This window comes from Streptomyces sp. NPDC038200 (assembly GCF_055600785.1).
Window position 1 is genome coordinate 1 of the sequence record NZ_JBVJYH010000037.1, and the last position, 43,911, is coordinate 43,911.

General features: G+C 70.4%; 40 protein-coding genes. 18 read left to right on the plus strand and 22 right to left on the minus strand.

The window, feature by feature from the left end:
- Nucleotides 1–100 precede the first annotated feature (100 nt).
- Nucleotides 101–325, minus strand: coding sequence for a hypothetical protein (locus ACZ7KF_RS40215; RefSeq protein WP_471087212.1), 225 nt, complete (start codon nt 323–325; stop codon nt 101–103).
- Nucleotides 326–867: 542 nt separating this feature from the next.
- Here ACZ7KF_RS40215 and ACZ7KF_RS40220 point away from each other — a divergent pair.
- On the plus strand, nt 868–1,284 hold the full coding sequence (locus tag ACZ7KF_RS40220; protein ID WP_471087215.1) for a peptidase inhibitor family I36 protein: 417 nt from the start codon (nt 868–870) through the stop codon (nt 1,282–1,284).
- Between the two features lie 123 nt (nt 1,285–1,407).
- Complete coding sequence (locus ACZ7KF_RS40225) at nt 1,408–2,298, plus strand: hypothetical protein (protein ID WP_471087218.1); 891 nt, start codon at nt 1,408–1,410, stop codon at nt 2,296–2,298.
- On the opposite strand, the gene ACZ7KF_RS40230 is transcribed toward ACZ7KF_RS40225, so the two are convergent.
- The gene (locus ACZ7KF_RS40230; RefSeq protein WP_471087221.1) at nt 2,196–2,738 is read right to left on the minus strand and encodes a DUF5959 family protein; all 543 of its coding nucleotides are present in this window, start codon (nt 2,736–2,738) and stop codon (nt 2,196–2,198) included. The two genes, ACZ7KF_RS40225 and ACZ7KF_RS40230, sit on opposite strands and share 103 nt — an antisense overlap.
- A gap of 411 nt (nt 2,739–3,149) precedes the next feature.
- Between ACZ7KF_RS40230 and ACZ7KF_RS40235 the strand changes: the two genes are divergently transcribed.
- The 7 genes from ACZ7KF_RS40235 (at nt 3,150) to ACZ7KF_RS40265 (ending at nt 12,085) form a co-directional block, all read left to right on the plus strand.
- Nucleotides 3,150–4,025 (plus strand): alpha/beta fold hydrolase, encoded by an 876-nt coding sequence (locus ACZ7KF_RS40235; protein WP_471087224.1) that lies wholly within the window; start codon nt 3,150–3,152, stop codon nt 4,023–4,025.
- 258 nt (nt 4,026–4,283) lie between these two features.
- Nucleotides 4,284–5,027, plus strand: coding sequence for an alpha/beta fold hydrolase (locus ACZ7KF_RS40240; RefSeq protein WP_471087227.1), 744 nt, complete (start codon nt 4,284–4,286; stop codon nt 5,025–5,027).
- A gap of 43 nt (nt 5,028–5,070) precedes the next feature.
- Entirely contained in the window at nt 5,071–5,931 is an 861-nt protein-coding gene (locus ACZ7KF_RS40245) for an alpha/beta fold hydrolase (protein WP_471087230.1), read from the plus strand.
- Nucleotides 5,932–6,049: 118 nt separating this feature from the next.
- Complete coding sequence (locus ACZ7KF_RS40250) at nt 6,050–8,977, plus strand: FAD-binding and (Fe-S)-binding domain-containing protein (RefSeq protein WP_471087233.1); 2,928 nt, start codon at nt 6,050–6,052, stop codon at nt 8,975–8,977.
- A gap of 58 nt (nt 8,978–9,035) precedes the next feature.
- Entirely contained in the window at nt 9,036–9,881 is an 846-nt protein-coding gene (locus tag ACZ7KF_RS40255; RefSeq protein ID WP_471087236.1) for a fumarylacetoacetate hydrolase family protein, read from the plus strand.
- Nucleotides 9,882–10,064: 183 nt separating this feature from the next.
- Nucleotides 10,065–11,030 carry an SMP-30/gluconolactonase/LRE family protein gene (locus ACZ7KF_RS40260; protein WP_471087239.1) on the plus strand — a complete coding sequence of 322 codons (966 nt, stop codon included), beginning with the start codon at nt 10,065–10,067 and terminating at the stop codon, nt 11,028–11,030.
- Nucleotides 11,031–11,311: 281 nt separating this feature from the next.
- Nucleotides 11,312–12,085: a class I SAM-dependent methyltransferase gene (locus ACZ7KF_RS40265; protein WP_471087242.1), complete on the plus strand. Its 774-nt coding sequence runs from the start codon at nt 11,312–11,314 to the stop codon at nt 12,083–12,085.
- 180 nt (nt 12,086–12,265) lie between these two features.
- Here the strand turns inward: ACZ7KF_RS40265 and infA are convergent, their stop codons facing one another.
- The 3 genes from infA to ACZ7KF_RS40280 all read right to left on the minus strand — a co-directional run bounded on the left by infA (nt 12,266) and on the right by ACZ7KF_RS40280 (nt 15,243).
- Entirely contained in the window at nt 12,266–12,490 is a 225-nt protein-coding gene (gene infA / locus ACZ7KF_RS40270) for a translation initiation factor IF-1 (protein WP_212914249.1), read from the minus strand.
- Entirely contained in the window at nt 12,487–13,278 is a 792-nt protein-coding gene (locus ACZ7KF_RS40275; protein ID WP_471087246.1) for a GNAT family N-acetyltransferase, read from the minus strand. The genes infA and ACZ7KF_RS40275 overlap by 4 nt, the downstream gene beginning before the upstream one ends.
- A gap of 456 nt (nt 13,279–13,734) precedes the next feature.
- On the minus strand, nt 13,735–15,243 hold the full coding sequence (locus ACZ7KF_RS40280) for an MFS transporter (RefSeq protein ID WP_471087249.1): 1,509 nt from the start codon (nt 15,241–15,243) through the stop codon (nt 13,735–13,737).
- Between the two features lie 39 nt (nt 15,244–15,282).
- Here ACZ7KF_RS40280 and ACZ7KF_RS40285 point away from each other — a divergent pair, with 39 nt between their 5' ends.
- Entirely contained in the window at nt 15,283–15,696 is a 414-nt protein-coding gene (locus tag ACZ7KF_RS40285; protein ID WP_471087252.1) for a winged helix-turn-helix transcriptional regulator, read from the plus strand.
- Between the two features lie 121 nt (nt 15,697–15,817).
- Here the strand turns inward: ACZ7KF_RS40285 and ACZ7KF_RS40290 are convergent, their stop codons facing one another.
- Nucleotides 15,818–16,876 (minus strand): outer membrane protein assembly factor BamB family protein, encoded by a 1,059-nt coding sequence (locus tag ACZ7KF_RS40290; RefSeq protein ID WP_471087255.1) that lies wholly within the window; start codon nt 16,874–16,876, stop codon nt 15,818–15,820.
- A 166-nt stretch (nt 16,877–17,042) separates the two neighbouring features.
- Here ACZ7KF_RS40290 and ACZ7KF_RS40295 point away from each other — a divergent pair, with 166 nt between their 5' ends.
- Entirely contained in the window at nt 17,043–17,309 is a 267-nt protein-coding gene (locus ACZ7KF_RS40295; RefSeq protein WP_471087258.1) for a hypothetical protein, read from the plus strand.
- 567 nt (nt 17,310–17,876) lie between these two features.
- Here the strand turns inward: ACZ7KF_RS40295 and ACZ7KF_RS40300 are convergent.
- On the minus strand, nt 17,877–18,881 hold the full coding sequence (locus tag ACZ7KF_RS40300; protein WP_471087261.1) for an outer membrane protein assembly factor BamB family protein: 1,005 nt from the start codon (nt 18,879–18,881) through the stop codon (nt 17,877–17,879).
- A 682-nt stretch (nt 18,882–19,563) separates the two neighbouring features.
- On the opposite strand from ACZ7KF_RS40300, the gene ACZ7KF_RS40305 reads away from it, so the two are divergent.
- Together ACZ7KF_RS40305 and ACZ7KF_RS40310 are read left to right on the plus strand one after the other, a co-directional pair.
- Complete coding sequence (locus tag ACZ7KF_RS40305; RefSeq protein ID WP_471087264.1) at nt 19,564–20,073, plus strand: hypothetical protein; 510 nt, start codon at nt 19,564–19,566, stop codon at nt 20,071–20,073.
- 659 nt (nt 20,074–20,732) lie between these two features.
- Nucleotides 20,733–20,978 (plus strand): DUF5133 domain-containing protein, encoded by a 246-nt coding sequence (locus ACZ7KF_RS40310; protein ID WP_471087267.1) that lies wholly within the window; start codon nt 20,733–20,735, stop codon nt 20,976–20,978.
- A gap of 113 nt (nt 20,979–21,091) precedes the next feature.
- On the opposite strand, the gene ACZ7KF_RS40315 is transcribed toward ACZ7KF_RS40310, so the two are convergent.
- On the minus strand, nt 21,092–22,054 hold the full coding sequence (locus ACZ7KF_RS40315) for a TetR/AcrR family transcriptional regulator C-terminal domain-containing protein (RefSeq protein WP_471087270.1): 963 nt from the start codon (nt 22,052–22,054) through the stop codon (nt 21,092–21,094).
- 160 nt (nt 22,055–22,214) lie between these two features.
- Between ACZ7KF_RS40315 and ACZ7KF_RS40320 the strand changes: the two genes are divergently transcribed.
- Nucleotides 22,215–23,324: an FAD-dependent monooxygenase gene (locus tag ACZ7KF_RS40320; protein ID WP_471087273.1), complete on the plus strand. Its 1,110-nt coding sequence runs from the start codon at nt 22,215–22,217 to the stop codon at nt 23,322–23,324.
- A 290-nt stretch (nt 23,325–23,614) separates the two neighbouring features.
- The gene (locus ACZ7KF_RS40325; RefSeq protein WP_471087276.1) at nt 23,615–24,466 is read left to right on the plus strand and encodes an EamA family transporter; all 852 of its coding nucleotides are present in this window, start codon (nt 23,615–23,617) and stop codon (nt 24,464–24,466) included.
- 51 nt (nt 24,467–24,517) lie between these two features.
- Here ACZ7KF_RS40325 and ACZ7KF_RS40330 read toward each other — a convergent pair whose 3' ends face one another.
- Genes ACZ7KF_RS40330 through ACZ7KF_RS40355 form a run of 6 tightly spaced genes read right to left on the minus strand, consistent with a single transcriptional unit; the run spans nt 24,518 to nt 33,983 of the window.
- On the minus strand, nt 24,518–25,954 hold the full coding sequence (locus ACZ7KF_RS40330) for an aminobutyraldehyde dehydrogenase (protein ID WP_471087279.1): 1,437 nt from the start codon (nt 25,952–25,954) through the stop codon (nt 24,518–24,520).
- On the minus strand, nt 25,951–26,862 hold the full coding sequence (thpD, locus tag ACZ7KF_RS40335) for an ectoine hydroxylase (RefSeq protein WP_471087282.1): 912 nt from the start codon (nt 26,860–26,862) through the stop codon (nt 25,951–25,953). Before thpD ends, ACZ7KF_RS40330 begins: the two co-directional genes overlap by 4 nt.
- A complete protein-coding gene (locus tag ACZ7KF_RS40340; protein ID WP_471087285.1) occupies nt 26,843–28,864 on the minus strand; it encodes a primary-amine oxidase in 2,022 nt (673 codons plus the stop codon). The genes thpD and ACZ7KF_RS40340 overlap by 20 nt, the downstream gene beginning before the upstream one ends.
- On the minus strand, nt 28,861–29,682 hold the full coding sequence (locus ACZ7KF_RS40345) for a thioesterase II family protein (protein WP_471087288.1): 822 nt from the start codon (nt 29,680–29,682) through the stop codon (nt 28,861–28,863). Before ACZ7KF_RS40345 ends, ACZ7KF_RS40340 begins: the two co-directional genes overlap by 4 nt.
- Complete coding sequence (locus ACZ7KF_RS40350; protein ID WP_471087291.1) at nt 29,675–32,644, minus strand: amino acid adenylation domain-containing protein; 2,970 nt, start codon at nt 32,642–32,644, stop codon at nt 29,675–29,677. The genes ACZ7KF_RS40345 and ACZ7KF_RS40350 overlap by 8 nt, the downstream gene beginning before the upstream one ends.
- A 1-nt stretch (nt 32,645) precedes the next feature.
- On the minus strand, nt 32,646–33,983 hold the full coding sequence (locus ACZ7KF_RS40355) for an acyl-CoA dehydrogenase family protein (RefSeq protein WP_471087294.1): 1,338 nt from the start codon (nt 33,981–33,983) through the stop codon (nt 32,646–32,648).
- Between the two features lie 329 nt (nt 33,984–34,312).
- Between ACZ7KF_RS40355 and ACZ7KF_RS40360 the strand changes: the two genes are divergently transcribed.
- The 3 genes from ACZ7KF_RS40360 to ACZ7KF_RS40370 all read left to right on the plus strand — a co-directional run bounded on the left by ACZ7KF_RS40360 (nt 34,313) and on the right by ACZ7KF_RS40370 (nt 37,670).
- On the plus strand, nt 34,313–35,638 hold the full coding sequence (locus tag ACZ7KF_RS40360; protein WP_471087296.1) for an arginine deiminase: 1,326 nt from the start codon (nt 34,313–34,315) through the stop codon (nt 35,636–35,638).
- A gap of 68 nt (nt 35,639–35,706) precedes the next feature.
- Entirely contained in the window at nt 35,707–36,555 is an 849-nt protein-coding gene (locus tag ACZ7KF_RS40365; protein WP_471087299.1) for a class I SAM-dependent methyltransferase, read from the plus strand.
- Between the two features lie 554 nt (nt 36,556–37,109).
- The gene (locus ACZ7KF_RS40370; protein WP_471087302.1) at nt 37,110–37,670 is read left to right on the plus strand and encodes a cysteine hydrolase family protein; all 561 of its coding nucleotides are present in this window, start codon (nt 37,110–37,112) and stop codon (nt 37,668–37,670) included.
- 44 nt (nt 37,671–37,714) lie between these two features.
- Here the strand turns inward: ACZ7KF_RS40370 and ACZ7KF_RS40375 are convergent, their stop codons facing one another.
- The 8 genes from ACZ7KF_RS40375 to ACZ7KF_RS40410 all read right to left on the minus strand — a co-directional run bounded on the left by ACZ7KF_RS40375 (nt 37,715) and on the right by ACZ7KF_RS40410 (nt 43,774).
- Complete coding sequence (locus ACZ7KF_RS40375; protein WP_471087305.1) at nt 37,715–38,335, minus strand: DJ-1/PfpI family protein; 621 nt, start codon at nt 38,333–38,335, stop codon at nt 37,715–37,717.
- A gap of 247 nt (nt 38,336–38,582) precedes the next feature.
- Nucleotides 38,583–38,759 carry a zinc-binding dehydrogenase gene (locus ACZ7KF_RS40380; RefSeq protein WP_471087323.1) on the minus strand — a complete coding sequence of 59 codons (177 nt, stop codon included), beginning with the start codon at nt 38,757–38,759 and terminating at the stop codon, nt 38,583–38,585.
- Nucleotides 38,759–39,136: an alcohol dehydrogenase catalytic domain-containing protein gene (locus ACZ7KF_RS40385; RefSeq protein WP_471087308.1), complete on the minus strand. Its 378-nt coding sequence runs from the start codon at nt 39,134–39,136 to the stop codon at nt 38,759–38,761. Before ACZ7KF_RS40385 ends, ACZ7KF_RS40380 begins: the two co-directional genes overlap by 1 nt.
- 58 nt (nt 39,137–39,194) lie before the next feature.
- A complete protein-coding gene (locus tag ACZ7KF_RS40390) occupies nt 39,195–40,559 on the minus strand; it encodes a PP2C family protein-serine/threonine phosphatase (protein WP_471087311.1) in 1,365 nt (454 codons plus the stop codon).
- Nucleotides 40,556–40,975 (minus strand): ATP-binding protein, encoded by a 420-nt coding sequence (locus ACZ7KF_RS40395; protein WP_471087314.1) that lies wholly within the window; start codon nt 40,973–40,975, stop codon nt 40,556–40,558. The genes ACZ7KF_RS40390 and ACZ7KF_RS40395 overlap by 4 nt, the downstream gene beginning before the upstream one ends.
- Nucleotides 40,972–41,292, minus strand: a complete 321-nt coding sequence (locus tag ACZ7KF_RS40400) for an STAS domain-containing protein (protein WP_471087317.1) — start codon at nt 41,290–41,292, stop codon at nt 40,972–40,974. Before ACZ7KF_RS40400 ends, ACZ7KF_RS40395 begins: the two co-directional genes overlap by 4 nt.
- Entirely contained in the window at nt 41,289–43,376 is a 2,088-nt protein-coding gene (gene glgX, locus ACZ7KF_RS40405; protein WP_471087326.1) for a glycogen debranching protein GlgX, read from the minus strand. Before glgX ends, ACZ7KF_RS40400 begins: the two co-directional genes overlap by 4 nt.
- 62 nt (nt 43,377–43,438) lie before the next feature.
- A complete protein-coding gene (locus ACZ7KF_RS40410) occupies nt 43,439–43,774 on the minus strand; it encodes an STAS domain-containing protein (protein WP_471087320.1) in 336 nt (111 codons plus the stop codon).
- Between the last annotated feature and the right edge of the window lie 137 nt (nt 43,775–43,911).

Below are 43,911 nucleotides of genomic sequence, written 5' to 3' on the forward strand. Positions count from 1 at the left end.
TGCGGTGCAGTCCTAGACAGCTCCACCACACCGGAGGTCTTCGCCATGATCAAGCCCGCCAAGTGTCAACAACGCTCGTGATCAATACACCTAGGGCCGACTACACCTCGCCGGTGGCGAACAGTTCGAGGTGCCCGCACTGGGGGCAGCGGTACGCCTCGATCTGCCGCCGGGGCCGGCCCAACCGCTTGGCACCCCCGAAGATCCCCCGCTCCAACGCCCCCTCGATCCAGCGCGCGTACCCGCGCGAGTGCTCGCCGGCGTCCTCGATGAAGCCCTCCAGCAGACCGACGGTGCCGCAGTGGGTGCACGTGTAGTTGTTCATGCCGCGAGTGTAGGAAACGGTGCGGCCGCGATGGAATCGGCGTCGGTTCGTGCCGGGCCGGGACAGCGGAGACTCAGGCCCGCGGTCGCCATGAGGGCGCGCTTCCGGCGGCAGCCTCGAACCCCCCGTCCTGGCACGCAGCACTTCCAGAGGGGCTTGTTACCCACTTTCGGGTGAGCCCTTGTGTCGAGGTGGGGTGGCGTGGGCCGGCGGTCCGTCGCCTCGGACCAGTGTCTCCCAGGGCGCCTGTGCTCGATATGCCGTCAACAGGGTGCATTCACGCCATGAATGGTCGATACAGGTGAGAGTTACGGCAATCTGCTGAATCGGTAATGGTGTGCGCATGTGCCGTCCAGGGCGGAGGTGCGGGGCGGAGGGTGTGGGAGCACGGTCGTCGTCTCGCAGCGGGAGCAGGCGGCTGCCACGTGAAGGCGTCCTGGTCCGGCCCCCTCGGACCGGCCTCCACGAGGACCACCGTCCCCACGCGGCCGAACACACGGACACACGACGAATCAACGGAACGAACCGAAGGAGAAGCAGCCGTGAAGAGGATCAAGCACGTCACGCTGGTGGCAGCGGCCACCCTCGTCGGCGGACTGGCCCTGGCCGGACCCGCGCCCGCGGCCCAGGTCCATCCGGCGTCCGCCCCGCCGGTGCGGCACGCGGCCACCTGCTTCAACCCCCTGCACGTGTACGAGAGCGTCAACTACCGCGGGGCGTGGAAGAAGTTCTGCTCCTCGGACCGGTACCTGAGCAACAACAAGTGGCCCCACAGCAGCAAGAAGATCAACGACAGCATCAGTTCGGTCAAGAACGTGGACGGCTGCGTCTGGAGGGTCTTCCAGGACTACTCGTACCGGGGGCAGTACATGACCTTCTACCAGCACACGTCGGCCGCTGACCTGAGGAACACCGACATCGGCAACGACACCATCAGCTCGCTGAAGAAGTACTGCTGATCACCCGGCCGTCCCCGGGGCGGGTGTGCCACCTCGTCCGTGGAAGATCCGCCCCGGGCTTCTTCGAGGGGAGGTCCCTCTGTGCGACTACGGACGGTCTCGGCTGCCGGCGCCCTTCTCGTCGTGGGCGCCATGGCCACAGGGTGCGGCGACCGGCACCATGACGACACGGTGCACCAGCGTGCGCCGCGTGCCAGCCGGGAGGTTCGCGCCCTGGCACTGCCGTTGGACGCCTTCGCCCTTCAACTGCCCGATCTCACGCGCGTACAGGACGCCGAAGACAGTCTGACGACGGCCTGTATGGCCCGGCAGCACCTGGTCTGGCCCGGCATCCACCGCGACCCGAACGGCAGCCCTGACCAATGGCCGAATCGCTACCGCTACGGCCTCGTCGAGACAGAGGTCGCCAAGCGGTTCGGCTACCACCCGTTGCCCGACCCGGAAGCCGACCGGCGCAGCGTTCAGTACAACGCGCGGCAAGCCTCGCTCAGTTCCCGGCAACGCCTCGCCGCCTACGGCCGCGACGGTGAAGGCGGCTGTCGCACCGAAGCCGTCGAGCACCTGCTGGCCGGCGTGCCCCATCCCGACTGGTCATTGCTCAACAGGATCTCCACGGACACCTACCGGCGTGCGAGCAGAAGCAAGGCGGTGACCCATGCTCTGCGCGAATGGAGCGCCTGCATGCGGCATCACGGTTTCGCCTACGCCGGCCCGGCGTCCGCCGCCGATGATCGCCGTTGGAACACCAGGACACCGACCCGGCCCGAAATCCGCACCGCCCTCACCGATGTCGCGTGCAAGCACCGCTCCGGTCTGGTGGCCGTCTGGCGAGAGACCGAGGCCGCCCTGCAGCGCCAGGCCATCAACGCCCACCCAGGTGCCTTCCACGCTCTCAAGGAAGCCAAGACCCGTTACCTGTCCAACGTACGGAAGGCGCTCGCCCGCCCTGGGGGACAGCCCGCTCCAGCTCCCACGGTCAGGAGAGCTCTCCGCCCGCTGCACCGACCGGACTGAACGCGACCGGTTCGTCGACCGGTGCCGACCGGCCGATGGGGTCGCACCGGCGGCCTCTCGCGCACCGACGGTCGAGTACCGCGCACGTGAACGCGATCACCAGGCGCTTCCAGTCCCGGTTCGACGAACAGCCAAGGGACGCGTGTCCCCTCACGCCACGCGATGTCATGCGCTGTGCCGAACATGTCCAGGGCCCGTCGCCACTGCCGCTGGTCTCTGTTGCTCCGGCGTCGTTCATCTGACGTACTTCGCCGACCATCGGGGTCGTCGGGCGTGGCGAAGCTCTGTGTGGCGTCTGACGGAAACAGGCCGGCGGATGTACTTCCACCAGGGCACCTTGACCGGTTGAGCGGGCGCGACCGCCGTCCGCGAGGGCCGCGGTTGCCCAGCCCGCTGCGGCCGCGCCCGTGCCGGAGCCGCCCGGGTCCTGCGGCCCTCATGAGGCTCCGGCCTCTGTGGCGGCCGTGCACTGCGAAGCCACTGCCAGTGCGCTGTCACGCCATTCGCGGATGCCGTCACCTCGTAGCGTGACAGCACCGGCCGCCGCGGCGCGGGCTCGGCCGGTCGGCGTCCGCGCGCCGGCGTTACCGTTCCTTCCCCGGTCGGCGACTTCGCTTCGCCAAGTCAAGTGAGGAGTCGTCGTGTCCAAGGAGCTGGACGGCGCCCGCTCGGCCCTGGGCGGGTGACTGACTCTCATCGATGAGCCGTCCTCGTCGATGATCCGTCGGCCCGTCGAGCGGACGTGTCAGTGAGCCGTCGACTCGTCACCGAGCGGCGCGCGCGTGCCCTTCTCGACGCACCCACCCCTTCGACTTCCCGACCCCACTCCTTCGACGCGACGGGTGAGACCCATGGCAGAGCTGACCGACATCACGCATCACACCGCCACTCTCAACGGTATCCGGCAACACTGGGTCAGCGCGGGCGAAGGGCCGCCGGTGTACCTCCTGCACGGTTTCCCCGAGACCTGGTACGGCTGGCGCAAGCAGATCCCCGCTCTCGCCGAGCGGTTCACCGTCATCGCACCCGATCTGCGCGGGTACGGCGACACCGAGAAGCCGGCGTCCGGCTACGACAAGCGGACCATGGCCAACGATGTCATCGCCCTGATGGACCACCTCGGCCACGAAAGGATCGCCCTGGTCGGGCACGACCGGGGCGCCCGTGTCGGCACCCGGTTCGCCAAGGACCACCCGGACCGCATCGACCGGTTCGTGGCGATGGACAACATCCCCACCCGGGTCATCGCCGACACGTACGACGTGACGCTCGCCCGGCAGGGCTACTGGTTCTTCACCTTCCTCGGCGTGCCGGACCTTCCGGAGGCGCTGATCGCGGGCCGTGAGGAGACCTGGCTGACCCACTTCTACCGGAGCTGGTCGTACGACCCCGAGATGCTCTCCCCGGAGGAGATCGCGGTGTACGTGCGCGCGTACCAGCAGCCGGGCGCCGTGCGCGGGTCCTGCATGGACTACCGCGCGGCCCCGCAGGACGTGGAACAGGACCGCGCGGACGCCGACCGATTGATCGACTGTCCCGTGCTGACCCTGTGGGGCGAGGACTTCAGCGCCGTGGGACAGGCCTACGACGTCCTGGAGGTCTGGAAGGGCATCGCCCGCGAAGTCCGCGGCGTGCCCATTCCCCGGTGTGGCCATCTCTGCCAGGAGGAACGCCCCGACATCGTCAACGCCGAGCTGCTCGCCTTCCTCGCGGACTGGAAGGGCTGATCGTCTCGACGGCCGAACGGCTGAATCGGCGAACGGCCGAACTGCTGAATCAGCGACAGCCGAACGGCTGAATCGGCGAACAGCCGAACTGCTGATGCTGCCCGGCTCGCGGGGTTCAGTCGGCCCGCAAGCGCACAGGGCACCCACAGGACACGTTCAGTGCACGCGCAGACAGATTAAGACGCGGCCAGTCCGTAATGCTCAGTTCTGTACTTCACCCGATCTATCTGTACCTCATCCGATCTAAAGGAGTCAGTCATGTCCGTTTCCGACAAGCCGACCGTGGTCCTGGTTCACGGCGCCTTCGCCGATGCCTCCAGCTTCGCCAGTGTCATCCCCGAGCTGCTCGCCCGCGGCCTGGACGTGGTGGCCCCCGCCGTGCCCAACCGCAGCCTGATCGGTGACGCCGCCTACGTCGCCGCGCTGGTCCGGCAGATACCGGGACCCGTGATCCTCGTGGGCCACTCCTACGGTGGCGCCGTCATCACCGTCGCCGGTGTGGAGGACAACGTCCGAGCACTCGTCTACCTGGCCGGCTACGCGCTGGAGAAGGGCGAGAGCCTGGGCGAGCTTCAGGGCCGTTTCCCGGACTCCGACCTCGCCTCCGCGCTCGTCTTCACACCGGTCGCGGTCGAGGGCTCGACCACTCCGGGTACCGACGTGTCGGTGCAGCCGGACCGGTTCCCGGCCATCTTCGCGGCCGACGTCGACCCGCGGCTCGCCGCCGTCCTCGCCGTCTCCCAGCGCCCGCTGGCCGCCCAGGCGTTCACCGAGGCGGCGCCGGCCGCGGCCTGGAAGACCAAGCCCAGCTGGGGCCTCGTCTCCTCCGCCGACCACACGATCAACCCCGATGTGGAGCGCTACGGCTACCAGCGGGCCGGCATGACCACCGTCGAGGTCGACTCCTCCCACCTGGTGATGCTCGCCCACCCGCAGCGCGTCGTCGACCTGATCGAGGAGGCCGTCCGGGCCACCGCGGACGCCCCGGCCGACTCCCACTGACCGGCCAGCGGCCCTCCTCTCCTCCCAGCACAGGAAGCATGTGATGAATCCTCCGATCTCGCGCCGTACCGTCGCCGTCTCGCTGCTGGCGGGCGCCGCCGCCCTCGGTGGCACGGGTGTGGCGTCCGCCGTCCCGGCGGCGGCACACCGCCACCGCCACCGGCCCCCGCTGTCGTCCCGGCCCACCGTCGTCCTGATCCACGGGGCGTTCGCCGACGCCTCCAGCTGGAGCGGTGTCGTCGAGCGGCTGCAGCGGCAGGGGCACCGGGTGGTGGCGCCGGCCCTGCCGCTGCGCGGCCTGACGAGCGACGCCGCCTACATCCGCAGCGTCCTGGACAGCATCGACGGGCCGATCGTGCTCGTCGGGCACTCCTACGGCGGCGCCGTCATCAGCCACGCCGCGGCGGGGGCGACCCAGGTCAAGGCACTCGTGTACATCGCGGCCTTCGTCCCCGACATCGGCGAGAGCGCCCTCGGCCTCACCGACAAGTTCCCCGGCAGCACCCTCGCCCAGGCCACCACGAGCCAGTCCTACCCGCTCCCCGGCGGCGGCGAGGGCCAGGAGCTGGTCATCCGCAAGGACCTGTTCCGCAAGCAGTTCGCGGCCGGTGTCCCCGTCACCACGGCCCAGGTCATGGCCGTGGGCCAGCGCCCCATCGCGCTGGCCGCGCTCCAGGAGAAGGCCACCGCGGCAGCCTGGAAGGACATCCCCAGCTGGTACCTCGTGGCCGACCAGGACCGCAACATCCCCCCGGCCGCCGAGCGCTGGATGGCCCGCCGCGCGCGGGCCCACACGGTCTCGGTGCGGGCACCCCACGCGGTCTCCGTGAGCGACCCGGCGCCCGTCACCGAGCTGATCCTGCGCGCCGTCCGCGCCGTCGCCCCCGCCCACCAGCACCACTGAGCGCACGGCACCCCGCAGGACGATTCCGGTCCCGCGGGGTGCCGGGCCGCTCACGGGCGGCGGCCGGCCCGCACCGCCGACCGGCCGCCGCCCGGAACCCCAAGGAAGGGAGCACCGCATGGTCCTGTTCGAACCGGACCCCGACAGGCTGCGGCCGCACCGGACGGCAGGCCCGCTCGCCGACCGGGTGCCCGCCGACCGGGCGGCCGGCACACCGGAACCCCTGCGCACGGACCTGGTCCGGCTGCTGGGCCCGCACAAGGTGCTGCACACACTGTCCGACCTGGTCAAGTACGCCTCCGACGCCAGCCCCTACCGCTTCGTACCCCAGGTCGTCGTGCTCGCCGAGTCCGCCGAGGACGTCGCCGCGGTGCTGCGCTACGCCCACGCGCACCAGCGCGAGATCGTCTTCCGGGCGGCCGGCACCTCGCTGAACGGCCAGGCCCAGGGCGACGACATCCTGGTCGACGTACGCCGTCACTGGGACGGAGTCGAGATCCTCGGCGACGGCGCACGGGCGAGGATCCGACCCGGTACGACCGTGGGGCGGGCCAACATCGCACTGTCCCGGCACGGCCGCCTCCTCGGACCCGACCCGGCCAGCTCCAGCGCGTGCACGGTCGGCGGAGTGGTCGCCAACAACGCCTCCGGCATGACCGCCGGCGTCACCCGCAACTCCTACCGGCTGCTGTCCTCCCTCACCGTCGTCCTGGCGTCCGGCACGGTCGTGGACACCGCGGCCCCGGACGCCGACGCCGAACTGCGCCGGGCCGAACCCGGACTCCACGAGGGCCTGCTCGCGCTGAAGGCCGAGATCGAGGGCGACCGTGCGCTCGTCGCCCGCATCCGCGCCAAGTACGAGCTGAAGAACACCAACGGCTACCGCCTCGACGCCTTCCTGGACGGGACGACCCCCGTGGAGATCCTGCGCGGGCTGATGGTCGGTTCCCAGGGCACCCTGGGCTTCATCGCCGAGACGGTGTTCGACACCGTCCCCCTCGACCGCCGCACGCACACGGCCCTGCTGTTCTTCCCCGACCTGACGGCCGCCGCCGCGGCGGTGCCGCTGTTCAACGACGCCGGCGCACGCGCCGTGGAACTGATGGACGGCAACACCCTGCGGGCCTGCGCGAGCGTCGACGGAGTCCCCGCCGACTGGGCGGACCTGCCCCGGGAGACCGCCGCGCTGCTGGTGGAGTTCCGCGCACCCGACGAGGCCGCGCACACGGCGAACCGGCGGGCGGCCGCCGCCGTCCTGACGAACCTGACGCTCGTCACCCCCGTGCCGTCCGTCACCAACCGCTTCGTCGAGGACCCGGCGACCGTCCACACGTACTGGCACGCCCGCGAAGCCTTCATGACGGCCGTGGGCAAGGCACGGCCGGACGGGACGACACTCATCACCGAGGACTTCGCGGTGCCGCCCTCCCGTCTCGCCGAAGCGTGCCGGGCCCTGGCCGAACTCCAGGAGCGCCACGGTTACGAGGCCGCCGTCGCCGGGCACGCGGCCCACGGCAACCTGCACTTCCTGCTGGCCCTGGACGCCGCCCGCCCGGAGGACGTGCGGCGCTACGCGGCCTTCATGGACGAGTTCTGCACCATGGTCGTGCAGCGCTTCGACGGCTCCCTCAAGGCCGAGCACGCCACCGGCCGGAACATGACCCCGTTCCTGGAGTCCGAATGGGGCCCCCGCGCCACCGAGCTGATGTGGCGTATCAAGCAGACCCTCGACCCGCACGGCGTGCTCGCCCCCGGCGTCGTCCTCAACCGCGACCCGGAAGCCCATCTGCGCGGCCTGAAGACCATCCCCGTCATCGAGTCGGCCGCGGACCCCTGCATCGAGTGCGGCTTCTGCGAACCGGTCTGCCCGAGCCGCGACCTCACCACCACACCACGCCAACGGATCGTGCTGCTCCGCGAGATGATGCGTCAGCCGGCCGACTCCGACGCCATGGACCGGCTGCTCGACTCCTACGGCTACGACGCCGTCGACACCTGCGCGGGCGACTCGACCTGCAAGATCGCCTGCCCGGTCGGCATCGACACCGGCGCCATGATGAAGGGCTTCAGGCACCAGAGGCACTCCCGGCGGGAGGAGCGCAACGCCGAGCGGGTCGCGCGACGGTTCGGCCTGGTCGAGTCGTCGGTGCGGACCGCCCTCGGCGTCGCGGACCACGTGGGCGACCGGATCATGGGGAACGTCACGTCGGCGCTGCGCCGGGCTGTCTCGCCCGAGCTGGTGCCCGAATGGATCCCCGGCATCCCGTCACCCGCTCCCGCGAAGCTGCCGGTCACCGACCGCGGGTCCGCCGTCGCCGTCTACTACGTGGCCTGCGTCAACCGGATCTTCGCCGGGCCGGACGGCGCGGCCGACCCGTCGCTGCCCGAGGCGATCGTCGCCGTCTCCCGACGTGCCGGACGGCCGCTGTGGGTGCCGGCGGACATGACCGGCTCGTGCTGCGCGACGATCTGGCACTCCAAGGGCTACGACGACGGCAACACCCTGATGGCCAACCGCATCGTCGAGCGGGCCTGGGAGTGGACCGACGGCGGCCGGCTGCCGCTCGTCGTGGACGCCTCCTCGTGCACGCTCGGCATCGGCCACGAGGTCCGGCCCTATCTGACCCCCGAGAACCTGCAGAAGCACGAGCAGCTCACCGTCGTCGACTCCGTCGTCTGGGCCGCCGAGCTGCTGCCGCACCTGGAGGTGACCGAGCCGCTCGACAGCGCGGTGCTGCACCCCACCTGCTCCATGCGGCACCTGGGCGACGTGGAACAGCTGCGCGCCGTGGCCGAGTTCATCGCGCGGGACGTCGAGGTACCCGTCCACGCCGAGTGCTGCGGCTTCGCCGGCGACCGCGGGCTGCTGCACAAGGAGCTGACCGAGGCGGCGACCCGGCACGAGGCCGAGGAGGTCGCCGCCGGGACGTTCGACGCCCACCTGTCGGCCAACCGCACCTGCGAGATCGGCATGGAGCACGTCACCGGACGCCCCTACCGGTCCGTGCTGCTGGCCCTCGAACGCGCCACCCGCCCCACCCGATGAGCGCGGTACGGCGCTTCGACTCCCACCCGTCCCTCTCACCCCACCCGGGAAGTACACCGTGCGCATCGCCAATCTCGCCGGACGCCTGGTCCTGATCACCCCCGACGGGGCGGTCGACGTCAACAAGGCCAGCGACGGACGGTTCTCCTCCGACCCGCAGGCCGTCTACGAGCGATGGGACGAGTTCCGCACCTGGGCCGCCCATGCTGACCACAGCGGCGCGGCACCGTTCGACCCGGCCGGCCTCGGCGCACCGGCGCCCGCCCCCCGCCAACTTCTGGCCGTGGGCCTGAACTACCGCGAGCACATCTCGGAGGCCGGTTTCACCCCGCCCGAGGGCATGCCCCCGGTCTTCACCAAGTTCGTCACCAGCCTCACCGGACCCGTGACCGAGGTGAAACTGCCCCACGGCGGTCACACCGACTGGGAGGTCGAACTGGTCCTGGTCATCGGTCGTGCCGCGCACCGGGTGCCGGAGGCCGAGGCATGGAACCACGTCGCGGGTCTCACCGTCGGTCAGGACCTCTCCGAACGCATCCTCCAGATGGAGGGCCCCGCGCCCCAGTTCAGCCTCGGCAAGTCCTTCCCCGGTTTCACCCCCACCGGGCCCTGGCTGGTGACCCCCGACGAGTTCGACGACCCCGACGACCTGGAACTGACCTGCGCCGTCAACGGCGAGGAGGTGCAACGCGACCGCACGCGCCACCTCATCTTCTCCGTCCCGGCCCTCATCTCGCGGCTGTCCCACGTGCTCCCGCTGCTGCCGGGCGACGTCCTGTTCACCGGCACGCCGGCCGGCGTCGGCCTCGGCCGCTCGCCGCAGCGCTGGCTGGGCGACGGCGACGAACTGGTCAGCTCCGTCGAGGGCATCGGCGAGCTGCGGCAGAGGTTCGCCGCCGCCTGATCACCGTGGCGCCCGGCACCACACCGGCGCGACAGCCGCAGGGCAACGGCAGCGTCACCTCGCCGTACACCCGCAGGGCAACGGCAGCGTCACCTCGCCGTACACCCGCATCGCCCTACACCCAATCGCTGTACACCCACGCCGTACACCGATCCACACGCCCACATCGTCCGAAGGACCATCATGAAGATCTCCACGAGAGCCACGCGCACGAGCCTGCTGGCCGCGGCGGCGGCTGCCGTCCTGGCCGTGACCGTCACGGGCCCGGCGACCGCGGCTCCGACCGGGGACGTGCATTTCGTGGCACACCTGGACCTGGCAGCGGGACAACGCCCGGAGAACATCGTCCTGGAGCCGTCCGGCGCCGCCGACGTCACCTTCGCGTTCAGCCGGCAGGTCGCCCGCATCACCCAGGACGGCGTCGTACACGTCCTCGCCACCCTCCCCGAGCCCCCGGACGGCGCCACCACCCCGGCGCTGACCTCGCCCTTCCTGGGCGGCATAGTCCGCACGCACGACGGCACGCTGTACTTCCTGTACGCCACGGGCAGCGCGGACCAGACCGGCCTGTGGCGCTTGCGCCCGGGCGGCATCCCCCAGCGCATCGCCGCGCTTCCCGCCGACGGCCTGCCCAACGGACTGGCTCTCGACGAACGGACGGGCCTCTTCTACATCGCCGACTCCGTCCTGGGCACCGTCTGGCGGGTGCCGGCCACCGGTGGCGTGCCGACGCGCTGGGCCGCCTCGTCCGAACTGGCTCCCGAGGGCTTCCTCGGTGCCAACGGCATCAAGATCCACGGTGGTGCCGTCTGGGTAACGAACCTCGACAAGGGCACCGTACTGCGCATCCCGATCGGTGCTCGCGGCACCGCCGGTCCGGTCCGGATCCGGGCGACCGGACTCGTCAACATCGACGACTTCGCGTTCACCGGTCACGGCGACACCTTGCTCGCCGCGATCAACGCGGACAACGAGATCTCCGTCGTCCGGCCGGACGGCAGCCACAGTGTCGTCCTCACCGGCGCGGACGGCCTCCGGAACCCGACCTCGCTCGCCGTGCGGGGCTCGACGGCCTACGTCGCGAGTGCCGCCTATTCCACCAACGACGACCCCAACCTCCTGGCCGTCCGGGTGCACCGCGGTGCCTAGCTCCAAAGGGGCGGGGGCGGGGGCGGAGTCGAAGGAGCACGGAGTGCCGAACCGCCCCTGATCGGTGAACCGGTCCGAGTCCCCGCACGCCGGATGAAGGGACGCGCCCCGCGACTCGACGAACGGGACGGCTCCGGGGTCACCATGTCCTCCCCACCCTCACCCTGAGGCCAGGACCGCAAGGCGCCGCTGCCGTCGCTCGCCCGGCGGCAGCCGCACGGAGTACCCGTGCTGCGACCGGAACCTGTCCGGCGGAGCACGCGGGCTACTAGGCTGGGCCGATGGAACATCTATCCGATGTGCCCGAGGTGTACGACCGGTCCGCAGACCGGGACCGGGTGAACGCCTACGACAGTTTCGCCGAGGCGTACTCGGCGGAGAACGAGAACAATCTCGTGAACGCGTACTACGAGCGGCCCGCGATGCTGGCCCTCGCCGGAGACGTGGCCGGCCGTCGGATCCTGGACGCCGGCTGCGGCTCGGGCCCCCTGTCCGCCGCACTGCGTGACCGGGGCGCGGTCGTCACCGGAATCGACGCCAGCGCCGGGATGCTCGCTTTGGCCAGGCGGCGGCTCGGTGACGACGTGGCCCTGCACGTGGTCGACCTGAGGGACCGCCTGCCGTTCGCCGACGGTGCGTTCGACGACGTGGTCGCCTCGCTGGTGCTGCACTACCTGGAGGACTGGGGGCCGACGCTGGCCGAGTTGCGGCGAGTGCTCAGGCCCGGCGGCCGTCTGATCGCGTCGGTGGACCACCCCTTCGTGGCCTACACGTTCCAGGATCCTCGACCGGACTACTTCGCGACCACCAGCTATTCCTTCACCTGGACGTTCAACGGGCAGTCCGCCCCGATGAGGTTCTGGCGCAAGCCGTTGCACGCGATGACCGATGCCTTCACCACCGCCGGTTTCCGTCTTGCCGCCATCAGCGAGCCACAGCCCGACCCGGCCGCCCGTGAGCTGTTCCCCGACGACTTCCATGATCTTTCGACCAGGACCACCTTCCTCTTCTTCGTCCTCGAGGTACCGCCGTCGGCCGCCGGCTCGGACGACTGAGAACTCGCGACGCGATCTTGTCGAACGGCCCTGTCCGGGGGCTCGGCCCGGCCCGGACCTGCCGGCGGCGGCTGGAGCGGTACCCGCCGCGACCGTGCGAGCGATCATCGGGGGCACCGGTCACGGAAACCGCGTGACCGGTGCCCAGGATCAGCTACGGGGAGGTGCTGCCGACCGCCGCTAGTTCCGGTAGCGGAACACGATCCGGCCGCGCGTCAGGTCGTACGGCGGGAGTTCCACCAGCACCCGGTCTTCCAGCATGATCTTGATGTAGTTCTTGCGGATCTTCCCGCTGATGTGCGCGAGCACCTGGTGGCCGTTCTCCAGCTCCACGGTGAACATGGCGCTGCGCAGGCACTCGACGACCTTGCCCTCGACTTCGATGACGTTCCTGTTCCTCGTCATCGCACCAGCTCCAGGTTGCTGCTCATCGGCCGGGCGCCGATGCCCTCGAACAGCGCCGCGGCTGCCCGGTTGGACTCGTGCACTTCGGTCCAGGCCGCGGCGGACCCGGAGCGGTGCAACGTCCCCAGCGCGTGGGCCAGCAGCGCCCGCGCGATGCCCCGGCGCTGCTCGCCGGCCCGGACCGCGACCAGCCCGATGCGCGGCCGCTTCACCCTCACCACCCGGATCAGCCCCAGATAGCGGCCCGGCACCGCGGCCACGGTGTACGTCGACGGGTCGACGATGGTGTCGTCCGCGGGGCGGGGAATCACCTCCGCGGGCATCGACTGCCATCCGACGGTCGCCTCGACTTCGTCACGGATCGCGCGGTCCACCGCCCGCAGCAGACTCTCGTCCGCCTGACCGGCGGGCACGATCGTCACACCCGGGGGCGGCAGGACCGCCTCGAGCCCTGTGACCCGTGGATCGGTCGGCACGCCGTACTCCCACTCGCGGCGCCGGACCGTGAAACCGGCCCGCCGCCAGGCGGCCGTCAACGCGACGTCGGCTTCGTCGACCACCGTGTACAACGGCGCCGGCAGTTCCGCCAGCATCGCCTTGGCGAGCCGGTCGAAGGCGGCGTCGTGCCAGGCGTCGATGCTGACGAACAAGCGTCCGTCGGGCCGGTGTGCCGCATGCCCCCGGCCGACCACCAGGTCGTCATCCAGCGCATGCCATTGCCTGTCCGCGACGCGCGTGATCACCACCGCGTTCTCGCTCAGACCAGACGTGAAAGGTTTTGTGTTCATCGGAGTCTCCCTCCAGGAGTGCGTCGATCTCAGGCGCTCCTGGCGACACCGAACGTCAGCCGCCGGACCGTGACGGGTTGAGGGAGCACCCATGGGTGACTGTGTTCACGGGGCTCACCTCCATACGACGACTTCACGGTCCACCACGAAAGTAGCAGCGGGGCGCCGCCTCGCTCACATACTTTTCGCACGACTCGCCGCACGATCACGATCCGGCCCTCTCGAGGCGTCTCCAGCGTAGGTCACCGGATGCGGGGGCTCAGGGGGTTCGCTGAGACGATCGTGCGGAAGCACTCGACGTGGACGCGGCGACGTTCGGCGCACCGGTTGACCCGCCGCGGCAATGACGCAAGGAACTCTTCATGGAGGGGGGGCGATGAGCCGCGAGGGCACAACAGGCACCTGTCCTCCCGCGAACACTGAGGAGTTCCCGTCCCCAGCGGCGTCGCCACCTGGTCAGAGCGGGGCGTTCTCGGCGACCGGCACCTCCTCGGACGACGGACGTTGCGCAGGGGCGGGGGATCGCAGCAGGGCGGCGGCGAGGAGGAGAGAGACGGCGACGAGGCACGCGCCGATGCGGAAGGCGAGCTGGTAACCGCCCGTCAGCGCCGAGGCGGTGCGTGCCCCGTCACCCAGCAGGGCATCCGTGCGCGCATTGGCGAGCGTGCTGAGGACCGCGAGGCCGAAGGCGGCGCCGATCTGCTGCATGGTGTTGAACATGCCGGAGGCGATCCCCGAGTCCTGGGGTGTGGCCGCCGACATCGCGAGCGTGGCCAGCGCCGGCATCGCGAGACCGAAGCCGATGCCGAGTGGCAGCAGTGCGGGCAGGACATCCACAGCGTAGCTGCCGTCCTCCGATACGCGGCTGAGCGCGGCGAGACCTGCCGCGATCAGTGAGAGCCCCGGGAGGAGTACGGCACGGGGACCGAAGCGTGCGATCAGCTTGGGCGCCAGGCCGAGGGACAGGGCACCGATCGCGATCGAGACCGGGAAGATGCCGAGGCCGGTGCGTATCTCGTCGAAGCCGAGCACCTTCTGCAGGTAGAGCACACAGAGGAAGGGGAAGCTGAACATCCCGGACACCATGAGAGCCTGGATGCCCATCGCTCCCGAGACGTTGCGCGGGCGGAACACACGCAGCGGCAGCAGCGGATGGGGAGTCCTCGCCTGTCGGGCGACGAATGCCAGGAACAGGACGAGCGCCACGCCGCCGAAGCTCAGCGTGTGTGCGGAGGTCCAGCTGTGGTCGGTGGTCTCGACGATCGTGTAGACGCCGAGCATCAGTGCGGAGGTGACCAGGAGCGCGCCCACCACGTCGATCCCCCGTCCGAGGCCGACACCCTGCTCGGGAGTGAGTAGGCGCCAGGCTGACAGCAGGGCCATGATGCCGATCGGGATGTTGACGAAGAAGATCCAGTGCCAACTGATGGCCTGCGTCAAGGCGCCACCGGCGAGGAGACCCATCGAGCCGCCGGCGGACTGGACGAAGCTGTAGACGCCGATGGCTTTGGCCCGTTCCATCGGCTGCGGGAACAGGGTCACGACCATGCCGAGCGTGACGGCGGAGGTCACCGCGCCGCCGATGCCCTGGACGAATCGGGAGGCGAGGAGCGTCGCCGGGTCCTGGGACACACCGCACAGCAGCGAGGCAGCCGTGAAGATGCCCAGGCCGGCAATGAAGACGCGTTTGCGCCCGACGAGATCGCCGAGCCGTCCGGCGAGCAGCAGCAGGCCGCCGAAGGGGATCAGGTAGGCGTTGACCACCCAGGCCAGGCTGGACGAGGAGAAGCCCAGGTTGTGCTGGATGGACGGCAGCGCGACGCTCACGATGGTCCCGTCGAGGATGACCATCAACTGCCCGGTACAGAGCACGGCCAGTGCCGACCACCGAGATGTCTGAGCTGATGAGTTGGCTCTCCGCACGGAAACCCCTTCCAAAGGTGCATGATTTGTTACAGCGGTCATCCTCTGTAACCATGACGCGCGGCGGAAGGAGGCACTTTCATGTCACGCAGTCACACCGATGTGTCCGACCAGGTCAGCAACGAGGCGTGCCCACTCACCGAGGTCCTCGACCACGTCGCGGGTAAGTGGAGCATTGGAATCCTCGTTGCCGCCGCACACGGACCTGCCCGGTTCACCGAGTTGGAACGCACCATCACGGGCATCAGCCGGCGCATGCTCACCTTGAACCTGCGCAAGCTGGAACGCGACGGCCTGCTCCTCAGGACGGTCTACCCCACCGTGCCGCCCAAGGTGGAATACAGCCTCACGCCCATGGCCCGCGAACTCCACGCAACGCTCACCGGGCTCGTCGGCTGGGCAGAACGACACCGGGCCGACATCACCACCGCCCGCGCCGCCTACGACGCCGCCGTATCGGCTCCTGACGCCGTCACGGGATCCGGCGGGCGTTGAACGCTCGCCATCTGGCGGATGCTCTCAGCAAACGGAGGGAAGGAGACCCCGAGTTCGACACCTCGTTCCCAGCGGACCGCGAGGCGTGCGAACTGGGGGCGGGGCAGGGCGAAGGACTGCATCAGCGAATGTCGAAGACACTGCTGGTCCAGGGTTGGCCATGGAAGCTGCGGTAGGTCCGGATCGTGGTGCCGTTGGTGCCGGGTGCGGCGATCCGACTCGCGCTCGCGTCCCGGCTGAGCGACGGCTCTCGCGCGAAGTTGGGATACTCGACGACGTCCCGGGTCCACGATCCTGTGCCGTTCGGCTTCCACCAGAAGTAGATCTCGCCGTTCGATCCCTGTGCGGCGATCGACGACGTCGTGCCGTCGTCCGCGAGCTGGGGGTCGTTGGCGTTGCCCACGGATTGGGCGGAACTTATCTGGGTCGAGGACCAGTTGGGCGTGCCGTGCACATTCCGGTAGTAGCGCACACCGTTGTTCACGTCGCGCGCGACAATCGCCGACGAGCTGCTGTCACGAACGATCGACGGGTCCGAGGCGACACTGCCGGCGGGAGCGACCAGATCGTGCCGCCACACCGTGTCGCCGTTCCGCTTCCAGAAGAAGTACAGACTGTTGGCGGTTCCCCGGACGGCAATGACCGTGGTGGTACTGTCCCGGGCGATCGAGGGAGTGCCTTCGGCATAGATCGTCGGAAGCTCGTCCCTGGTCCAGGTCGTGCTCCCGTGCACGTTTGTGTAGGCGTACAAGTGACCGTTCAGGTCCGTCGCCGCGATCACCGTACTGGTGCTGTTCCGGGTGATCGCAGGGGCTGAATACGTGGTGGATTCGCCGGCGACCTTCTGGGACGTCCACGTTGGATTGCCGTGCAGGTTCCAGTAGAAGTACAGGCTGTGGCTCGGGCCCTGCGCCGCGATCACCGTGGCGGTGCTGTCCCGGGCGATGGCCGGCTCGGAGTACGCGCCCGGCCCCGGCACTTCCTGTCGCTGCCAGATCGGATTCCCGTCCAGGTTGTAGTAGAAGCGCAACTGGGTGCCATCGGTGTACGCCACCGCGGTGGCACCCGCGGTGTTGGTGACCGGCGCGGGGGATGCCGCGACAGCGGTGGCGCCTGATCCGATGCCGACCAGGAGGCACATCGCTGCCGTGCTTGCGACGCGCTGGAAGAGATGTCTCATGAGCGCCCTTTCCTCGAGTGCGACGGCGCAACCCCGTTCTCGGTGGTGTGAGCGGCGCCGGCCCCCAGTGAACGCCAAGCCCGAGACCGGGGGCAGGGGGCTCGGAGTCGTTCGGGGGCGCGCGGGGTAGCGCGCTAGGTCCGGTCCTGCGCTTCGACGGCATCGCGTGGACACTCTGCTCCTGGTGGAGTATCAGGTCGTCGACTACTGCACCAGTCCCAGCCCGGCACCTCCCCGCTCGCCGGGCGGCCTTCCGGACGCCAACGTCCTGACCAGGCTGCTGCTCGGCAGCGTCACACCCGCTTCAGCAGAGCGGCTGGAGATCCATCCGACGGACCAGGGACCTCGACAGCTGACCCGGAATCCGCGCTTCGCAAACGACCCGGAGGCCGTACGGGCCCTGGACGCGTACAACGGGACCTACTCACCGTGACGTACAACCTCCTCACCCTGGAGCCCCTGTCCCTCGACGCCGTCACGGCCGTGCTTGCGCGGTGCCTGCGTGTGGCCGTCCAGGAGGTGGACGTCGCCGACGAGGACACGGACCAGGACCTGCGTAACCGGGATGCCCTGGTGCTGTGCGAGAGGGGGCCCGTCTTGGGTGACGTGTCCACGTCTCTGGACATCCACGTCCACGAGTCGGTGCGGCCGCGCCCCGGCGAGCGAGAGCTGGCGTCCCGGAGGAGACCCGCACCCCGGGAGCCCCGCGCTGGACGGCAAGGAGTTCCCTGTTCGCCTGGGAGAAACTCGTCCGCCAGATGGCAGCCGCCTGGGCGCCCTCCGGCTGGTATCCGGCCGACCTCTGTGGTGGAACCGCCGCCCGGAACCCCCGCCCTGGTGACAGGACGGATCGGTACCGCCGGCTGCGGTCCAGCCCGGCCGGACCCGTCCGAGACCGGTCAGCCGAAGTGCTGCTCGCCACCAGGATCGTGTCGCTTCGAGCGGATCGCGAACCGCACCCGGCGGTCCGAGCCAAGCGGAACGACCCGCACACGGAAGGTCATGGGCCGGCTGTCGTATCGACCTCGACGACGCGCAACGTGCCTTTGGTCAGCACCAGTACCGTGCCCGGGCCATGGCCGCACAGGGCGTTGATCCTGCGGCCGATGAACTTGCCGTAGCAGGGCGCCTCCAGGTCCGGATCGACCAGGCTCAGCAGCCCGTGGCGTGCCGCGAGGACGAACCCGGAGTCCACCTGGACGGGGTGACCGACGAACGGCTGCCCCGCGCCGAACGCACGCATCGGCCTGGCATGGTGCGTATCGACGGCCAGGGTCCCACCGCGCGCGTTGGGCACCCAGAGTGTCGAGCCGGTCCGGCCGACAGCCCGCGACGCGAGATCCTCGTCGGATCGGTAGAAGTCCGCGACGGCTCCCGTGGAGAGCGAGATCTCGACCACCGTACGCGGCCCGGAACGGGCGAGGACCCGATCGCCATCCAACGGTGTGAGGACCGGTCCCGCATCGCCGGAGGCCAGCGGCTCGGGCAGCGACCACCGCGACCTGGTCCGTCCATCACGCGGGTCGATCAGGCGGATCTCGCGGCCGTGCGGCTCACCGACCAGCACACCGGTGCCCACCACGGCCGGAACCACGACTTCGGCACGCTTGGCACTCTGCCAGAGCAACGCCCCGGTCCGCAGGTCGAAGGCCGTGAGCGGGGTGTAGCCGCGCCAGCCACCGACGATCACCGTGTCCCGTGTCGCGACGAGATGCCCGGTGAACTCGGCGAGGAGCGCACTCCACAGCAGTTCCCCGGTGCGCACGTCCAGGCACGACAGTCGAGGGACACTCTGCGGGATCACCAGGCAGCGTGCGCCGGCGATCACGATCCCCCGGGGCCAGGTGCCGACCGGAACATCCCAGCGCCGCGTGCCGTCGCGGGGGTCGAGACCGACCATGCGAGTCCAGCGCTCGTGGACGACGATGTGCTCGCCGGTCACCGCCAGTCCAGCCGCACAGCCTGCCTGGTGAAGGTTGCGCTCCCACACCGTCCGCCCTAGCATGCGCCCAGTTCATCAGCTGCGCACCAGTGCGGCAACCGGGTCAGTGGCTCGCCCCCGAGGCCGGCACATCCAACATGACGATCCGCCAGTCGGGTCGGCCGGGGACACCCGCGGATCCGAGCGGACGGACAGCAGCGCGGCCCGACCCGTGCGCGAGGCCCGCGACGCGATCCGCGACCTGCTGCCGAGCCGAAGGAGAACGACGACCGTGACGACCATCGATCGGGCCCAGTGCCTGGCTGTCGTAATGGTCGGCTGCGGGAAGTGCGACGCGTAGGGGCAGTCCGTCCGCAGACCCTCCGGTGGCCCCGAAGTGCGCCCCAAGTAGACACGGCGCACGAGCAGCGGGACGATGGAAACGCCTCTTGAGACCCTGCGGGACCGCCATCGGTAGGGCTGTGGCCTGCAGGAAGATGCGGGGTCCCAGAACGGCCCGCCATCCGATCGTCTCCCTTGGCGAGATCACCGAGCAGGCAGGTGGACCTTTGTCGGTCAGCCCGCCATGTGAACCGGAATCAGGTGGCCTCAAGGCGGGCTCGGCGCTTGCGCGGAGTTCGCCGCCCCGATGTGCCAAGTCCCAGAGATCGGGTGACATGACGCCACCCAGGGTTCCGATCGGACCATCGGGTGGGAGGGGTCCGCCCGACTTCGTTCACCGCTCCGAATTTCGAAGGAGGAAAGCATGAACGGACGTGTGTACCTGGCCGCGCTGGCACCGCTGATGGTGTCGTCGCTGGCACTCGGGTCGGTGACGTTCTTGGCGGCACCGGCACAGTCGGCATCGACGCCCAACTGCGGTCTGTCGAAGACGGCGGATGCGAACAAGTTCCAGGTCACCGGAGAGAATTTCAAGCCGAACAAGAACGTGATCTTCCAGTCCGACGCCGGTGGAGAAGGCACTGCAGTGACGGACGCCAGGGGGGCGTTCACGTCCACTGTCAACGGGCCCGAGGGCACGGTCACCGCACTGCAGATCGGCGGTTCCGAGGTCACGTGCGGCACGGTCGCGGCGACCGAGGAGAAGACCGCCAAAGACACGTTCACCGATGGCTACAACTTCGGTTACAACCTGGCCATCAAGAACTGCACGAAGCCGAACCTCGCCAACATGCCGGGCGATCCCATGTGGGACAAGGGCTTCGACAAGGGACAGGAGCAGGCGCTGAAGGACTGCAAGGCGAGCGGGCGCTGAAGGACTCCGAGACCCGATGGCGAGGCAGGAGAGCCCCGGCTTCAGCCGGGGCTCTCCTGCGGTGGGAGCACCCACGCACGCCACTCGGCCCCGCGGTCGGCAATGGCGCCCCCTCCGTCCCGGTGCCGGCCGACCCCCGCCGGGGGCCGAATGCAGGAGCGCAGCGCGCAGCGGAGCCGGACGCCTTGAAGCCAGTGGAGAAAGTTGCAACTCACTCCGCAGAGCGAGGTATGCCCGGTCCCGGGAGATGCTTGACACTTCGGTCGCTGCGTCCCTGGGGTGTCCAGGCGAACGGTGAGCGGCTGGAAGGTCGACCTGGCGCCGACGACGACAACACCAGGCCCCCACCAGCCACTACAAACGCCGCGGACACAGCCCCTGACCTGCCCATCAGTCACAGCAAGCACTGTTGCAGTACTAGGTCGGCGCGAAGCCGGCGACCTGCCTCCCCGCCACGAGGCCCCGCCGACCGCCGCGGACGGACCTGGTGCTCCTGCGCACAACGCATCAGGAGTGAGGCATACGGTGATCCGACGCGGGCAGACGACTCGCCGGAGCAGGTGTCTGCTCCGTTCCCACGCGGTGCCGCCCGAGGGGCGAGCATGTCGCGGGTGTCGCAGGTCGGGTGACGGCCTGCCCGTCGAGGGAGGAATGTCGCTGTGCTGCTGCCGACGGAGAAGGAACTGCGTACGGTGCTGGCCCGCTTCGCCGAAGCCAGCTTCCGCCATGACCTGCAGCCCACCGGTTACTCGAGCCGAATGCTGGAGGATGTCACCCACACGCTGTGTGTCATGACGGGCGCCCCGTCGGTGGCTGAGGCCCTCACCGCCGCTGACGGCCTCCTGGAGCAACTGCGAGCGGACCGCCGCGAGGCGGCCGAGGCACCCCAGACCCTGGCCGCCTGACCGGGAGGCCTTCCGAGGGAGACCCGCGTCCCGGACCGCACGGCCGACAGTGGGTGTTCCGGTGGCGCGAAGGGGGCGTCGGGCCCGGGGGCCGGGTGGACTTGTTCCCTCTGCTAGGCGACGGTTTCCTGGCCTTCGATGAGGGAGGTCAGGCCGTCGAGGAGGGCTTTGAGGCCCAGCTCGAAGAGAGTGTCGAGGCGCAGGTCGTAGCCGTTGTCGAAGGACCCGACCGCCTTGGCGAAGGTCGGGAAGCGGCCGGACGCCACCAGTGCCTGAAGAGCGGGAACGCGGCTGTCCATCCACTGGTCTTCCGACTGGCCCGTGGAGGCTTCGGCGTGCGCCTCCCGCTCCAGGTGCACCGCCAGGCCCTGTACATGGCTGTAGAGCAGTACGTGGATGTCGAACAGGGTGGCGGGATCGAGGCCGTGGCCGTCGAGAGCGCTCAGCGCCCACTCGGCGTGGACCATCAGATGGGGTACGAGCAAGGGGCGGGTGAGAGAGCCGACCTGGGCGAGCCACGGGTGCCTGCGGTGCAGGGTCCACAGGGTCCGGGCACCGAGTTCGATGCGCGGGCGCCACTCTGCGGGGACCTCGGCGGGGTGGGTCTCTTCACCGAACGCGGTGTCGGCCATGAGCAGGATGAGGTCGTCCTTGCTGGGGACGTACCGGTAGGGCGACATGGCAGCGACGCCGAGCCGTGCCGCCACACCGCGCATGGAGAGCGCTGACAGCCCTTCGGCGTCGGCCATGTCGATGGCTGTGCGGACGATCCGTTCGAGGGTCAGTTCCTGCTCGGGGGCCGGGACGGCCGGCGCCTGCCTGCTGGGTGGGGCGACGGCGGTGGTTCCGGCGACGACGGTGCCGCTCCGGGGGCGGGTCTCGACCAGCCCTTCGAGGCGCAGGGTGGTCAGGGCCTTGGTGGCGGTGGCGAGTGCGACACGCCATTCCCTGGCGATCCGGCGGGTCGAGGGGACCGGGTCCCCGGGGCCCAGTTCGCCGTTCTCGATGCGTCGGCGGATCTGGGCGGCGATGCGCAGGTAGGGCGGCTGTCGGGGTGCGTCTGTGGGCTTCGTCACGTCCTGCGGCCTTTCTGGTCTGTACTAGTGCAGGGGCTGGCGGCGCGGGAGCCTGACGGCCGGTCACTGTCCTAGCACAGGGCCTGCGTTGAGCCTGTTGAGCGGGCTGCGTGTACGTCGTACGTTCAGGGCTGCGTACAGCGTACTGGAGGAGCTTTTCATGCAGACCGTTCTCATCTCCGGCGGTGGAATCGCCGGGCCCGGACTCGCCTATTGGCTTCACCGCCACGGTTTCGAGGCCACCGTCGTCGAACGTGCCCCGGGCCTCCGCCCCGGCGGTCAGGCCGTGGACGTCCGCGGCGTCGCTCTCGACGTCGTCGAGCGAATGGGCCTGCTGGAGCAGGCACGTGGCCTGCGCACCCGGATGCGCGGCATGTCGATCCTCGCCCCCGACGGCCGGGAGATCGACCGCTCCACCGAGGCGACCTTCAGCAGCGGCCGACTCGACAACGGCGACATCGAGCTGCTGCGTGAGGACCTGGTGCGGCTGGTGTACGAACACACGCGCGCCGACGTCGAATACCTCTTCGGTGACAGCATCACCACGCTCGACGAGGACGAGACCGGCGTCCGCGTCGGCTTCGCGCACGGGGCGTCCCGCACCTTCGACCTCGTGGTGGGGGCCGACGGCCTGCACTCGGCCGTACGGCGCCTCGCCTTCGGCCCCGAGGAGCGCTTCGCCCACCACCTGGGCACCTACCTGTCGGTGTTCAGCGCGGACAACTTCCTCGCGCTGGACGACTGGCAGATGTGGCTGCAGGACGGCGACTCCGGATTCGGCATCATGCCGGTACGCGACAACACCGAACTCAGGATCGCCTTCGGTTTCCAGTCCGCCCCCCTCGCCGACGACCTGCGCGGTGGCGCGGCCCTTCGCCGGCTTGTCACCGACAAGCTCGCATCCCTGCGGTGGCAAGGAGCCCGCTTGGCCGAGGCCGCCGGGACCGCGCCCGACTTCTACTGTGACGCGATGGCCCAGATTCGCATGGACCACTGGTCACGGGGCAGGGTCGCCCTGCTCGGCGACGCCGCCCACTGCCCCTCTCCACTCTCCGGACAGGGCACCAGCTTGGCCCTCGTCGGCGCCCACGTGCTGGCCGACTGCCTCGCCCGAGCACACGGCGACCACCGCGCCGCGTACTCCCGCTACGAGCAGCGGATGCGTCCTTTCGTCGTCCTCAACCAGGCCCTGGCCCTCGAGAATCCCGGCGGACCGGCCTCGGAGGAATCCGTCGAGCACGCCAAGAACGCCCTCTCACTGGACGGCTGATCCTCTGCCCCGAACGGACGTCCGAGCGGGAAGGGGCGGCCCCGAACCGTTCCCGCGCTCGCCAGCCTGCCGGCGCCGGGGGCCGGCAGGCAGTGCCGCGAGGTGATCGACCGGGCGGGGAAGGCCGCGCTGCCCGGCGTCGGTCGCACCGGCCGGTTCGCCGAGCCGGCGAAGCGGGTCCTTCGCGGTTGTCATCATCATCGGCATCCCGGGTAGGGCCGTCGGTATGCCTTTGTGTGCCGATGCCTCAGCGTCGTGGGAAAGCCCGCCGCCGGCCGCCGGGAGGTCCCGTGGGTGAGATCCTGGCCCTGGCCTCCGCGCTCTGCTTCGGCGTGACCCACTTCGCGAACGGGCTCGTCTCCCGCAGAGCCGACGGCATCACCGTGGCCCTCTACGCACAGCTCGCCGGAAGCGCCGTCGCCGTGCTGCTGGCCCTGTGGTCCCACGGTGGCGCCGGCACGGCGGGCGACTACTGGTTCGGGGCGCTCTCGGGCGTCGGTACGGGCGTGGGGGTCGCGTTCCTGTACCGGGCGATGTCGCAGGGACAGATGAGCGTCGTCGTCCCCGTCAGCGATGTGGGGGCCGTCGCCCTTCCCGTCCTGGTGGGGGTGGCCTTTCTCGGCGAACGACCGGCGGCCGTCGCCTGGGTCGGCATCGTGGCCGCCGTCCCGGCGCTCTGGCTCGTCTCGCAGGCCTCGGTACCGGGCCAGGCCCGGGGAAGCGGCCCGTCGGTGACCGCCGGAGTACCGGCCGCGCTGATCGCGAGCGCCGGATTCGGTGTGCAGTTCCTGGCGATGGCGCAGGTGGGAGCGGACGGCGGGCTGTGGCCCGTGGTGGTCAGCCGGGTCGCCTCCGTGCTGGTGATCGCCGTGGTGCTCGTCCGCTACCGGTCTCCGGTGACGATGTCCGGGCCGCTCACGGCGGTGGCCGGTGCGGCCGGGGCGGTCGGGACGGTCGCCATCATCCTGTACCTCGCCGCCACCCGGCACCAGTTGATGGCCGTGGCCACCGTGCTGGCGGCGCTCTACCCGGCCATCCCGGTGCTGCTGGCGCTGGTCTTCCTGCACGAGCGGCTCACCCCTCGGCAGACCACCGGACTGGTGTGCGCGGCCGCCGCCATCGCGCTCATCGCCCTGCGCTGAGCACGGCGGTGTGGCCGCCGGACCTTCCGGCGGCCACACCCTGCGGGGAGCTCACGGGGCGGTGTACGTCATGACGTGCTTGACCCGCGTGTAGTCCTCCAGCCCGTACGCCGACAGATCCTTGCCGTACCCGGACTGCTTGAAGCCGCCGTGCGGCATCTCCGCGGCCGTGGGCATGTGGCAGTTGATCCAGACGATGCCGGCGTCGATGCGCCGGGCCATCGTCACCGCGCGGCGGTGGTCCCGCGTCCACACCGACGAGGCCAGCCCGTAACGCACGTCGTTGGCCATGCGCAGCGCCTCCTCGTCGTCCGCGGACGCCTGCACGGTGAGGACGGGCCCGAAGATCTCCTCCTGGACGGCCTCGTCGTCCTGCCGCAGCCCCGTCACCACCGTGGCCTCGTGGAAGAAACCCTCGCCCGGCAGCGCCGACCCCCCGACCACCGTACGGGCGTGCGCGGGCAGGCGCTCCAGGTATCCCCGGACCCGGTCGCGCTGCGCCGCGCTGTTGAGCGGGCCGAAGTAGGCGCTGGGATCCTCGGGCGGACCGGGCGTCAGCTCCTTGACCTCGCGGACCAGACGGTCCACGAACGCGTCGTGGACCGAGGCGTCGACGATGATCCGGCACGCCGCCGCGCAGTCCTGCCCGGCGTTGTACAGACCCGCCTCGGCGATGCCCCGTGCGGCCTGGGCGAGGTCGGCGTCGGCCGCCACCACCACGGGTGCCTTTCCGCCCAGCTCCAGGTGGACGCGTTTGACGTCGGTGGACGCGGCGGAGGCCACGTCGGTGCCCGCGCGGACGCTGCCGGTCACCGACACCATGGCCGGCCCGGGATGCCGCACCAGCCGGCGCCCGGTCTCCCGGGTACCGCAGACCACGTTCAGGACGCCCGGCGGCAGGAACTCGGCCGCCAGCTCGGCCAGCATCAGCGTGGTCACCGGCGTGGTGTCCGAAGGTTTGAGGACCACGGTGTTGCCGGCCGCGACGGCGGGGGCGAACTTCCACACCGCCATCATCAGCGGGTAGTTCCAGGGCGTCACCTGGGCGCAGACCCCCACCGGTTCCCGGCGGACGGACGAGGTGTGGCCCGGCAGGTACTCCCCGGTGGCCCTGCCCTCCAGCATGCGGGCGGCCCCGGCGAAGAACCGGATCTGGTCCGTCATGGGTCCCATTTCCTCGCTCGCGACGAGGTGCAGCGGCTTGCCCGTGTGGACCACCTCAGCGGCCACGAACTCCTCGGCCCGCTCCTCCAGGGCGTCCGCGATCCTCAGCAGCGCCCGTTGCCGCTCCCCGGGCGGGGTGGCACGCCAGCGCTCGAACGCGTCCTGGGCGGAGCGCACGGCCGCGTCGATGTCGGCCTCGCCGGAGACGGGGGCCGTACCGGCGGGACGGCCGGTGGCCGGGTTCACCAGGGTGACGGTCTCCTCGGCGCGAGCCGGACGACGGGCTCCGCCGACGAAGTTGTCCAGCGGTTCGCCGAGGTTCACCGGACCTCCCCGACGGGCGTGAAGTCACGGGAGGCGATGTACGGCGGCCGGGGCTCGGGCGCGGCGTACGGCGGCCCGAGCGTGTTGTCGACGCTGTTGTAGACGATGAAGACGTTGGAGCGCGGACAGGGCGTGATGTTGCCGTTCGAACCGTGCATGCAGTTGGAGTCGAAGAACGTCGCCGACCCGGGCGGCCCGGTGAACTGGTCGATCCCCCCGGCCTCTTCCGTCAGCTCGCGCACCGCGTCCTCCTCCGGCATGCCGACGGTGGGCGCGTGGGTGCGCAGCGAGGTGCGGTGATGGCCGGGCGGGGTGCGTCCGACGCAGGGCACGAAGCTGCGGTGCGATCCCGGGATGATCAGCAGGCTGCCGTTGTACGGATGGTTCTCCGTCAGCGCGATGGAGACGCTCAGCGCGCGAGGCTGCGGCATGCCGTCCTCGGCGTGCCAGGTCTCGAAGTCGGAGTGCCAGTAGAACGGACCGCCGGCGAACCCCGGCTTGTAGTTGACCCTGCTCTGGTGCACGTACACCTCGGAACCGAGGATCTGGCGGGCCACGTCCGCGAGGCGCGGGTCCGCGGCCATGCGGGCGAAGACGGCGCTGATGCGGTGCACCTCGAAGACGGACCGGACCTCCTGGGAGGCTTCCTCCACCACGGTGCGCCCGCCGGCGCGCAGCTCCGGGTCCGCGGCCAGCCGCGCGGCCTCCTGCCGGAAGGTTTCCACCTCCTGGGGGCCGAACAGCGGGAGCGGGGGGTGATGGTGGCCGCGGTCGGCGAAGCCCGTGCACTCGCCGGGGGAGAGGGGGCCGTTCGCCGGATCGCCCCACACCACGGGATCGTGCCGGGGAACGCGGGGAGCGGGCTCCGGGAGCCGGGTGGGGTAGCGGTCAGTCAGTGTCGTGGCCATGGTGCTGGGTGCCTTTCGGGGAGCGTTCGTCGGGCAGTCGGTCAGGGCAGGGGGCGGCCCGGCAGGCGTCCGGCGCGGGCAGGTCCAGCGCCGGATTGCCGTCGAAGAAGCCGTTCGGCCGCAGGGTGAAACCGGTGGCCACCACCGGCATCGCGGGCCAGTCCTCGGGGCGTACGACATGGTGTTCGCCGAAGGTGTGCCACAGCACGATGTCTGCGTCGGCCGTGGGCCGGTCGGCCTGGGCGTACTCGGGCAGGCCCGCGTCGCCGGGATGCTGGTTGGGGTAGTCGCCGGCCGCGTACATCTGGTCGGGATCGTGCGCCGTGACCCACAGATGCCCGTAGCAGAACCGGGCCCGGTGCCAGGCCTGGCTGCCACGCGGCTGCATGGGCAGCAGGCCGGAGGAGGGGACCAGCTTGTAGGCGACCGGCTCGCCGAGGCCGTTGCGCCGGTGCGGGTTGACGATGGTCCAGTACCGGCCGGTGGCGGCCTGTGCGACGCGTTGCCGGGCCTCGGACTCCGATGCCAGCAGGCGCGGCTCGGTGCGCCAGGCGTTGCCGTACGGATTGTGTTCGTCCATGGGCAGCGGCACCGAATCGACCTCGTACACGGAGTTGCGCGGCCCGTCGACGGCCATGTCCAGGCGCATGGAGAAGAAGTGCTGATGGTGCGGGCCGTAGAGGCCGGGCGCGACCGCCGTGCCGTAGGGCGGGCAGGTGCCGGTGAAGGCACCCGTCGAGATCATTCCGGTGAGTTTGACCTCGAAGGCGATGGTGCCGTCCAGGTACAGGTACCAGAAGTAGCCGTACTGGTAGTTCCCGAGGACGGCGAAGGAGGAGATCACCAGCCGGCGCTGGCGCCGGGTGACGACCCGGCCGGTGCGGAAGTCGGTGTGCTTCCAGGCGATGTTCATGTCCTCTTCGTGCATGCAGATCGCATGGGGCAGCGTGACCGGCTCGCCGTCCTGGTCGTGCACCACGGCGTCGAAGTAGTGGATCTCGCCCAGGCAGTCGCAGCCGAGTTCCAGGGCGTTGACCATGAATCCGGCGCCGTACTCGCCCTCGTCGAAGGCGTTCTTGCGGTAGTGGGTGAAGCCGGGGTCGCCGTACGGCGTGTACATCTCGGCGAGGGAGGCACGGTGGAGGACCGGCCGGACCCGCCCCTTGTCCTCGTAGCCCAGCTGGTGCAGCACGAGGCCCTCGCGGACGGTGAAGCCCAGACGCAGTCGCCACTTCTGCCAGCGGACGGCGAACCCGTCGACGCTGAAGCTCGGCCCCTCGGGCTGGGTGATCTCGATGGGCTTCAGATCGGAGCGCTCCCGGACGACGGGCGGCCAGTTGCCGTCCTCGCCGCGCTCCTCGGGGTCGTAGTTGCCGGAGAGCGGCGGCAACGGCACCAGCCCCTCGTCGGCGACGTCCAGAACCTCCATCGAGTCCAGGTCCACCATCGCCACCAGGTTCTCGACCGGGCGGGCGTATCCGTTGTCGCGGGGATGGACCCGCACGAAGGTGAGCGCGTAGGACAGTCGCCGCCCCGGCCAGTCGTCGTGGTCGCCGGTGTGTCCGGTCGGCCAGGCGTCGACCATGGCCAGGGAGAAGTCGGTGACCCCGCGCCGGCGCATGGCCTCCTGCCAGCGGCTGTCCGCGCGGACCGCCGCGTCGCACTGCTCGAACTCCTCCTCGGTGATGGCGGTGTGGACGCCGGGCAGGGCGCGCCAGAGGGTGACCTCACCGGTGTCCAGGCACACCACCGCCTCGTAGGTGCGCCGGTGCCGGCGATCCCGCAGCACGACGAACACCTCGCGCGGCGGAAGCCGTTGCGGATCGCCGTCCGCCAGCACCTCCTTGTCCGGCTCCCGGAGCGACATCATGACGAAACGCACGTCCGACGTGAGCCCGCGCCGTGACTTCAGCAGCGTGGCGGCGAGCCGGATCTCGTCGGCGGTCAGCGGCTCCAGCGGATGCCTGTGCAGCACGGTCGTCCTGGCGGGAGATACGGTCACAGCGGCCTCCTGGACAGGGGGACGGTGGGAGTCGGGACGGGGTGGGGGATGGCCGCCTGTGACAGGTCGTGCCGCAGGGCCTGCAGGACGAGCGGGCGGACCGCGTCCAGATAGAAGTGGTCGCCGGGAAACCGCCGGTGCCGCACGACGGGGACGCGGGTCAGCCGGCCCCAGTCGTCCAGGTGCCGCTGCACGAGCGTCATGTCGTCGGAGCCGGCGTAGACGGCGACGGGTATCGGCAGCGGAAGACCCCCGGGGCGGTGCCGGTAGGTCTCGGCTGCGGTGAAGTCGGCGCGCAGCGTGGGCAGCATGACACGCAGCAGCTCCTTCTCCTCGCGGATGTCCGGTGAGGTGCCGCCGAGCCGGATCACCTCGGCCAGGAAGGCGTCGTCCGGCAGACGGTGACAGGGGCGGGCCGGCGCGGTGAGGCGGTGCGGGGGCTCGCTGCCCGAGACGACGAGCATCGCCGGGGGCCTGCCCCGGCGCAGCAGGGCGCGCGCGGTCTCGTAGGCGACGAGGGCGCCCAGACTGTGCCCGAACAGGGCGAAGGGCAGGTTCTCCGTCCGGTCGGCGAGGGCGTCGAGCAGGTCGGTGGCACAGCCGAGGGCGAGGTCGGTCACGCTCGTGCGGGGCGGTTCGGCGTAGCGCCCGTCGCGCCCCGGCAGCTCCACGGGACGTACGTCGATGTCGGGGGCGAGCGCGGGGATCCACGGCCGGTAGGCGCCGCTGCCGGCTCCGGCGTGCGGAAAGCAGAACAGGCGGATCCGCGCGTCGGTGGGACCGTCGTACGGCGGGGTGCGGGGTTGTTCGTCAGTCATCGGGGTGGTCGCCCTCCCTTGCGTGCGCTGCGCTCTTGACGAGATCCCGGATGGTGGGGGCCGCGAGGAAGTGCTCCAGGCGGACGTCCAGGCCGTGTTCGGTGCGGGCCCGCGAGACGAACCGGGCGGCGTGCAGCGAACTGCCGCCCGCGGCGAAGAAGTCGTCGCCCGGATCCAGCCGGTCCCGGCCGAGCAGCCGGCCCGCGAGTTCGGCGAGGGCGTCCTCCAGGGCGTCGGGGCGGCCGCCGTCGGCCGGGTCCGCCGTGCCGTGCGGGCCGTGGATCCCGGGGCTCAGGCGCGGCAGCGCGGCGTAGTCGGTCTTGCCGTTGCCGGTGACGGGCAGCGCGGACCGGAAACCGAAGGCCGCGGGCACCATGTAGGCGGGCAGGGTGCCGCGCAGGTGCCGGGTCAGCCCGGGGACGTCCGGCGGGCTGCCTTCCGCGGCGACGACATGGGCCTCGATACGGTCCTCGACCGCACGGACGGCAGCCGCGCGGACGCCCGGGTGGCGTTCCAGGGCGTGCTGGATCTCGCCGAGTTCGACGCGGTGGCCGTGGATCTTCACCTGGCGGTCGGTCCGGCCGAGGAAGTGCAGGATTCCGGCCCGGTCCATGCGCACGCGGTCGCCGGTGCGGTACATGCGGGCTTCGGGCCGGTCGGTGAAGGGGTCGGGCAGGAAGCACCGGGCGGTCTGGCCGGGGCGCCGGCGGTAACCGCGGGCCACGCCGGCCCCGCCCACGTACAGCTCTCCTGGCCGGCCCGGCGGCACCACCTCGCCGTTCTCGTCCAGAACGTGGACGCTGACGTTGGCCAGGGGAGCCCCGATGGGTACCGGGGTGTCGCCGGCGCCGGGATCGCAGCGCCAGGACGTGACGTCGATGGTGCACTCGCTCGGGCCGTAGAAGTTGTGCAGCTCGGCCGGCAGTCCGAGCGCGTGGAACCGGTCGACCACCCCCGGTGGCAGTGTTTCACCGCCACAGAAGACGTAGCGCAGCCCGATCACGTCGCCGAGGGCCGGGTCGTCCTCGTCCAGCAGGACGTCCAGCAGGGACGGGACGCATCCCAGCACGGTGACGCCGGTGTCCCGCATGAGGGTGAGCATCCGGTGCGGGTCGCGCAGCGCTTCCGGCGGGGGAACGACGAGCGTGGCGCCGGAGATCAGCGGGGCGAAGATCTCCCACACGGAGATGTCGAAGCCGAGGGACGTGTGGTGCAGCACCGCGTCCGACGGGCGCAGCGGAAACGTGGCGGCGTCCCAGTGCAACCGGTTGGCCAGATTCCGGTGCTCGATCTCGACCCCTTTGGGGGTACCGGTGGAGCCGGACGTGTAGAGCACGTACACGAGCGAGTCGGGGGCCGCGGGCCGTCGCTCGCCCTGCGGATCCGGTGTGGTCCGGGCCAGCTCGGGCACAGTGGTGACCGGCGCACGCAACGACGGCAGCGCGTCGCGCAGCCGTACGTCGCTCACGACGAGGGCGGCCCCCGCGTCCTCGGTGAGGAAAGCGGTGCGCTCCGGCGGGAGAGCCGGATCCAGTGGCAAGTAGGCGGCACCCGCCTTGAGAACGGCGAGGATCGCCGTCACCGCCTGAGGGCCGTGCTCCATGTGCAGCCCCACGAGGTCACCTGCGCCGATGCCGCGCCGGTGCAGCGCGCCTGCCAGGCGTTCGGCGTCCGCGTCGAGCCGGGCGTAGGTGAGGTCGCCGTCGGCGCTGCGGACGGCGACCGCGTCGGGGTGGCGGGCCGCCGCCAGCCCGACCAGTTCGTGCACGCACCGGTCGGCCGGGTAGCGCACCTCGTTGTCGCGCACGCACGCGGGTTCCCGCAGACGCGCCAGCCGGCGCGCTGCCGACCGGTGCCGGCGGGCGGCCGCGTCCCGGGGACCGGGCCGCACCTCGGACCGGCGGGGGAGCGGGCCGTCCACCAGCCCCCGCTGTCCCCAGCGGGCCGTCTCCGTCAGCAGACGGCGGTGGCAGGTGGCGACGGGACTGCCGTCGTACAGGCCGAACGCACCGTGGACGTGGACGGCGTGGCGGACGCAGTCGCTCAGCAGCGCGGTGATCGCGGCCGTCAGCGCCAGCGCGTCCGCCAGCGCGCGCCAGGCCCGATCCGACGCGACGTCCTCGCCCCCGGCGTCGAGCTCGCGCAGCCGCGCGTCGTTCGCCAGACGCAGCCCCTCCAGCCGGGCCCGCTGCGCCGCGAGCGGGAAGGCGACGGCCTGGTACGAGCCGATCGGGCGGCCGAACTGCGGCCGCCCGCGGGCCCGGTCGACGGCCCGGCTGAGCGCGGCCCGGGCCAGGCCCAGCAGATGGGCGTTGCGCAGCAGCGTGCCCACCGCCCACAGCGGACCGGCGGACACGCCGACCAGGCCCGGCTGCACGGTGCCCGGCGTGTCCGGCGCCACGCCGACGAGCGGGTCACCGGGAGTGGACCGGCGCGTCACCGCGGCCGGCCGCCAACCGGTCACGGCATCCGGTGCTTCGGGGGCCGGCAGGAGGACGACATCCGGTTGCTTCCGGGTGAAGAGCGCGGGGCCGGGATACCAGGCGGGCCGGTTGCCGGGGCCGGTGGACCGGGCGGCGCACTCCTCGTGCCCGGTGCCCCCGGCGTCGTGCCAGGTGCGCTGTCCCTCGGCGACCGGCCTGGGTACGGCCATGCCGATGCTGTACCTGCCCGTGCGTACCTCCTCGGCCAGTTCGGGGGCCGTGCGGGTGAGCAGCGGGAGTGCCGCCAGGACGTCCAGGGGGTCGCTCGGGCCCAGTGCCAGGCCCAGTTGCCCGGCGAGGCCGGCGGCGTCGGCCGCCGTCAGCCCGAGGCCCCCGTCGTCGACCGGCAGACAGGCGCCGTTCCAGTCGTCCCGGGCCAGCGAGCGGCGCACCTCGGTGACGTCGGCCGGGTCGCACGAGGCGAGCGTGGCGGTGAAGTCGCGGATCAGCTGTCGCTGCCAGGTGCTGTGACGAGGCATGTCAGACCTGCTCCTCCCAGGGGTCGCCACCGTCCAGCAGGTCGGTGACCACGGTCGACAACTGCATTTCGGAGGTGCCGGCGGCGAGTGTCAGCCCAGGCGCCTCGCGGACGGCCACCATGAGGTCCGGAAAGGCGGGAGACCCCTGCGGTCCGAGCAGATCCCACGCCAGCCAGGCGACCCGCTGGGCGAGTTCGCTGCTCCACCACTTGGCTGCGGCGGCGGCCGCGGCGCCGAGACGCCCGTCCGCGAGGTCGGCCACGGCCCGCCAGCCCAGCAGCCGTGCCGAGGTCACCTCGGCGTCCAGCCGGGGCAGCTCGGCCGCGCCGCCCGGGAGGGCCGGTGCGCTGTCCGCCTCCAGTGCCCGTACCAGCTGATCCAGCCAGCGCCGGGCCCGTCCGGCGAAGCAGACGCCGGTACGTTCCATCCCCAGCGCCTGGGTGAGCATCGACCAGCCCGCGCCCGGCGAGCCGACCAGCGCCTCGTCGTCCACCTCGGCGCCGTCGAGACGGACCGTGAAGAACCGCTCCGGATTGATGGTCTGCAACGCCTCGACATGTACGGCGGGATGATCCAGGGGCACGACGAACAGGGCGGTGGCCGCGTAGGCGTTGTCCCCGCCCCCCGCGACACGTGCCGCGCAGATGCCGTACCGGGCGTCCGCCGTCGTGGCGTTCCAGGTCTTGGTGCCGGTCAACCGCCAGCCGTCCTGCGTGCGTTCGGCGCGGGTGGCCATGCTGCCGAGGTCGCTGCCGGCGTTCGGTTCGGTGTACAGCACGGAGAACATGACGCGTCCCGCGGCCATGTCCGGGCAGTAGCGGCGGCGCTGTCGCTCGGTGCCGAACGACAGCAGCGTGGCGCCGGCGTTGTCGATGGTGTTCACCCGAGCGCTGTCGGGGACGCCGTGCAGGGCGAGTTCCTCGGCCACCACGGCGGTGGCGTACACATCGGTGCCGCGACCGCCGTATTCGGGCGGCCAGTGCGGAGCGAGCAGGCCACGGTCACCCAGCTCCCGATAGGTCAACCGGGGCAGCGGACACTCCTCGTGCGGCGGAGTTCTCCACGTGCTGTTCAGTTCTTCCTGCAATTCCGGCGCTGCCAGCAGCTGCCGTACTTCCTCGCGTAAATCAGAGTTATCGGCCAGGGCGAGTGAATCGGGCACGGAAATCCCCACTCGATCGGCGGTCCTGTTGATTTTCCTCCACTGCACGGCGGAAGGGTCCGACGGCGCCGCGCGCCGCACGGTGCCCGCGGCGATCACGACGACAGTCGGAGCGTCCTGCCAGTTCCTCAAGTGTGAGGATATCGGCGGACCTTGTGTCAAGGGCTGTGCACGCATACTGAAGAACCCGCCATCTCGCTGTTCCCCGCACACAGGATCGAAACCCGCGAATTTGCGACGCCTTTTCCCCGAGCCGGGCGGAACATCGATCGGAACGCCTTCACACAACCTTCAGACATGGCCTCGACATGCAGGTCACCACGCCCTCCACGGATGATTCGACGGCATTCACGGGGTCATTTCGGCAGCAGACCGTTGACGCATGCACAGACATTTCCATACGTTGGCCGCACGGCACCGCTTCCCTGACCGGGGTATTGCGTCGCTTGCTTTCCCCGTGCCTTCTTCCGCAGAACCCGGTCCCCTTCAAGACGCCAGGAGCGGCCATGAGGCGTTCTCCCGCTCTCTTCGACGACCGGCCCCCGCGGCAGCGCTCACCCACCGGCGGCCCGCCGTCGGCACCCGCGAGATCACCGGCCCTGCGGGCCCTGCGGGACACCTACGTCGACAACGAGGCCGGCGTCCTGCGCCGGGTGCTCACGCACCGGCCGGGAGCCGAACTGAGCCGGCTCGAACCCGGCAACTGCCACGAGCTCCTCTTCGACGATCTGCCCTGGGTGCAGCGCGCCCAGGCGGAACACGACGCCTTCACCGGGCTGTTGCGGAGCAACGGGGTGGAGGTGGTGGAACTGGAGTCGGTGCTGGCCGCCGCCTTGGCCGAACCCGGCGTCGGCCGGCGGACGGTGCGCGCGGTGGTGGCCGCCCAGCGGCTCAGCCCGTCCGTCGCCGCCGCGGTCGACGACCTGTGCCAGGGGCGGCCGGCCCGCGCGCGGGCCAGGCTGCTGCTGGCGGGGATCACCGTGCGCGAACTGACGGCCGAGCACCCGCACGCCGTCGCCGCCTCACTCGACACCCTGACCCGCTCACCCGACTCGTTCGTGCTGCCGCCGCTGGTGAACGCCCTCTTCGTCCGGGACAGCAGCAGCTGGCTGGGGCACCACCACCTGGCCCACCGCATGGCGACCACGGCACGCGAAGCCGAGGGTCTGCTGCTGGGAGCGGCTGCCCGCGCCGCCGGAGCACGGCCGCTGCCCGGACCGGCGGAGCCTGGTCCGGCCGAACCGGTGGAGGGCGGGGACGTGCTGCTCGCGGGTCCGGGCTGCGTCCTCGTCGGCGTCGGCGAACGCACGACGCCCGCGGCGGCGGAACAGCTGGCCCGTGCGCTGCTCACCTCGGGACAGGCCCGGCACGTGTTCGCCGTCCTGCTGCCCCGGGCCCGCCAGTGCATGCACCTCGACACGGTGCTGACCATGGTCGACGGGGACTCCTTCCTGTCCAGCGACGCCCATCTGAGAGCGTGCCGGTGGTTCGCGCTGCGGCTCGACCGGGACGCGGCGGTCGTGGCCGAGAGCGTCGACGACCCCCTGACCCGCCTGGCCAGGTCCCTCGGCCTGCCCGCGCTGCGTCTGATCACGACGGGCGGCGACCGAACCGGTGGCGAGGCCCGGCGGGAGCAGTGGAGCGACGCCGCCAACGTGCTGGCCGTCCGCCCGCGCACGGTCGTCGCCTACGACCGCAACGTCGTCGCCAACGATCAGCTGAGCGCCGCCGGCATCGAGGTGCTGACGACCCCCAGCGCCGAACTGGTACGCGGCCGAGGCGGACCGCACTGCCTGTCCTGCCCCCTGCTCCGGGACCCGCCGGCCGCCTGATCCCGGCGCTCCTTCCCGAACCCGCCATACCTCTGCCCATCCCCGTCCTTCGTTCCGAGGAGGAACACATGACGACGTACGACCGGCCCACCCCCACGCTCGCCGACCAGGCCGAACAGCAGAAGGACCAGGTCAAGTCCGTCTACCGCCGCGTGGCCGAGGAGTACGACGAGCGCATTCCCGGTCTCGGACCGTGTGACGAGATGTTCACCTCGACCGAGCACCGCTTCCTGCTGGAGAAGATCCGGCCCGGTGAGCGCGTCCTGGACATCGGCTGCGGCACCGGCCGGTTCACCGTGCCGATGGCGGAACGAGGCGCACAGGTCAGCGGCCTGGACATCTCGAAAGCCATGCTGGAAGTGGCGACGGGCAAGCTCCGGGAACGCCGGCTGACGGCCGACCTGCGCGAAGGAGACATGGCGCACATGCCGTTCCCCGACGCCTCGTTCGACACCGTCACCAGCATGCTCGCCCTCATGCACCTGCCCCTGGAGGACCGGCCGGCGGTCTTCGCCGAGGTGCACCGCGTGCTCCGGCCGGGCGGCCGCATGCTGCTCGGGGTCAAGAACTCCCTGTTCGAGGAGATGTTCACCGGTGACCGGTTCGCGTCGGTCGACGTCACGGACGTGGCGAGCAAGCAGCTGCTGTTCACCGAGACCCGCAGCGGCGAGGACTATCTCGCGCCCTGGTACAGCTTCAGCCCGCAGGACCTGACGGCGCTGTTCGCCGGCGCCGGGATGACGGTCACCAGGATCCGCGGCAACTCGCCCCTGGCGGCGTGGCTGGCGGACGAGGTCCTGCGGGACTCGGCCGTGCGCGCGTTCATCGACAGGATGGAACGGTTCCTCGGCGAGATACCGCCCTTCAACCACTTTGGCTATCACCTGCTGGTGGAGGCGGTGAAACCCGCGGTCTGACGCCAGAAGGCGCAGTCGGACCACAAGGCCGCGAAGAGCCGGACAGCCCCGAGGGCGCCGCCGGCTCACCGACGGCCCGCGGTCCCGGCACCCGGACGGCCCGGCGGCAAGCGCCGGGCCGTCCCTCGTGCACCGGCACGCTCACGACGACTCCCGCGCTGCCGGACTCCACCGCTCGCACTGCGGCCCCTCGAACACCCTCCCGCTCGACCGCTCGACCGCTCGACCGCTCGACCGCTCGGACGGCTGCGCACCGCTGCGCGCATCAGTCACGTGCGGCTCGATACGAAAGGCCGGGACATCGGATCTGCCGCCGGCCGGGCCGGCGGCCACCTCGTCGAAAGGGGAACGCCTGTGAACGGGCGTCACGGCCGTTACGATCCTACTGTCGCCGCGACGGCGACCTGGGCGCTCCGGACCGCCCGGCCGTAGCTCACCACCTGCCCGAGCTCGTTCCGACGGGCGCGCCGCCACAGCTGCGGAGTCCGAGCGATGCTCCGACACGGAATTCCCAGCCCACTTCCAACGCCGAACCGACCGCTCCTGGAGACGAGATGAGCAGCGCCCTCCTCGTGATGGACGTCCAGCGGGACATCGTGGACCTCGCCGACGACGGCTCCGGATATCTGCCACGCCTGCGCAGGGCGATCGACGGCGCCCGGGCGGCGAACATCCCCGTGATCTACGTGATCATCGCGCTACGCCCGGGCTTTCCGGAAGTCGGCACGCGCAACAGGGCGCTCACCGCCATAGCGCGGGCCGGACTCTACGTCGAGGGCGCCCCCGGCACCGAGATCCACCCCGATGTCGCGCCGCGGCCAGGCGATGTCGTGATCACCAAGAGGCGGGCGAGCGCATTCTCGGGCACCGACCTCGATGTGGTGCTCAGGGCGCGCGGCATCGACAGCCTCGTGCTCACCGGCATTGCCACCAGCGCTGTGGTGCTGAGCACCCTGTGCCAGGCCAACGACTTGGACTTCGGCCTCACCGTCCTCCCCGACGCCTGTCTGGACCTCGACCCCGAACTCCACCGGGTCCTCGTCGAGAAGCTGTTCCCGCAGTGGGCGGACGTCATCACCGTCGACGACTGGCTCGACCGCCTCACACCCCGGTAGCGGCGGCCCCGGAGGCACCGCCGATCCAGGAGCGACCGGTTCGGCTAGCCCAGAGTGCGGGCCCGTTCGAGTACCTCGGCCGGGGCCTTGGCCACCGAGCCGGTGTCGAAGGGGGGTTGGGGGTCGTACTCGGTGTAGAGCTGGATCGCCTGAGCGGTCACCTCGTCCGTGAGCAGGGCGGCCAGTCGGACGGCCATGTCGATGCCGGAGGAGACCCCGGCCGAGGTGATCACTCGGTCCTGCCGAACCACCCGTTCCGGGGTGTAGACGGCACCGTAGGACTCCAGATCGGCGACCGCGTCCCAGTGGGTGGTGGCGGTGAGACCTTCCAGCAGGCCGGCCGCGCCGAGCACCAGGGAACCGGTGCAGACCGAGGTGGTGAAGCGGGTGCCGGCGTGGATCCGGCGTACCCAGCTGAGGAAATCGGGATCGCTCACCATGGCCTGGAAGCTGCCCCCACCCGGGATCAGCAGCACGTCGCAGCGCTCCACCTCGGAGTACGCGACCGGCACGTGCACCGGCAGGGAGCCCAACACGTCCTGCACCAGGCCGGGTTCGGCTGTGACGAACCGCACGGTGGCACCGGGCACGTACCCGAGGATCTCGTACGGTCCGATCGCGTCGAGCGGCTCGAAGTGGTCGAAGAGCGGGATCACGATGTCCATGCGCCGCAGCATAGCCACCACCCGCGCGCATCAGAGGAGTCTGCGACCTGCAAGTGCTCCACGGAGACCCGGCGACCTCGGAGCCCTCGTACCGCTCACTGCCTCGCGCCGCGAACTGGCCGGTCTCCGCGCGGATGTGGAGCTGCTGCGACGCGACGTCGACCAGGTGAACTCCTCGCGCGTCGAGCACTACCCGGATGCGGCGTCCTTCAGGGCATACGGTCCATGGAAACCGCGCACACACCCGTCAGGAGAAGTCCAGCACCAGACGGCCCCGTAGACCGCCGGCCTCCAGCCGGCGGTGGGCCTCGGCCGCCTCGTCGGCGGGCAGCACGTCGGCGACATGCAGCGTCAGGATGCCGTCCTCGACCTGGCGGCACAGCGCCTCCAGCCGACCCGTGTCGGTGATGCCGTCCGTCACCATCACCGGGCACACCCTGATGCCGCGTTCGGCCGGGCCGGACCAGCCCCGCAGCTCGGCCAGAGCCCCCCGTCGGCGATGGCCGGTAGGCCCACGGCGAGCCGCTCGTCGGTCCCAGGACCGAGCTGGTCGATCACTCCCGCGGCGTCCATGCCGGGCACGTACGGCGGCCGACGGCCGGGCATGCGGACGGCGTGGCCGCCGGTCCGCAGCAGAACATCGGTCGGATTCACAGCGGCTGCGTGCACGCGGATGCGGACCTCGCCGGGGCCCGCCTGCGGTTCAGGCAACTCCACGACGCGCAGCACTTCCGGCCCACCGAAGCCGTGAACACCGATGGCCTTCATACCCAGGTGCAACCCGTCTCGCCGGGCCCCCATTCCCTCGCATCGGCGCCGGAACACGATCGGGAACGACGCACCACGAGTCGCCGTGAGGTCAGGTGTCCGTGCGGGGGCGCGGCGCGGGGCGGGGCGTGCGGTGCAGGGCCATCATGGTGATGTCGTCGTAGGCGAGGGCCGCCCCCACATGCTGGGTGAGGGCGTGGTCCAGGGTGTTGAGGAGGGTGACGGCGTCCTGGGTGGGAGCGTGGGTGAGGATCTGGTCGAGTCGTTGCGTGCCGAAGGCCTGGCCGGTGGGCGAGCGTGCGTCGATCACCCCGTCGGTGTAGAGGAAGAGAGTGTCGCCGGGGTGGAGGCGGGTGTGGCCGAGGGCGAAGGTGCTGTCGGCCATCATGCCGACGGCGGGCCCGGTGGGTTGGAGGAGGGTGTGGGGGCCGTCGGCGCGCAGGAGCGTGGCGGGGTTGTGTCCGGCGTTGATGTACAGGAGTGTTCCCGTAGCGGGGTCCAGGACGGCGAAGAAGAGGGTGACGAAGTAGCCCTGACTCAGGTGGTGCCGGGCGAGGTACCGGTTGGTGCCGGTCACGGACCGCAGCAGGGCGTCCGCCCCCAGAGCGAGCGACGGCGTGAGCGTGGTCATCGGCTCGGGAGCCACTCCCTCGGATCCCGCGGAGCCCGAAGCCCCGGCGGTGTCCCCCGCCTCCGCCATGCCTGTGCCGGAGGTTCCGCCGGAAGCCTCGGCCAGGGCCTGTTCCATGGCCGGACCATCGCCCGTGGCCCGTCCCGCGTCGGGGCGGGGGGCGTCTTCGGCGGTGTGGCGTAGCAGAGTCCGGATGAGAGCCATGAAGAGGGCGGCGCTGATTCCCTTGTCGCAGACGTCGGCGATGATGAAGCCGAGTCGATGGCCGTTGAGCATGTCGAAGCTGTCGTAGAAGTCTCCGGACATGTGGCGGGCGGGGCGGAAGCGGTGGGTGAACTGCCAGCCGGGCCGTTGGGGGAGGTGTTCGGGGAGAAAGCTGGTCTGGATGTGGCGAGCGCTGTGGAGGTCGCGTTCGACACTGCGCCAGTTGGCCTCGGCAGCCATGGTTTCGATGACGTTGATGAGTTGCCTGCGCTCGGTCGTGGTCTGGAGACGGTTGCGGAGGAGAGCCGGCGTGTAGGGCGGGGTGATGAAGTCGTAGCCGGCACGGGCGCAGGTTTCGAGTGCGGTGACGTCGTTGTTCTCGGTGAAGACGAGGACGGCGGGGTTCTGCTGTTGAGCGAGGCGCCGGCTGAGCAGGGCGATGTGTTGCAGGCCGAGGGTGGCGGAGAGCATGACGATGTCTGCGTCGTGCGCTGCGCGGGAGTCGGTGAGGAGTGCGGTGGACGACGTGTGGCGGACGGTGAAGCCGGCTTGGGAGAGACCGGTCGTCAGTGCGTAGGGAATGTGGTGCGCGGTGACGAGAAGCACGAGAGGTGTGTTCATGCCTGGGTGTGCACCCACAGGGTGCAGCGGTTGCAGCCGTTGATGTACTCGTAGGCCAGGTGGTCCAGGCAGCGTCGGGCGAGGAAGAGCCCGTAGCCGCCGACCGGGCCGGCCGTGGCTCCGGCGGTGAGCCGCGGGGTGGGGTCATGGCTGCGCGGGTCGAAGGGTGGGGCCTCGTCCTCGATGCGGACCCAGACTGCGTGCTGGTGGGTGCCGCCGTCGAGGCGGATGGGGCCGCCGCGGTGGGCGTAGCCGTGTTCGATGACGTTGGTGATGAGTTCATCGGTGGCCAGGCGTAGCCGGTAGGCGTGGTGGGTGTCGAGTCCGGTGTGGTCGGCCAAGTGGGCTATGAACTGGGCGACGTTCCGTGACTGGGGTGTGGACCCGTTCAGGACCATGGCGCCGCGGGCGGTCATGTCGTGGCTTGCTGCTGAATGGTGACGGCGTGGTGGAAGCCGGTGAGCTGAATGGTCTCGGTGATGTGCGGGGCGGGGTTGAGAAGGGTTATCTGGACGGCTCGTCCGAGGATCTGGTGGGCGAAGAGGAGGGCGCGGATGCCGGCGGAGGAGAGGTAGGTCACGTGAGTGAGGTCGATGATCAGGTGTCGGAGCGTGGCGGCCGGGAGGGCCTGGATGGTGGTGTGGAGGTCATTGGCGGAGGTGCTGTCGATCTCGCCGTCGATGGCGAGAGTGATGCTGTGCTGCTTGGTGGTTTGGGTGATCTTGAGGGTCATGATGTGCCTCGATCGGGTTCGGGGTGAGGTCGGGGGGTGGAGGGCGCGGCGATGAGGAGCAGTGCGGTGCGCGCGGGGAGGACGGTGTGTGTCTGAGGGGAAGCCGGCGGTTCGTGGCCGGGTGGGGCGGAGTCGTGGCCGGGTGGAGCACTGGTGTCGGCGGCAATGTGCCAGGCGAGGTGAGGAGGTAGAGGAGGGAGGGTTATGTGCCGGGGTTCCCAGTGGGTGTTGGCGGCGATGTGCACGTGGTCGTCGTCGGTGCGGAGGGTGAGGGCGATATGGGTGGCGTCGCCGGTCCAGGTGGTGGGGGGTGGGTGGTGTGGGGTGGTGAGGGCGGGATGGGCGTGGCGTTGGGCGATGAGGTGTTGGGTGAAGCGGATGAGATCGGTGTGCTCGGGGGTGTGGTTCCAGTCGAGCCAGGAGAGTTCGTCCTGGCAGTAGGCGTTGTTGTTGCCGTGTTGGGTGCGGCCCATTTCGTCGCCGGCGGTGAGCATGGGGATACCGCGGCTCGTGAGCAGAAGCAGGAGGGCATTACGGACTTGTTGCCGGCGGAGGGCGACGATGTCGGGGTCGTTGGTGGGCCCTTCGTGGCCGCAGTTCCAGGAATGATTGTTGTTGTCGCCGTCCTGGTTGTCCTCGCCGTTGGCTTCGTTGTGTTTGTCGTTGTAGGTGAAGAGGTCGAGAAGGGTGAACCCGTCGTGGCTGGTGATGAAGTTGATGGAGGCTGTGGGACTGCGTTGGGGATAGAGATCGGGTGAGCCGGTGAGGCGTCGGCCGATGTCGTTGCCATCTGTGGCGTGGCCTTTGAGGAACCGGCGCACGGTGTCGCGGTACGGACCGTTCCATTCGGAGAAGCGGTTGTGGTGGGGGAAGTTGCCTATTTGGTAGAGGCCGGCGGCGTCCCAGGCTTCGGCGATGAGTTTGGTGTCGCGTAGGACCGGGTCGGTGGCGATGGCTTCGAGGAGGGGCGGGTTGTCCAGGACGGTGCCGTCCTGGCCCCGGGTGAGGGCGGAGGCGAGATCGAAGCGGAAACCGTCGATGTGATATTCGGTGACCCAGTGGCGCAGGCACTGCAGGATGAAGTCGCGGGTGAGAGGGTGGTTGGCGTTGAGGGTATTTCCGGTGCCGGTGTAATTGTGGTAATTACCGTCGGGAGTGAGGAGGTAGTAGGCCTGGTTGTCGAGGCCGCGGAAGGAGAGGGTGGGGCCGCGGTGATCGCCTTCGGCGGTGTGGTTGAAGACCACGTCCAGGATGATTTCGATGCCCGCCTGATGGAGTTGTCTGACGAGGTCTTTCAGTTCCCGGCCGGCCTGTTCGGGGTGGGCGGCGTAAGAGGCTTTGGGGGCGAAGAAGCCGATGGTGTTGTAGCCCCAGTAGTTGTGTAGTGGCCGACCGGTATGAGGGTTGTGGTGGGTGTTGTCGCGTTCGTCGAATTCGAAGATGGGGAGTAATTCGAGACAGTTGATGCCGAGGTCGGTGAGGTAAGGAATTCTCTCGGCGAGGCCGGCGAAGGTGCCGGGCGCGCGCACGCCCGAGGTGGGGTGGCGGGTGAAGCCGCGGACATGTGCCTCGAGGATGACGAGGTCGTGCAGGGGGATGCGAGGCGGCCGGTCGCCCTGCCAGTCGTAGGCGTCGGCGACCACGCGGGCACGGTAGGGGTAGAGGGCGTGAGGGTCGCGGGCTGTGCCCCAGTGCTCGCCTCCGCCCAAGGCGCGGGCGTACGGGTCGGTCAGGATGCGGCGTGGGTCGAAGCGGTGGCCGTGTCCGGGGTGGTCGGGGCCGTCGGCCCGGTAGCCGTACTCGATCGTGCGCCAGTCGAGACCCAGGACGGTCATGGCGTAGACGCCGCCGGTGCGGTGGTCGTCGGCGAAGGGTATCTCGGCGAAGGGTTGTGCGGCGCCGCGTTCGAAGAGGACGAGCGCCATGGCGGTGGCGTGGGTGGAGGGGATGGAGAAGTTGACTCCGCCATCCACCACGGTCGCTCCATGAGGGAGCGCCCGGCCGGGCCTGACCTCGAGCCGGCCGGCGCCCCGGCCGCCTCCCGTTCCTTCCGTGCCACCGCCCCCTCGCCCAGGCCCGGACACGAACACGGACGCGCACAACTCGGCCGTGGGCATGACCTCGGTGTCGGTGTGAGGTGTCGTGGTCATCGGGTGAGTGCCTTGGTGGCCTGGTCGACGGTGTCGGTGACGGTGAGTGAGTTGAGGAAGCCGGTGGCGGCGAGGACGTCGTGGGTCTGGGCCGGGATCCGGGCCAGGGCGAGTTGGGTGCCGTGTTGACGGGCGCGGTGGTAGAGCAGGAGCAGGACGCGTAGCCCGGCGCTGGACAGATAGGTGATGTTGGCGAGGTCTAGGACCACGTTGCCGCGGTGGGGTACGAGCTCTTCGAGGTGTTCGGTGATCTCGGTGGCGGTGATGTTGTCGAGTTCGCCGTTGATGGTGATGACGGTGATGTCGTTGAGCGTGTGCTTGGTGGCGTGCATGGCGTGTCCGTTTCCCTGTCCGTGTGTGGTTGGGGGTGGGTTAGTTGTTGTTTTTGGTGGGGGTGAGGGTGGCTTGGATGGTGAGGGGGTGGTTGGTGTGGGGGAGGGTGATGGTCATGGTGTGGGGGTTGTAGTTG

Bases quoted from the DNA above. Each gene is read 5' to 3' on its own strand.
- ACZ7KF_RS40215 (WP_471087212.1), bottom strand. From the start codon at position 325: ATGAACAACTACACGTGCACCCACTGCGGCACCGTCGGTCTGCTGGAG.
- ACZ7KF_RS40230 (WP_471087221.1), bottom strand. From the start codon at position 2,738: ATGAGGGCCGCAGGACCCGGGCGGCTCCGGCACGGGCGCGGCCGCAGC.
- ACZ7KF_RS40235 (WP_471087224.1), top strand. From the start codon at position 3,150: ATGGCAGAGCTGACCGACATCACGCATCACACCGCCACTCTCAACGGT.
- ACZ7KF_RS40240 (WP_471087227.1), top strand. From the start codon at position 4,284: ATGTCCGTTTCCGACAAGCCGACCGTGGTCCTGGTTCACGGCGCCTTC.
- ACZ7KF_RS40245 (WP_471087230.1), top strand. From the start codon at position 5,071: ATGAATCCTCCGATCTCGCGCCGTACCGTCGCCGTCTCGCTGCTGGCG.
- ACZ7KF_RS40250 (WP_471087233.1), top strand. From the start codon at position 6,050: ATGGTCCTGTTCGAACCGGACCCCGACAGGCTGCGGCCGCACCGGACG.
- ACZ7KF_RS40260 (WP_471087239.1), top strand. From the start codon at position 10,065: ATGAAGATCTCCACGAGAGCCACGCGCACGAGCCTGCTGGCCGCGGCG.
- ACZ7KF_RS40265 (WP_471087242.1), top strand. From the start codon at position 11,312: ATGGAACATCTATCCGATGTGCCCGAGGTGTACGACCGGTCCGCAGAC.
- infA (WP_212914249.1), bottom strand. From the start codon at position 12,490: ATGACGAGGAACAGGAACGTCATCGAAGTCGAGGGCAAGGTCGTCGAG.
- ACZ7KF_RS40275 (WP_471087246.1), bottom strand. From the start codon at position 13,278: ATGAACACAAAACCTTTCACGTCTGGTCTGAGCGAGAACGCGGTGGTG.
- ACZ7KF_RS40280 (WP_471087249.1), bottom strand. From the start codon at position 15,243: ATGACCGCTGTAACAAATCATGCACCTTTGGAAGGGGTTTCCGTGCGG.
- ACZ7KF_RS40285 (WP_471087252.1), top strand. From the start codon at position 15,283: ATGTCACGCAGTCACACCGATGTGTCCGACCAGGTCAGCAACGAGGCG.
- ACZ7KF_RS40290 (WP_471087255.1), bottom strand. From the start codon at position 16,876: ATGAGACATCTCTTCCAGCGCGTCGCAAGCACGGCAGCGATGTGCCTC.
- ACZ7KF_RS40300 (WP_471087261.1), bottom strand. From the start codon at position 18,881: ATGCTAGGGCGGACGGTGTGGGAGCGCAACCTTCACCAGGCAGGCTGT.
- ACZ7KF_RS40305 (WP_471087264.1), top strand. From the start codon at position 19,564: ATGAACGGACGTGTGTACCTGGCCGCGCTGGCACCGCTGATGGTGTCG.
- ACZ7KF_RS40320 (WP_471087273.1), top strand. From the start codon at position 22,215: ATGCAGACCGTTCTCATCTCCGGCGGTGGAATCGCCGGGCCCGGACTC.
- thpD (WP_471087282.1), bottom strand. From the start codon at position 26,862: ATGGCCACGACACTGACTGACCGCTACCCCACCCGGCTCCCGGAGCCC.
- ACZ7KF_RS40345 (WP_471087288.1), bottom strand. From the start codon at position 29,682: ATGACTGACGAACAACCCCGCACCCCGCCGTACGACGGTCCCACCGAC.
- ACZ7KF_RS40350 (WP_471087291.1), bottom strand. From the start codon at position 32,644: ATGCCTCGTCACAGCACCTGGCAGCGACAGCTGATCCGCGACTTCACC.
- ACZ7KF_RS40355 (WP_471087294.1), bottom strand. From the start codon at position 33,983: ATGCGTGCACAGCCCTTGACACAAGGTCCGCCGATATCCTCACACTTG.
- ACZ7KF_RS40360 (WP_471087296.1), top strand. From the start codon at position 34,313: ATGAGGCGTTCTCCCGCTCTCTTCGACGACCGGCCCCCGCGGCAGCGC.
- ACZ7KF_RS40365 (WP_471087299.1), top strand. From the start codon at position 35,707: ATGACGACGTACGACCGGCCCACCCCCACGCTCGCCGACCAGGCCGAA.
- ACZ7KF_RS40370 (WP_471087302.1), top strand. From the start codon at position 37,110: ATGAGCAGCGCCCTCCTCGTGATGGACGTCCAGCGGGACATCGTGGAC.
- ACZ7KF_RS40375 (WP_471087305.1), bottom strand. From the start codon at position 38,335: ATGGACATCGTGATCCCGCTCTTCGACCACTTCGAGCCGCTCGACGCG.
- ACZ7KF_RS40380 (WP_471087323.1), bottom strand. From the start codon at position 38,759: ATGGTGACGGACGGCATCACCGACACGGGTCGGCTGGAGGCGCTGTGC.
- ACZ7KF_RS40385 (WP_471087308.1), bottom strand. From the start codon at position 39,136: ATGGGGGCCCGGCGAGACGGGTTGCACCTGGGTATGAAGGCCATCGGT.
- ACZ7KF_RS40390 (WP_471087311.1), bottom strand. From the start codon at position 40,559: ATGAACACACCTCTCGTGCTTCTCGTCACCGCGCACCACATTCCCTAC.
- ACZ7KF_RS40395 (WP_471087314.1), bottom strand. From the start codon at position 40,975: ATGACCGCCCGCGGCGCCATGGTCCTGAACGGGTCCACACCCCAGTCA.
- ACZ7KF_RS40400 (WP_471087317.1), bottom strand. From the start codon at position 41,292: ATGACCCTCAAGATCACCCAAACCACCAAGCAGCACAGCATCACTCTC.
- ACZ7KF_RS40410 (WP_471087320.1), bottom strand. From the start codon at position 43,774: ATGCACGCCACCAAGCACACGCTCAACGACATCACCGTCATCACCATC.